General features: G+C 64.0%; 52 protein-coding genes, 4 tRNA genes and 1 riboswitch (2 of these 57 only partly in view). Of the genes, 23 read left to right on the forward strand and 33 right to left on the reverse strand.

Annotated elements, in window-relative coordinates:
- Positions 1-1,528, forward strand: the 3' portion of a protein-coding gene (locus CAG31_RS04060) for a response regulator (RefSeq protein ID WP_085578292.1). Its footprint begins 1,226 nt before the window's first position; the window shows 1,528 of its 2,754 coding nt (coding positions 1,227-2,754); the start codon falls outside the window, past its left edge; it ends in the stop codon at positions 1,526-1,528.
- 83 nt (positions 1,529-1,611) lie between these two features.
- Positions 1,612-2,601, forward strand: coding sequence for a 2-hydroxyacid dehydrogenase (locus CAG31_RS04065; protein WP_085578182.1), 990 nt, complete (start codon positions 1,612-1,614; stop codon positions 2,599-2,601).
- A gap of 6 nt (positions 2,602-2,607) precedes the next feature.
- Here the strand turns inward: CAG31_RS04065 and CAG31_RS04070 are convergent, their stop codons facing one another.
- Entirely contained in the window at positions 2,608-3,045 is a 438-nt protein-coding gene (locus CAG31_RS04070; RefSeq protein ID WP_085578183.1) for a hypothetical protein, read from the reverse strand.
- A gap of 134 nt (positions 3,046-3,179) precedes the next feature.
- On the opposite strand from CAG31_RS04070, the gene CAG31_RS04075 reads away from it, so the two are divergent.
- Together CAG31_RS04075 and CAG31_RS04080 are read left to right on the forward strand one after the other, a co-directional pair.
- Positions 3,180-3,614: a hypothetical protein gene (locus CAG31_RS04075; RefSeq protein ID WP_085578184.1), complete on the forward strand. Its 435-nt coding sequence runs from the start codon at positions 3,180-3,182 to the stop codon at positions 3,612-3,614.
- Complete coding sequence (locus CAG31_RS04080; protein WP_085578185.1) at positions 3,614-4,018, forward strand: META domain-containing protein; 405 nt, start codon at positions 3,614-3,616, stop codon at positions 4,016-4,018. The genes CAG31_RS04075 and CAG31_RS04080 overlap by 1 nt, the downstream gene beginning before the upstream one ends.
- Positions 4,019-4,064: 46 nt before the next feature.
- Here the strand turns inward: CAG31_RS04080 and CAG31_RS04085 are convergent, their stop codons facing one another.
- Positions 4,065-4,532 carry a TlpA disulfide reductase family protein gene (locus tag CAG31_RS04085; RefSeq protein ID WP_085578186.1) on the reverse strand — a complete coding sequence of 156 codons (468 nt, stop codon included), beginning with the start codon at positions 4,530-4,532 and terminating at the stop codon, positions 4,065-4,067.
- Positions 4,533-4,645: 113 nt separating this feature from the next.
- Between CAG31_RS04085 and arsC the strand changes: the two genes are divergently transcribed.
- From arsC to CAG31_RS04100, 3 genes are read left to right on the forward strand one after another with little or no spacing between them, the layout of a single operon-like run.
- On the forward strand, positions 4,646-4,999 hold the full coding sequence (gene arsC, locus CAG31_RS04090) for an arsenate reductase (glutaredoxin) (RefSeq protein WP_085578187.1): 354 nt from the start codon (positions 4,646-4,648) through the stop codon (positions 4,997-4,999).
- Complete coding sequence (gene wrbA / locus CAG31_RS04095; RefSeq protein ID WP_085578188.1) at positions 4,996-5,592, forward strand: NAD(P)H:quinone oxidoreductase; 597 nt, start codon at positions 4,996-4,998, stop codon at positions 5,590-5,592. The genes arsC and wrbA overlap by 4 nt, the downstream gene beginning before the upstream one ends.
- Positions 5,593-5,594: 2 nt before the next feature.
- A complete protein-coding gene (locus tag CAG31_RS04100; RefSeq protein ID WP_085578189.1) occupies positions 5,595-6,020 on the forward strand; it encodes a DUF2069 domain-containing protein in 426 nt (141 codons plus the stop codon).
- A 101-nt stretch (positions 6,021-6,121) separates the two neighbouring features.
- Here the strand turns inward: CAG31_RS04100 and CAG31_RS04105 are convergent, their stop codons facing one another.
- Together CAG31_RS04105 and ttcA are read right to left on the reverse strand one after the other, a co-directional pair.
- Entirely contained in the window at positions 6,122-6,796 is a 675-nt protein-coding gene (locus tag CAG31_RS04105; RefSeq protein ID WP_085578190.1) for a DNA-3-methyladenine glycosylase I, read from the reverse strand.
- Positions 6,797-6,995: 199 nt separating this feature from the next.
- Positions 6,996-7,820: a tRNA 2-thiocytidine(32) synthetase TtcA gene (gene ttcA / locus CAG31_RS04110; RefSeq protein ID WP_085578191.1), complete on the reverse strand. Its 825-nt coding sequence runs from the start codon at positions 7,818-7,820 to the stop codon at positions 6,996-6,998.
- 288 nt (positions 7,821-8,108) lie between these two features.
- Between ttcA and CAG31_RS04115 the strand changes: the two genes are divergently transcribed.
- Positions 8,109-8,711 carry a Yip1 family protein gene (locus CAG31_RS04115; RefSeq protein ID WP_085578192.1) on the forward strand — a complete coding sequence of 201 codons (603 nt, stop codon included), beginning with the start codon at positions 8,109-8,111 and terminating at the stop codon, positions 8,709-8,711.
- 151 nt (positions 8,712-8,862) lie between these two features.
- Positions 8,863-9,357, forward strand: coding sequence for a SprT family zinc-dependent metalloprotease (locus CAG31_RS04120; protein WP_085578193.1), 495 nt, complete (start codon positions 8,863-8,865; stop codon positions 9,355-9,357).
- A gap of 106 nt (positions 9,358-9,463) precedes the next feature.
- Here the strand turns inward: CAG31_RS04120 and CAG31_RS04125 are convergent, their stop codons facing one another.
- Together CAG31_RS04125 and CAG31_RS04130 are read right to left on the reverse strand one after the other, a co-directional pair.
- Positions 9,464-10,645 (reverse strand): CaiB/BaiF CoA-transferase family protein, encoded by a 1,182-nt coding sequence (locus CAG31_RS04125; RefSeq protein ID WP_085578194.1) that lies wholly within the window; start codon positions 10,643-10,645, stop codon positions 9,464-9,466.
- A gap of 144 nt (positions 10,646-10,789) precedes the next feature.
- A complete protein-coding gene (locus tag CAG31_RS04130) occupies positions 10,790-12,124 on the reverse strand; it encodes a dicarboxylate/amino acid:cation symporter (protein WP_085578195.1) in 1,335 nt (444 codons plus the stop codon).
- A 351-nt stretch (positions 12,125-12,475) separates the two neighbouring features.
- Between CAG31_RS04130 and CAG31_RS04135 the strand changes: the two genes are divergently transcribed.
- Positions 12,476-13,474, forward strand: coding sequence for an AraC family transcriptional regulator (locus tag CAG31_RS04135; protein ID WP_085578196.1), 999 nt, complete (start codon positions 12,476-12,478; stop codon positions 13,472-13,474).
- A 263-nt stretch (positions 13,475-13,737) separates the two neighbouring features.
- Here the strand turns inward: CAG31_RS04135 and CAG31_RS04140 are convergent, their stop codons facing one another.
- The 3 genes from CAG31_RS04140 to CAG31_RS04150 form a co-directional block, all read right to left on the reverse strand.
- Positions 13,738-15,084, reverse strand: a complete 1,347-nt coding sequence (locus CAG31_RS04140) for an ATP-binding protein (RefSeq protein WP_085578197.1) — start codon at positions 15,082-15,084, stop codon at positions 13,738-13,740.
- Positions 15,081-15,758, reverse strand: coding sequence for a response regulator transcription factor (locus CAG31_RS04145; RefSeq protein WP_085578198.1), 678 nt, complete (start codon positions 15,756-15,758; stop codon positions 15,081-15,083). Before CAG31_RS04145 ends, CAG31_RS04140 begins: the two co-directional genes overlap by 4 nt.
- A gap of 149 nt (positions 15,759-15,907) precedes the next feature.
- Complete coding sequence (locus CAG31_RS04150; RefSeq protein WP_085578199.1) at positions 15,908-16,513, reverse strand: hypothetical protein; 606 nt, start codon at positions 16,511-16,513, stop codon at positions 15,908-15,910.
- Positions 16,514-16,654: 141 nt separating this feature from the next.
- Between CAG31_RS04150 and CAG31_RS04155 the strand changes: the two genes are divergently transcribed.
- Together CAG31_RS04155 and CAG31_RS04160 are read left to right on the forward strand one after the other, a co-directional pair.
- Positions 16,655-17,446 (forward strand): dienelactone hydrolase family protein, encoded by a 792-nt coding sequence (locus CAG31_RS04155; protein WP_085578200.1) that lies wholly within the window; start codon positions 16,655-16,657, stop codon positions 17,444-17,446.
- Between the two features lie 107 nt (positions 17,447-17,553).
- Positions 17,554-18,279 carry a 4'-phosphopantetheinyl transferase gene (locus tag CAG31_RS04160; protein WP_085578201.1) on the forward strand — a complete coding sequence of 242 codons (726 nt, stop codon included), beginning with the start codon at positions 17,554-17,556 and terminating at the stop codon, positions 18,277-18,279.
- Positions 18,280-18,564: 285 nt separating this feature from the next.
- On the opposite strand, the gene CAG31_RS04165 is transcribed toward CAG31_RS04160, so the two are convergent.
- On the reverse strand, positions 18,565-20,175 hold the full coding sequence (locus tag CAG31_RS04165; RefSeq protein ID WP_085578202.1) for an ATP-binding protein: 1,611 nt from the start codon (positions 20,173-20,175) through the stop codon (positions 18,565-18,567).
- Entirely contained in the window at positions 20,172-20,894 is a 723-nt protein-coding gene (locus tag CAG31_RS04170) for a response regulator (RefSeq protein WP_085578203.1), read from the reverse strand. The genes CAG31_RS04165 and CAG31_RS04170 overlap by 4 nt, the downstream gene beginning before the upstream one ends.
- A gap of 764 nt (positions 20,895-21,658) precedes the next feature.
- Here CAG31_RS04170 and CAG31_RS04175 point away from each other — a divergent pair.
- Entirely contained in the window at positions 21,659-24,562 is a 2,904-nt protein-coding gene (locus CAG31_RS04175) for a ribonucleoside-diphosphate reductase subunit alpha (RefSeq protein ID WP_085578204.1), read from the forward strand.
- 154 nt (positions 24,563-24,716) lie between these two features.
- On the opposite strand, the gene CAG31_RS04180 is transcribed toward CAG31_RS04175, so the two are convergent.
- The 7 genes from CAG31_RS04180 to CAG31_RS04210 all read right to left on the reverse strand — a co-directional run bounded on the left by CAG31_RS04180 (position 24,717) and on the right by CAG31_RS04210 (position 34,478).
- Complete coding sequence (locus tag CAG31_RS04180) at positions 24,717-29,234, reverse strand: calcium-binding protein (RefSeq protein ID WP_256575492.1); 4,518 nt, start codon at positions 29,232-29,234, stop codon at positions 24,717-24,719.
- Between the two features lie 258 nt (positions 29,235-29,492).
- The gene (gene flgE, locus CAG31_RS04185) at positions 29,493-30,821 is read right to left on the reverse strand and encodes a flagellar hook protein FlgE (protein WP_085578205.1); all 1,329 of its coding nucleotides are present in this window, start codon (positions 30,819-30,821) and stop codon (positions 29,493-29,495) included.
- Between the two features lie 30 nt (positions 30,822-30,851).
- Positions 30,852-31,577 carry a flagellar hook assembly protein FlgD gene (flgD, locus tag CAG31_RS04190; RefSeq protein ID WP_085578206.1) on the reverse strand — a complete coding sequence of 242 codons (726 nt, stop codon included), beginning with the start codon at positions 31,575-31,577 and terminating at the stop codon, positions 30,852-30,854.
- A 15-nt stretch (positions 31,578-31,592) separates the two neighbouring features.
- Complete coding sequence (flgC, locus tag CAG31_RS04195) at positions 31,593-32,036, reverse strand: flagellar basal body rod protein FlgC (RefSeq protein ID WP_085578207.1); 444 nt, start codon at positions 32,034-32,036, stop codon at positions 31,593-31,595.
- A 3-nt stretch (positions 32,037-32,039) separates the two neighbouring features.
- Positions 32,040-32,447 (reverse strand): flagellar basal body rod protein FlgB, encoded by a 408-nt coding sequence (flgB, locus tag CAG31_RS04200; RefSeq protein WP_085578208.1) that lies wholly within the window; start codon positions 32,445-32,447, stop codon positions 32,040-32,042.
- A 223-nt stretch (positions 32,448-32,670) separates the two neighbouring features.
- Positions 32,671-33,498: a protein-glutamate O-methyltransferase CheR gene (cheR, locus tag CAG31_RS04205; protein ID WP_085578209.1), complete on the reverse strand. Its 828-nt coding sequence runs from the start codon at positions 33,496-33,498 to the stop codon at positions 32,671-32,673.
- A 47-nt stretch (positions 33,499-33,545) separates the two neighbouring features.
- The gene (locus CAG31_RS04210; RefSeq protein WP_085578210.1) at positions 33,546-34,478 is read right to left on the reverse strand and encodes a chemotaxis protein CheV; all 933 of its coding nucleotides are present in this window, start codon (positions 34,476-34,478) and stop codon (positions 33,546-33,548) included.
- A gap of 82 nt (positions 34,479-34,560) precedes the next feature.
- Here CAG31_RS04210 and flgA point away from each other — a divergent pair, with 82 nt between their 5' ends.
- From flgA to CAG31_RS04230, 4 genes are all read left to right on the forward strand, one after another.
- Positions 34,561-35,322, forward strand: a complete 762-nt coding sequence (gene flgA / locus CAG31_RS04215; RefSeq protein WP_085578211.1) for a flagellar basal body P-ring formation chaperone FlgA — start codon at positions 34,561-34,563, stop codon at positions 35,320-35,322.
- A gap of 150 nt (positions 35,323-35,472) precedes the next feature.
- Positions 35,473-35,799 carry a flagellar biosynthesis anti-sigma factor FlgM gene (gene flgM, locus CAG31_RS04220; RefSeq protein WP_085578212.1) on the forward strand — a complete coding sequence of 109 codons (327 nt, stop codon included), beginning with the start codon at positions 35,473-35,475 and terminating at the stop codon, positions 35,797-35,799.
- A gap of 48 nt (positions 35,800-35,847) precedes the next feature.
- Complete coding sequence (locus CAG31_RS04225) at positions 35,848-36,315, forward strand: flagella synthesis protein FlgN (RefSeq protein ID WP_085578213.1); 468 nt, start codon at positions 35,848-35,850, stop codon at positions 36,313-36,315.
- Positions 36,316-36,407: 92 nt separating this feature from the next.
- Entirely contained in the window at positions 36,408-37,154 is a 747-nt protein-coding gene (locus CAG31_RS04230; RefSeq protein WP_085578214.1) for a flagellar brake protein, read from the forward strand.
- 80 nt (positions 37,155-37,234) lie between these two features.
- Here CAG31_RS04230 and CAG31_RS04235 read toward each other — a convergent pair whose 3' ends face one another.
- The 4 genes from CAG31_RS04235 to CAG31_RS04250 all read right to left on the reverse strand — a co-directional run bounded on the left by CAG31_RS04235 (position 37,235) and on the right by CAG31_RS04250 (position 42,420).
- Positions 37,235-38,584, reverse strand: a complete 1,350-nt coding sequence (locus tag CAG31_RS04235) for an MFS transporter (protein WP_085578215.1) — start codon at positions 38,582-38,584, stop codon at positions 37,235-37,237.
- Between the two features lie 69 nt (positions 38,585-38,653).
- Positions 38,654-39,895 carry a glutamine synthetase family protein gene (locus CAG31_RS04240; protein ID WP_170930267.1) on the reverse strand — a complete coding sequence of 414 codons (1,242 nt, stop codon included), beginning with the start codon at positions 39,893-39,895 and terminating at the stop codon, positions 38,654-38,656.
- Positions 39,896-40,126: 231 nt separating this feature from the next.
- On the reverse strand, positions 40,127-40,819 hold the full coding sequence (locus tag CAG31_RS04245) for a sensor histidine kinase KdpD (protein ID WP_085578217.1): 693 nt from the start codon (positions 40,817-40,819) through the stop codon (positions 40,127-40,129).
- Positions 40,816-42,420, reverse strand: coding sequence for a tetratricopeptide repeat-containing response regulator (locus tag CAG31_RS04250; RefSeq protein ID WP_085578218.1), 1,605 nt, complete (start codon positions 42,418-42,420; stop codon positions 40,816-40,818). The genes CAG31_RS04245 and CAG31_RS04250 overlap by 4 nt, the downstream gene beginning before the upstream one ends.
- A gap of 164 nt (positions 42,421-42,584) precedes the next feature.
- Between CAG31_RS04250 and CAG31_RS04255 the strand changes: the two genes are divergently transcribed.
- Positions 42,585-44,027 carry a lysozyme inhibitor LprI family protein gene (locus CAG31_RS04255; RefSeq protein ID WP_256576386.1) on the forward strand — a complete coding sequence of 481 codons (1,443 nt, stop codon included), beginning with the start codon at positions 42,585-42,587 and terminating at the stop codon, positions 44,025-44,027.
- A 62-nt stretch (positions 44,028-44,089) separates the two neighbouring features.
- On the opposite strand, the gene CAG31_RS04260 is transcribed toward CAG31_RS04255, so the two are convergent.
- Positions 44,090-44,166 (reverse strand) — tRNA-Arg (locus CAG31_RS04260).
- A 280-nt stretch (positions 44,167-44,446) separates the two neighbouring features.
- Here CAG31_RS04260 and CAG31_RS04265 point away from each other — a divergent pair.
- A complete protein-coding gene (locus CAG31_RS04265) occupies positions 44,447-44,677 on the forward strand; it encodes a hypothetical protein (RefSeq protein WP_085578219.1) in 231 nt (76 codons plus the stop codon).
- A 19-nt stretch (positions 44,678-44,696) separates the two neighbouring features.
- A complete protein-coding gene (locus tag CAG31_RS04270) occupies positions 44,697-44,876 on the forward strand; it encodes a PA3371 family protein (RefSeq protein ID WP_085578220.1) in 180 nt (59 codons plus the stop codon).
- Here CAG31_RS04270 and phnN read toward each other — a convergent pair.
- Positions 44,851-45,423, reverse strand: a complete 573-nt coding sequence (gene phnN, locus CAG31_RS04275) for a phosphonate metabolism protein/1,5-bisphosphokinase (PRPP-forming) PhnN (protein WP_085578221.1) — start codon at positions 45,421-45,423, stop codon at positions 44,851-44,853. The genes CAG31_RS04270 and phnN overlap by 26 nt on opposite strands.
- Positions 45,424-45,811: 388 nt before the next feature.
- On the opposite strand from phnN, the gene CAG31_RS04285 reads away from it, so the two are divergent.
- Positions 45,812-46,138, forward strand: a complete 327-nt coding sequence (locus CAG31_RS04285; protein ID WP_003178899.1) for an Arc family DNA-binding protein — start codon at positions 45,812-45,814, stop codon at positions 46,136-46,138.
- 117 nt (positions 46,139-46,255) lie between these two features.
- Here CAG31_RS04285 and mgtE read toward each other — a convergent pair whose 3' ends face one another.
- Entirely contained in the window at positions 46,256-47,698 is a 1,443-nt protein-coding gene (gene mgtE / locus CAG31_RS04290) for a magnesium transporter (protein ID WP_085578223.1), read from the reverse strand.
- A gap of 321 nt (positions 47,699-48,019) precedes the next feature.
- On the opposite strand from mgtE, the gene CAG31_RS04295 reads away from it, so the two are divergent.
- Complete coding sequence (locus CAG31_RS04295) at positions 48,020-48,538, forward strand: DUF4124 domain-containing protein (RefSeq protein WP_085578224.1); 519 nt, start codon at positions 48,020-48,022, stop codon at positions 48,536-48,538.
- Positions 48,539-48,557: 19 nt separating this feature from the next.
- Here the strand turns inward: CAG31_RS04295 and CAG31_RS04300 are convergent.
- The 7 genes from CAG31_RS04300 to ltaE form a co-directional block, all read right to left on the reverse strand.
- Positions 48,558-48,634: transfer RNA gene (locus tag CAG31_RS04300), tRNA-Arg, on the reverse strand.
- Positions 48,635-48,706: 72 nt separating this feature from the next.
- Positions 48,707-48,783 (reverse strand) — tRNA-Arg (locus tag CAG31_RS04305).
- 107 nt (positions 48,784-48,890) lie between these two features.
- Positions 48,891-48,981, reverse strand: a tRNA-Ser gene (locus CAG31_RS04310).
- A 62-nt stretch (positions 48,982-49,043) separates the two neighbouring features.
- Entirely contained in the window at positions 49,044-49,232 is a 189-nt protein-coding gene (gene csrA / locus CAG31_RS04315) for a carbon storage regulator CsrA (RefSeq protein WP_010226667.1), read from the reverse strand.
- A 186-nt stretch (positions 49,233-49,418) separates the two neighbouring features.
- Positions 49,419-50,660: an aspartate kinase gene (locus CAG31_RS04320; RefSeq protein WP_085578225.1), complete on the reverse strand. Its 1,242-nt coding sequence runs from the start codon at positions 50,658-50,660 to the stop codon at positions 49,419-49,421.
- 90 nt (positions 50,661-50,750) lie between these two features.
- On the reverse strand, positions 50,751-53,375 hold the full coding sequence (alaS, locus tag CAG31_RS04325; protein WP_085578226.1) for an alanine--tRNA ligase: 2,625 nt from the start codon (positions 53,373-53,375) through the stop codon (positions 50,751-50,753).
- Positions 53,376-53,521: 146 nt separating this feature from the next.
- Positions 53,522-54,526: a low-specificity L-threonine aldolase gene (gene ltaE, locus CAG31_RS04330; protein ID WP_085578227.1), complete on the reverse strand. Its 1,005-nt coding sequence runs from the start codon at positions 54,524-54,526 to the stop codon at positions 53,522-53,524.
- A gap of 196 nt (positions 54,527-54,722) precedes the next feature.
- Positions 54,723-54,894, forward strand: a riboswitch (FMN riboswitch).
- A 96-nt stretch (positions 54,895-54,990) separates the two neighbouring features.
- On the opposite strand from ltaE, the gene CAG31_RS04335 reads away from it, so the two are divergent.
- On the forward strand, positions 54,991-55,500 hold the full coding sequence (locus tag CAG31_RS04335) for a 6,7-dimethyl-8-ribityllumazine synthase (protein ID WP_085578228.1): 510 nt from the start codon (positions 54,991-54,993) through the stop codon (positions 55,498-55,500).
- 158 nt (positions 55,501-55,658) lie between these two features.
- Here the strand turns inward: CAG31_RS04335 and astE are convergent, their stop codons facing one another.
- On the reverse strand, positions 55,659-55,698 hold the final stretch of the coding sequence (gene astE / locus CAG31_RS04340; protein WP_085578229.1) for a succinylglutamate desuccinylase. It continues 971 nt past the right edge of the window; 40 of the gene's 1,011 nt are visible here — the last part of the coding sequence; its start codon lies off the right edge, out of view; its stop codon occupies positions 55,659-55,661.

Consider the following 55,698-nt stretch of genomic DNA (forward strand, 5'->3'; position numbering starts at 1 on the left):
CAGCAACGCGATCAAGTTCACCCGCGAAGGCACCATCGTCGCCCGGGCGATGCTCGAAGAAGAGCACGAGGACAGCGTGCAACTGCGCATCAGCATCCAGGACACCGGCATCGGCCTCTCGGCCCAGGACGTGCGCGCCCTGTTCCAGGCCTTCAGCCAGGCGGACAACTCGCTGTCGCGCCAGCCGGGCGGCACCGGCCTGGGGCTGGTGATCTCCAAGCGCCTGATCGAGCAGATGGGCGGCGAGATCGGCGTGGACAGCACGCCGGGCGAAGGCTCGGAGTTCTGGATCAGCCTGAGCCTGCCCAAGACCCGCGACGACACCGACGACCTGCCGGCCGCGCCATTGCTCGGGCGCCGGGTGGCGGTGCTGGAGAACCACGAACTGGCCCGCCAGGCGCTGCAGCACCAACTGGAGGACTGCGGCCTGGACGTCACCCCGTTCAACACCCTGGAGAGCCTGACCAACGGCGTCACCGGCGCCCACCAGACCGAGCAGGCCATCGACCTGGCGGTGCTCGGCATCACCAGCAACGACATGCTTCCGGAACGGCTGAACCAGCACATCTGGGATCTCGAACACCTGGGCTGCAAAGTGCTGGTGCTGTGCCCGACCACCGAACAGACCCTGTTCCACCTCTCGGTGCCCAACCCCCACAGCCAGCTTCAGGCCAAACCGGCCTGCACGCGCAAACTGCGGCGGGCGCTGTCGGACCTGGTGCTGCCGCGCCAGACCCGCAGCGAGCCGGGCGAGCCGCTGTCCAGCCGTGCACCGAAAGTGCTGTGCGTCGACGACAACCCGGCCAACCTGCTGCTGGTGCAGACGCTGCTCGAAGACATGGGCGCCAAGGTGCTGGCCGTGGAAAGCGGCTACGCGGCGGTCAACGCCGTGCAGAGCGAAGCGTTCGACCTGGTGCTGATGGACGTGCAGATGCCGGGCATGGACGGCCGCCAGAGCACCGAAACCATCCGTCAGTGGGAAAGCGAACGGCACTGCACGCCGCTGCCGATCGTCGCCCTCACCGCCCACGCCATGGCCAACGAAAAACGCGCCTTGCTGCAAAGCGGCATGGACGACTACCTGACCAAGCCGATCAGCGAACGGCAACTGGCCCAGGTGGTGCTGAAGTGGACCGGGCTGGCGCTGCGCAATCCGGTGCAGGAGCGCGCCGCCGACGGCGTGGCCGGCCCTCAGGATCTGCCGGTGCTCGATCACGAGGAAGGCCTGCGCCTGGCCGCCGGCAAGGCGGATCTGGCGGCGGACATGCTGGCGATGCTGCTGGCCTCGCTTGAGGCCGACCGGGAAGCGATTCGCACGGCCCGCGACGGCAACGACCAGAACGCCTTGCTCGAACGGGTGCACCGCCTGCACGGTGCCACCCGGTACTGCGGCGTGCCGCAACTGCGCGCCGCCTGCCAGCGCAGCGAAACCCTGCTCAAGCAGCAGGATCCCAACGCCGCCCAGGCGCTGGACGAGCTGGACCGGGCGATCAACCGCCTGGCCGCGCAAGCCAGGATCAGTGCCTGATCCAGGACAACGCCGGCGGCGCCACGGACGGCTACAGTGAGCGTGGGCCATCAGGCCCCGCGACCCGGTTTCAGGAGGCCAGCATGCGCACGATCGTTTTCAGCAGCCAGACGTATGACCGCGACAGTTTCCTCGCCGCCCCCTGCCCGGACGGCATCGAGCTGCACTTCCAGCCGGCGCGGCTGTGCCTGGACACCGCCGCGCTGGCCGAGCATCACGAGGTGGTCTGCGCCTTCATCAACGACGACCTCGGCGCACCGGTGCTGGAACGTCTGGCCGCCGGCGGCACGCGGCTGATCGCGCTGCGTTCGGCCGGCTACAACCACGTCGACCTGGCCGCCGCCCGGCGCCTGGGACTGGCGGTCGTGCGGGTGCCCGCCTACTCGCCCCATGCCGTGGCCGAACACGCGGTGGCGTTGATCCTGGCGCTCAACCGGCGCCTGCACCGCGCCTACAACCGCACCCGCGAAGGCGATTTCAGCCTGCACGGCCTGACCGGCTTCGATCTGGTGGGCAAGACCGTCGGCATCGTCGGCACCGGGCAGATCGGCGCCACGTTCGCCAAGATCATGCACGGTTTCGGCTGCGAACTGCTGGCCTACGACCCGTACCCCAACCCCGCCGTCGAGGCGCTGGGGGCCCGCTACCTGAGCCTGCCCGAGCTGCTGGCCCGGTCACGGATCATCAGCCTGCACTGCCCGCTGAACGCGCAGAGCAAGCACCTGATCAACCGCCAATCGCTGGCGTGCCTGCAACCGGGGACGATGCTGATCAACACAGGGCGCGGCGGGCTGGTCGACACACCCGCGCTGATCGACGCCCTGAAGGACGGCCAGTTGGGGTATCTGGGGCTGGACGTCTATGAGGAGGAGGCGCAGCTGTTCTTCGAAGACCGCTCCGACCTGCCGCTGCAGGACGATGTCCTCGCCCGCCTGCTGACCTTCCCCAATGTGATCGTCACCGCGCACCAGGCCTTTCTGACCCACGAGGCCCTGGGGGCGATCGCCGAGACGACCCTGCGCAACATCGCCGCCTGGGCGCAGGGCGCGCCGCAGAACCGGGTCGAAGCCTGAGCCGGGTCAGGACGGCTTGAGCGACGACGCCAGGATCAGCAGCGCCAGCCAACCGAAGCCCAGCAACCGCTGCTTGGCGGAATGGCCGCTGCGCAGCAGGAACCAGACAAAAAAGCCCGGCAGCAGGAACACCATGATCTTCAGCCAGCCTTCCACCGGCCGCGAACCGTCGGCGTTCAACTGAGGCTCGACCGGTTGCGCCGCCTGCGCACGCCGGCGGCGACCGGCCGCCGCCGGCGTGGCCCGTGGCTGCGGCGCAGGCGCTGCGGGCGCGATCGGAGCTTCGGGAACGGATTCGTTGCGCGGCAGGCGGCCAAAGGAAATCGGCGACTTCGTTGCTTCAGCGCCGGCCGCGCCCTGCTCCAGCGGGGCTCCGCAATGGATGCACGCCGATGTCTGCGAGCTGATGCTGCGCTTGCATTCATAACATTCGATCAGCGCCATGTTCCGTTCCTTAGAAAAAAGAAGCGGCAGTTTGCCATGACTGCGGTGCCGGTTTGAACCGGATCGAAGGTCGCAAGCGCGCGTCATTCTGCAATCCGGCCCGTGCTAGCATGTCGCGCATATTTGGAGGCTCCATGGTCGAACACGATTTCCGCTACACCCTGATGAACCCGCAACACACCCTCACCGAATGCCGCGCCATCGTGCCGGGCCGCTATCAGGTCACCGGCAACGGCGGCTCGATCCGCGTCGGCGACGTCCTGGTGGTCACCCTCAAGGGCAGCAAGGACCTGTCCATGCGCCTGACCGTCGAAACCGTCCGCCACCTGATCAACCCGCCGGGCCAATGGACCGCGATGACCCAGGGGCCGGTGTTCGGCGAACTGGCGATCCACACCTGGCAGGTCAACTGCGATGCGTGCGCCAAAGCCCTGAGCTTCGAGTTCGCGGTGGACGCCAAGCTCGGCAAGCCGGCCGAGACGGCCGCCGCCACCGCACGCATCGCCGAACTGGGCTGGCAGGCCGTGGGCGGCAAGCATGTGTGCCCGAGCTGCCGGGAGTCCGCGTGATGAAACACCTGGCCCTGACCGCCGCCGTCGGTGCCGGCCTCGCCGGGTGCGCCGCCGAGCCGGTGCAGCTGCAGCAGAACCGCAGCTACATCCTGGAATGGATCGGCGAACGCCCGCTGATGGACTACAGCCACTTGACCGTCACCCTGGGCGACGATGGCCGGGCCTACGGCAACGGCGGCTGCAACCATTGGTTCGCGCCGTACACCCTGGACGGCGACAAACTGAGCTTCGGCAAGATCGGCAAGACCCGCAAGCAATGCGCGCCGGCGCTGATGGAGCAGGAACAGCGCTTCTTGCAGGCGCTGGAGAAGGTCGAGCGCTGGGACGTCTCGCCGATCGAGCAGATGCGCTTCTGGCCCGTCGAAGGCAAGCCGTTGCGCTGGTGGCTGGAAGAAGGCTGAAGCCTTTTTATGGCGAGGGAGCACGTTCCCTCGCCACAGCACCCCTTCAGTTGGTCGCCTTCAGCGCCTCCAGCTTCGCCATCACCCCCGCCGCCGTCTGCTCGCCCAGCAACTGCTCACGCACCTTGCCCTTGTTGTCGATGATGTAGGTCACCGGCAAGGCCTCGCTGCGCGGCAGTTCGAACAGGTCCGCCGGATCCTGCGCCAGCACGGTGAAGCGGATGCCCAGCTTCTCGCTGGCGCCTTTGAGCTCCTCACCTTGCACGTTGTCGAAGTTGACCCCGAACACGCCGATCTTCCTGTCCTTGAGCTGCTCGGCCAAGTGGTTGAGCTCCGGGATCTCGGTGCGGCACGGGCCGCACCATTCGGCCCAGTAGTTGAGCACCACCCACTGCTTGTCGAGGCGCTCGGAGGCCACTTTCTGCCCGTTCTGATCGATGCCATAGTCGTTACCGCAGCCCCCCAGCATCAACGCTCCGATGATCGTCAATGCCGCTGCCAGTCGCCGTGTCATGTCATGTTCCTTGTGAAAAATTGAATGCGCCTGCGACCCGTCGCCTCCCGAGGTTCTGGATTGCGCGCTGCACAGTTAGAATAGCCGCCACTTTACGCCATAAGCGACCCGCCATGACCGATCTGACGCTCTATCACAACCCGCGCTGCTCGAAATCCCGTGGCGCACTCGAACTGCTCGAAGCCCGTGGCCTGACCCCGAACGTGGTGCGTTACCTCGAAACCCCGCTGGACGCCGCGCAGATCAAGGCCTTGCTCGGCAAGCTGGGGATCGGCGCCCGGCAACTGCTGCGCACCGGCGAAGATGAATACAAAACGCTTCAGCTGGCCGACAGCAGCCTCAGCGAAGAACAACTGATCGCCGCCATCGCGGACCATCCGAAACTGATGGAGCGCCCGATCCTCGAAGCCGGCGACAAGGCCGTCATCGGCCGTCCGCCGGAGCGGGTCCTGGAGCTGCTGCCGTGAGCGATCCGTACATTCTGGTCCTGTATTACAGCCGCAGCGGCTCGACCAACGAGATGGCCCGGCAGATCGCCCGCGGCGTCGAACAGGCCGGGCTCGAAGCGCGCCTGCGCACCGTGCCGGCGATCTCCGCCGAGTGCGAAGCGGTGGCGCCGGACATTCCCGACGAAGGCGCGCTGTACGCCACGCTGGACGACCTGAAGAACTGCGCCGGCCTGGCCCTGGGCAGCCCGACCCGCTTCGGCAACATGGCCGCGCCGCTCAAGTACTTCCTCGACGGCACCAGCAACCTCTGGCTGACCGGCGCCCTGGTGGGCAAGCCGGCCGGCGTGTTCACCTCCACCGCCAGCCTGCACGGCGGCCAGGAGACCACGCTGCTGTCGATGATGCTGCCGCTGCTGCATCACGGCATGCTGATCACCGGCCTGCCCTACAGCGAATCGGCGCTGCTGGAGACCCAGGGCGGCGGCACGCCGTACGGCGCCAGCCACCATGCCGGGGCCGACGGCAAGAGCGGCCTGGACAGCCACGAAATCGCGCTGTGCCGCGCCTTGGGCGCACGCCTGGCGAAAACCGCGCAGAAGCTGGGGAGCTGAGGATGGCGAAAAAGCCCAAAGTCTTGCCCGCCGTCGAATGGCTCGCGCCGCGGGTGCGGGTGATGCGGATCGTCAGCCTGCTGTGTTTCTTCGCCCTGGCCGGACTGCTCGCCGCCTACTACCTGGTGTTCGCCGACCTGCACGGCGCGCGCCCCTGGGTGATCCTGCTGATCGAGCTGATCCCGTGGATCGTGCTCGCGCCGGGCATGGTCACGGGCAGCCCGCGGGGGCATTCGTGGATGTGCTTTGCGGTGAACCTGTACTTCATCAAGGGCGCGCTGGCCGCGTATGACCCGGGCCGTCAGCTGTTCGGCGTGCTGGAGATGATCGCCAGCCTGGCGGTGTTCTGCTCGGCGCTGCTGTATGTGCGGTGGCGGTATCAGCTGGACCGCAAGCGGGCGGGCGAAGGCGAGGTCAGCGTCGCCTGACCGCTCGCCATCGCCAGCAGGCTGGCTCCCACACGGGATCTGCGGTGCTCACAAATCCCCTGTAGGAGCCAGCCTGCTGGCGATCGCAGACAACCCCGATCTTAATGATTGACGGTATAGGCCAGCATCATCGAGATCTGGCTCATCGGCCGTCCGCCGCTCTCTTCGTGCCAGCGGCTGAAGGCGTCCTGCACCGTGGCCAGGTCGCGCAGGCTGCTCGGCACCTTGTCGATGATGCCTTGGGCGTTCAGCGCCGCCACCACGTCGTAGCTCGGCACGAAGGTGTCCTTGCCGGCCATCCGCAGGAACCGCGGCGCCGACAGCCCGCCCAGTTGGTGGCCGCGCTTTTTCAGGTACGTCCACAGGCCGACGATGTCGGTCACCGGCCAGTCGGCGAGCAAGGCGCCGAAGCTGCCCTTCTCTTTCTCCACGTCCAGGATGAACTGCGCATTGCGCGGCACGCTCTTGAGCTTGCCCAGGTGGCGGATGATCCGCGCGTCCTGCATCAGGCGCTCAAGGTGCTCGGCGCTCATCAGCACGACCTTTTCCGGGTCGAAGCCGAAGAACACCTCCTCGAAGGCCGGCCACTTGGCGTCCACCAGGCTGTGCTTGAGCCCGGCGCGGAACACTCGCAGGGCCATGGTCGACAGGTAGCGGTCGTCGCCCACCGCACGCAGTTGCGCCGCGGTCTTGGGGACAGGCAGGTGGGCTTCCAGTTCGGCCGCCGAACCGAAACGGTTCAGACAGTATTCGTGCAGCCACTTGTAGTCGCGCATGCCCTCTCCTGAGGTCTGAAATGAATGTCGCCCGAGAACACAAACGACAGTGGGAGCCAGCCTGCCGGCCCACAGGGTTCCCGGCTATCGCAGAATCCCTGTGGGAGCTGGCTTGCCAGCGATGAGGCCGGCACATCCAACATCACCGGAGCCTGACCCACCGCCATCGCCAGCAGGCTGGCTCCCACCTTGACGGGGCCTAGAGATTGACGACGTTGACGAAGCGCGAAGCCGCCGTCTCGTCGATCTTCAGGCTGGTGAAGTCGAACAGGTTGCGGTCGGCCAGTTGCGACGGCACCACGTTCTGCAGGCTGCGGAAGATGCTTTCGGTGCGGCCCGGGGTCTTGCGTTCCCAGTCCTGGAGCATTTCCTTGACCACCTGGCGCTGCAGGTTTTCCTGGGATCCGCACAGGTTGCACGGGATGATCGGGAACTGCTTGAAGTCCGAGTAGGCCTGGATGTCCTTCTCGTTGCAGTAGGCCAGGGGGCGGATCACCACGTTGCGGCCGTCGTCGGCGCGCAGCTTGGGCGGCATGGCCTTGAGGGTGCCGTTGAAGAACATGTTCAGGAAGAACGTCTCGACGATGTCGTCGCGGTGGTGCCCCAAGGCCATCTTGGTCGCGCCGATCTCGTCGGCGAAGGTGTACAGCGTGCCGCGGCGCAGGCGCGAGCACAGCGAGCAGGTGGTCTTGCCTTCCGGCACCAGCTCCTTGACCACCGAGTAGGTGTCCTTTTCGACGATGTGGTACTCGATGCCCAGCTCTTTGAGGTAGGCCGGCAGGACGTGCTCGGGGAAGCCCGGCTGCTTCTGGTCCATGTTCACCGCGACGATCTCGAACTTGACCGGCGCGACCTTCTGCAGGTGCATCAGCACATCGAGCATGGTGTAGCTGTCTTTGCCCCCGGACAGGCAGACCATCACCTTGTCGCCGTCCTCGATCATGTTGAAGTCGGCGACCGCTTCGCCGGCCAGGCGGCGCAGGCGCTTTTGCAGTTTGTTCTGGTTGACGGTGAGAGTGCCCATGACGCGAAATCCGTGAGGTGTGACGAAGGGCGGGCATTTTACGCAAAAACGCCGCCCGGGCGAAGGGCCGCGGGTCTGTCGCTGCGCCGGCGGCTCAAGTCCCTGCGGCGATTAAGCCCTGGGTTTACAGCGCGATTTGCTCTAAGCCCCTACACCCTGTGCGGTCAAGACCTTCCTATACTGCGACATAAGGTCGCATCGATGTCTGGAGACCTGAATTTGCTCGGCCACCTTGGCCCGAAGGCGCTCCGTTGGGGGGCGATGGCAATACAAAGAGGAGTGACTGGCATGATCCATCACGTAGTGGGGCTCTTCACCCACCCCGATCAGGAATGGAAGGAAATCCGTGGCGACCAGGAAGAAAGCATCAGCCACATGTACCTGACGCACACGCTGATCCTGGCGGCGATCCCCGCGGTCTCGGCGTTCATCGGCACGACCCAGGTCGGCTGGGTGATCGGCAGCCGTGCGCCGGTGATGCTGACCCTCGAGAGCGCGCTGTGGATGACGATCATGTCGTACCTGGCGATGCTCGGCGGCGTGGCGGTCATGGGCGCGTTCATCCACTGGATGGCCCGCACCTACGACGCCAACCCGAGCCTGGCCCGTTGCGTGGCCTTCGCCACCTACACCGCGACGCCGCTGTTCGTCGGCGGGCTGGCGGCGCTGTATCCGCACATGTGGCTGGGGATGATCGTCGGCACGGCGGCCATCTGCTACACGGTGTACCTGCTCTACGTGGGCCTGCCCACCTTCATGAACATACCGACCGATGAGGGATTCCTGTTTTCCAGCTCGGTGCTGGCGGTAGGCCTGGTGGTGCTGGTGGCCATCATGGCGTTCACCGTGATTGTCTGGGGGCTGGGCGTGGGCCCGGTCTACACCAACTAGCGATCCCCCCGAAAAGAACAAGATCCGCCAACACCAGGCCGCCGCAAGGCGGCCTTCTCATGCCCGGGAAAGCCGCGACCATTCGGCGGTCCGGCGATGCGCAAGGCCGGAAGGTTGCGGCATACTCCAAGCCTCTGGAGATCCATCAAGCATGCCCGAGCAACTCAATACCCGCGTCGAAGACTGTTTCCAACTCGCCGAATCCTTTTTCAAACGTCCTTTCAAGCGCCCCGTGGTGAGCCTCAAGCTGCGCGGGCAAAAAGCCGGGGTCGCGCACCTGCACGAGAACCTGCTGCGCTTCAACCCGCAGCTGTACCGGGAAAACACCGAGCATTTCCTCAAGCAGACCGTGGCCCATGAGGTCGCGCACCTGATCGCCCATCAACTGTTCGGCGACCGCATCCAGCCCCACGGCGAGGAATGGCAGCTGATCATGCGCGGCGTCTACGAATTGCCGCCCGACCGCTGCCACACCTATGAGGTCAAGCGCCGCAGCGTGACCCGCTACATCTACAAGTGCCCGTGCGCCGACAGCGACTTCCCGTTCACGGCCCAGCGCCATAGCCTGGTCAGGCAGGGGCGACGGTACCTGTGCCGCAGATGCCGGAACACCTTGGTGTTCAGCGGGGAGATGCGGGTCGAATAGCGCGGATCCTGTGGCGCCTGTTCCGGCCCGATCGCCAGCAGGCTGGCTCCCACACTGGATCTTTGGCGTTCACACATCCCCTGCTGGCAAAGGGCCGGGACAGCCGCTAGAGCACCACCTTGGCCTGCCGCAGCGCCTCGATCTCCGCAGCAGCGAAGCCCAACCCCTCCAGCACCTGATCCGTATGCGCCCCCAGCGCCGCCCCGACATGCCGCGGCGGCGGCAACGCTTCGGAGAACTTCAGCGGGCAAGCAATCTGCGCCTGGGCCGTGCCGTCCCCACGCGGTACCTGCGCCACCAGCGCCCGCGCCTGCAACTGCGGATGCCCTACCGCCTCGCCCAGATTCAACACCGGTTCGACGCAGGCATCGATGCCGGCGAACAGCTCGCACAGGTCGGCAAAGTCATGTTTCTCGAACTCGACCTTCAAGGCCTCCTTGAGCGCCCGTTGCTGCTGCGGCTTGGGTGACAAACCCTGGGCCGCCAGTTCCGGCCGCCCCAGCGCCGCACACAGTTGCTGCATGAAGGCCGGCTCCAGGCTGCCCACCGACATCCAGCGCCCATCCCGGGAGCGGTAGTAATCGTAGAAGCTGCCGCCATTGAGCGTCTGATCTTCCCAGCCCGGTAGTTCACCACACGCCAGATACCCGGCGCCGGCCATGGCGTTCAGGCTGAAGGCGCAGTCGGTCATGCTCACGTCCAGGTGTGTGCCCTGCCCGCTCTGCTGGCGAGAAATCACCGCCGCCAGCAAACCGATCACCCCGTGCAGCGAGCCGCCGGCGATATCCGCCACCTGCATGCCCAGCGGCAACGGCCCGCTGTCGGCGCGCCCGGTGTGGCTGGAGAGCCCGGCCAGGGCCAGGTAATTGATGTCGTGGCCGGCGCGATCCTTGTAAGGGCCGGTCTGGCCGTAGCCGGTGATCGACACGTAGATCAGCCGGGGGTTGATCGCCTTCAGTGCCTCATAGCCCAGCCCCAGGCGCTCCATCACGCCGGGACGGAACTGCTCCAGCACGATGTCGTAGTCCGCCAGCAAACGCTTGATCACCTCCAGCGCTTCGGGCTGCTTCAGGTCCAGGGCCAGGCTGCGCTTGTTGCGGTTGAGGTAGGCGTGGCTGGCCGATATCCCGTGATCGTGGGGCGGCAGCACCCGCACCAGATCCAGGCGGGTCGGAGATTCGATGCGCAGCACCTCGGCGCCCATGTCCGCCAGCAGCAGCGACGCGAACGGCCCCGGCAGCAGGGTCGAGAAATCCAGGATTTTCAGTGAGGCCAGCGGTGCGGACATGGGCGATCTCCGTGAACGATCCCAGCAGCCTAGGCAGCCCCGGCCGGGGCGGCAATCACCGGATGCGTCAGCGGCAGTGACCGTTGCGCTCAAACCGCAGCCAAGAAAAAACCCGCCGCAGCGGGTTTCTTCATGACGCCAGCGTTACTTGACGCTGCTTGGGGTCGCGCCTTCGGCCACGCCCAGGTCGTCTTCCGGACGGGTATCGGCGATGCCGCGACCGCCCGAGGCCAGCTCGGCCTGCAGTACGTCGGTGTCCAGCTCCTTGACCCACTTGGCGACCACGATGGTGGCGACGGCGTTGCCGACCAGGTTGGTCAACGCACGGGCTTCGGACATGAAGCGGTCGATGCCCAGGATCAGCGCCAGGCCGGCCACCGGCAGGTGACCGACGGCCGACAGCGTGGCCGCCAGCACGATGAAGCCCGAACCGGTCACGCCGGCCGCGCCTTTGGAGGACAGCAGCAACACCACCAGCAGGGTGATCTGATGGGTGATGTCCATGTGCGTGTCGGTGGCCTGGGCGATGAACACGGCGGCCATGGTCAGGTAGATCGCGGTGCCGTCGAGGTTGAACGAGTAGCCGGTCGGGATCACCAGACCCACGACGGATTTCTTCGCGCCCAGACGCTCCATCTTGATCAGCATGCGCGGCAGCACCGATTCCGACGACGAGGTGCCGAGCACGATCAGCAGCTCTTCACGGATGTAGCGGATCATCTTCAGCACGCTGAAGCCGTGCATGCGGGCGATGGCGCCGAGCACGATCAGGATGAACGCCAGGCACGTGATGTAGAAGCAGGCCATCAGTTGACCCAACTGCACCAGCGAGCCGACGCCGTAGGCGCCGATGGTGAACGCCATCGCACCGAAGGCACCGATCGGCGCAAGCTTCATGATCATGTTGATGATGTTGAACATCACGTGGGCGAAGCGATCGATGAAGTCGAGGATCGGCTTGCCGTAGGCGCCCAGGCGGTGCAGGGCGAAACCGAAGATCACCGAGAACATCAGCACTTGCAGGATGTCGCCGGTGGCGAAGGCGCCGACGATGGTGCTCGGGATCACGTTGAGCAGGAAGCCCACGACGCTCTGCTCGGCGCCTTGCTGCACGTAGGTGGCGACTTTCGAGGCGTCCAGGGTGCTCACGTCGACGTGCATGCCGTTGCCGGGCTGCACGATGTTGACCACGACCAGGCCCACCAGCAGGGCGATGGTCGAAACGATTTCGAAGTACAGGAGCGCGTAGCCGCCGGTCTTGCCGACCGATTTCATGTTCTGCATGCCGGCGATGCCGCTGACGACGGTGCAGAAGATGATCGGGGCGATGATCATTTTGATCAGTTTGATGAACCCGTCACCCAGCGGCTTTACGGCCACACCGAGCTGCGGATAGTAGTGGCCGAGCGCGATACCGATGCAGATTGCGACGATCACCTGGAAATACAGGGATTTGTACAGTGGCTGACGAGTCGTCATTGCAAGTTTCCTCAAGAGTCCCGCGGGCAACATCCATCTGTTGAACACGACACTTGAATTGCGAACCCTCCTGCACTGGAGGGATTTGTTGTGTCGAGCGACGCTTTCCGGACCGGCTCGGCGCACGCTTCTGGCGCTTGTATCGCAAACCGCGTGCCACTTTGGCGCATTTCGCTGAAAGCCTTTTGATATCAGGGATTGCGGCCCGATCACGGTCACCGTTGCGCCGACTCGACGTGGCGGATTTCCGCCAACACGCCCGCTCTCGTCCTACAATTTGGCGGAAATCCGCCTTGTTGCACGTTCGGGCCGCCAGCTACCATCCGTCGCCTGAGGGAGGACTTGCCGCTTATGCGCGAACGCACCATTGCCAGCCATTTCGCCCGCGCCGCCCTGGTCGGCGCGCAGCGTGCGGGCCACGACTGCTCGCCGTTGCTGCAGCAGCTGGGCATCAGCCCCGAACTGCTGGAGGAGCCGCGCGCGCGAATCGCCCCTGAGCAGTTCACCCGGCTGATCCAGGGCCTGTGGCTGGCGCTGGACGACGAGTACCTGGGCTTCGGCCGGGCGCCGAGCAAACCCGGCAGCTTCGCCATGATGTGCCATGCCGTGATCCATTGCCGCACGCTGGAGAAGGCGCTCAACCGCGGTTTATTGTTTTATAGCCTATTCCCCGAGGCCCCGCGCCTGACCCTGCACCGCGAGGACGAGTGGGTGCGCCTGAGCCTGGACGATTCGCGGTTATGGGATCCGGATCACTTTCTGACCGAAAGCCTGCTGGTGATCTGGCATCGCCTGGGCAGCTGGATGATCGGCCAGCGGATCCGCCTGGAGCAGGCGACATTCAGCTACCCCAAGCCTGCCCACAGCGCCGAGTACGATCTGCTGTTCTCCTGCCCGTTGTCGTTCTCGGCCGGGCAAAGCAGCCTGCGCTTCCACAGCCGCTACCTGAACATGCCGCTGCTGCAGGACGAGCGCACCCTCAAGCATTTCCTCGAACGCTCCCCCGCCGACCTGCTGTCGCGCCCGGACGACGGCAACAGCCTCAGCAGCCGGCTGCGTCGCCTGCTCAGCCAGGACAGCGCGCGCTGGCCGGACCTGGAAGCGGTGGCGGCGCACCTGCACATCAGCCCGCAGACCCTGCGCCGGCACCTGCGCGAGGAAGGCACCAGCTTTCAGGAGCTCAAGGATCAGCTGCGGCGGGATATCGCCATCTACCACCTGGGACGGGCCGATCTGTCGTTGCAGGCGATCGCCGAGCAGTTGGGGTTTTCCGAGCCGTCGGCGTTTCACCGGGCCTTCAAGAAGTGGACGGGGCTGACGCCGGGGGCTTACCGGGCGCAGGAGCATTGAGCCGGATATTCGACCGGATCGAATGGCCCCTTCGCGGGCAAGCCCGCTCCCACAGTGATCGTGGGTGTTCACCACTGTTGTGCAGACCGCGGAACCTGTGGGAGCAACTGTCTTGACTATGCCCTGCGGCGCCTGATCCACCGCTATCGCTGGCAAGCCAGCTCCCACAAGGGATCCTGGTCGCCCATAGGGGACAAGTACCCCAAAAAAACTGTGGGAGCGGGCTTGCCCGCGATGAGGCCTGCAAGGCCAACGCCCAACGGTCAGACCGCCGGGAAGTGAATCCTGAACGCCGCCCCGCCCATCGGCGAATCCCCCAAGGTCAGCTTGGCGCTGTAGCTTTCGATGATGTCCTTGACCACCGCCAGGCCGATGCCCTGCCCCGGATGCTGCCGGTCCAGCCGCTCGCCGCGCTCCAGGATCCGTGCACGCTGATCCTGCGGCACGCCGGGGCCGTCGTCCTCCACGCACAGCTCGACCCCGGCCAGGCTCTCGCGCACGCTGATGCGCACTTCGCCCAGGCACAGGCGGTAGGCGTTCTCCAGCAGGTTGCCCATCATTTCCAGCAAGGCGCCCTGCTCGATCGGCACGTAGCAGTGCTCGGGCAGGTCGAAGGCGACCCGCACACGCTTGTCGCGGTAGACCTTGTCCAGGGTGTCGCACAGGCTCTGCAGCACCGGGCGCAGGCGCACCTGATGGCGCACCAGCCCGCTCTTGCGCAGGCTGGCCCGCTGCAGCTGGTAGCTGATCTGCTGGCTCATGCGCTCGATCTGGTTCTGCAGCACCCAGGCCTGGTCCCGGTCCTGGGGGCGCAGGGCCATGTCTTCGCTGACGCCTTGCAGCACCGCCAGCGGGGTTTTCAGGCTGTGGGCCAGGTCGTCGAGGGAGTCGCGGTAACGGCTGCGCTGCTGGCGTTCGCTGTGCAGCAGGCGGTTGAGCGAGCCGGTCAGGCGCAGCAGTTCGCGCGGGTGCTGTTCGCTGAGGCTCTCGCGGGTGCCGCTTTCGATTTCGTCCAGCTCCTGGCTGAGCCGGCGCAGGGCCTTGAGGCCCCAGGTCAGGCCGATCCACAGCAGCGCCAGCAGCACCAGCAACGCGGCGCCGAAGCCCAGATAGAGATTTTCGCGCAGGCCCTCCAGGGTGGTTTCGTACTCGCGCACCGGTTGCAGGGCAACGATGCTGAACGCCGCGCTCTTGCCGCCCAGCAGCTTGACTTCGACGTCGTAGACGAAGAACTCCTGGCCGTTGCTCTCGCGGATCCGCGCGAACTCGTTGCCGAGGCCGTCGTAGCGCGGCTTGTAGTTGATCTGCTCTTCCTGGGTCGCCTTGGAGCGCCAGACCAGATGCCCTTCGCGGTCGTAGATGTAGCCCAGCAGGCGGAAATCGGCGAGGTTGAAGCGCTCGTCCGGCAACTGCGTGGGCATCACCAGGCGGCCGTTCTCCACGCGGGCGGCGGAGATCAGCGTGGTGACGTCCGACGCCAGGCGCTGCTCGATCGAATCCTGCAACGCCAGGCTGAACGCGCCCTGCATCGCCGGCAGCAGGGCGAGCATGAACAGCACCGCCAACGTCGTGGCGGCGAGCATCAAGCGAACGCGAAGGGAGCGGATCAAGTGCAGCGCTCGTTGAACAGGTAGCCCAGGCCGCGCACGGTGTCGATCGGCTTGAACCCGGCCGGGCCTTCCAGCTTGCGGCGCAGACGGCCGACCAGCACTTCGATCACGTTCGGATCGCGCTCGTCGTCATCCGGGTACAGCTGCTCCATGAGGCGGTCCTTGGGCACCACCTGCTGATGGTGGCGCATCAGGTATTCGAGGATCCGGTACTCGTAGGCGGTCAGCGCCAGTGGCTGTTCATCGAGGGTTGCCTGCTTGCGGTTGAGGTCCAGCAGCAGCGGGCCGGCGACGATGGTCGACTGGGTGAACCCGCTGGAGCGGCGCAGCAGCGCATTGAGGCGCGCTTCGAGCTCCTCGAACTGGAACGGCTTGACCACGTAGTCGTCGGCGCCGGCGGCCAGGCCTTCGACCTTGTCCTGCCAGTTGCCGCGGGCGGTGAGGATCAGGATCGGGAACGCCTTGCCCCCCGAACGCAGCTGACGGATCAGGTCCAGCCCGCCCATGCCCGGCAGGCCGAGGTCGATCACCGCCAGATCGAAGTTGAACTGGCCGGTCTGGTACAGCGCCTCCTCGGCGTTGGCCACGGACTCGACCACATGGCCGCTTTCCGTGAGGCGGGTTTGCAGGTGATGGCGCAGCAGCGCTTCATCTTCGACGACCAACAGCTTCATGACCTTCTCCCAGTCAATCGATATTTCCGGACACAACAGGTGGAAGCCAGCCCGCCGGCGATGGCGGTCCGGCAGCCGACAAAGGGTCGACCGTCAGGACGCCATCGCCAGCAGGCTGGCTCCCACAGGGCTTTGCAGTCAACCGCGCCTCAGAAAGCGTAGTTGGCCGACAGGTACGTCTGGGCGCTGCTGGTCAAGTCCAGCGAGCCCTGCTTGCTGCCGCCGCGCTCGCTCATCTCGGTGCTGGCGTTGCTGCGCAGGTAACGGTAACCGAGTTCCACCGAGGTGTTCTGCGACACTTGCTGCAACACACCGAATTGGCCGCCGACGGCGTAACCGATGTCGCTGTCGTGGCTGAAGCCCGGGGAATTCTGGCTCAGCTTGGTCAGGCCGGCGGTGGCGCCGCCGAACAGTTTGGTGCTGTCGCCCACCGGATAGAACAGATCGTAGCTGCCGAGCAGGTTTTCCTGGCGCAGTTTAATGCCATTGTGCGAACCGGACACGGTGTCGTAGGTGGCGTAGTAGCGGCCCTGGCTGTTTTGCTGACCGAGGCGCACGCCCCAAGTGTTGTCCTTGCCGATCACGCCGTCGGCGTCCGGGTGACCCAGGTTCTCGTTCAGGGCGTTGGACTTCTTCACTTTGTCGCTGGTCTGGCCGAACGTCAGGCCGGCGAAGTTGGAGGTGGTATCGGCATGGGCGGCGATGCTTGCGCTCATGACGGTGAAGGCCAGCAGCAGTTTGTTCAAACGAGTCATCGGATGTTCCTCTTGAGTGCTCTTCAGGTATGGCGCAAGGTTAACGGCCCTCCCCTGTACAGCCCCTGAACGCTCTCTGAACCTGCGCTGAACCAAATGGACTAGGCTGTCTTGACCCCTTTTCTGTCAGGAGACCCGACCATGCGCCTGTTCCTCGCCCTCACCCTGCTCCTCGCCAGCGGTTTCAGCCAGGCGGCGATCAAGACCCAGGAGATCCCTTACCAGAGCGCCGACGGCACGAAGCTCATCGGCTACTACGCCTACGACGACGCCCTCAAGGGCCCTCGCCCGGGCGTGGTGGTGGTGCATGAATGGTGGGGGCTGAACGACTACGCCAAGCGCCGCGCTCGCGACCTCGCCGGGCTGGGCTACAGCGCCCTGGCCATCGACATGTACGGCGACGGCAAGAACACTGAGCACCCCAAGGACGCCATGGCCTTCATGCAGGCGGCGCTCAAGGACAGCGCAGCAGCGGGCGCGCGGTTCCAGGCCGGCCTGGACCTGTTGAAGAAACAGCCGCAGACCGACCCGCAAAGACTCGCGGCCATCGGCTACTGCTTCGGCGGCGGCGTGGTGCTGAACGCCGCGCGCCAAGGCGTGCCGCTGGCCGGCGTGGTGAGTTTCCACGGCGCGCTCGCCACCAGCACCCCGGCCGCGCCCGGCAGCGTCAAGGCGAAGATCCTCGTCGAGCACGGCGCGCTGGACAGCATGGTCACCCCAGACAACGTCGCGGCCTTCAAGGCGGAAATGGACAAGGCCGGGGCCGACTACCGTTTCGTCAGCCTCGACGGCGCCAAGCACGGCTTCAGCAACCCCGACGCCGACCGCCTGAGCCACGGCGAACATGGCGGCCCGGACATCGGCTACAACAAGGCCGCCGATGAAAAGTCCTGGGCGGACATGCAGGCCTTCTTCAAGAACATCTTCGGTTGACCCGAAGGCATCGCCGGCAGGCTCGTTCCGATGCGGGAGCGAGCCTGCCGGCGATGAATCCGCCGCCGGCCTTGAGCTGAGCACCGGCCACCCGGCAAAATGCCCCCATGAATGCCGACCCCCTGCTCCCCGCCTGCTGCTCCGCGCTCGACGCCCATTGGCCGTTGCCCACGACGCTGCCCGACACCGTGCTGCTGAGCACCCGTTTCGACCCGTCACGCCTGCTCGGCGATGACTTTGCCCGCGCCGCCATCGAGCCCCCTCCGAGCATCCAGCGCTCGGTGGCCAAGCGTCAGGCCGAGTTTTTGGCCGGACGCCTCTGCGCCCGCGCTGCGCTCCAGCAGTTGGAAGGCATAAGCGTGGTGCCGGCCATCGGCGAGGACCGCGCCCCGGTGTGGCCGGCGCACATCTGCGGTTCGATCACCCACGGCACCGGCCGCGCGGCGGCGATCGTCGCCCGCAAGCGGCACTGGCGCGGGCTGGGCATGGACCTGGAAAACCTGCTCGACGCCGAACGGGCCGAGCGCCTGGCCGGGGAAATTCTCACCCCGCCGGAACTGCAGCGCATGGCCGCCGGGCCCAGGGACCAGATCGCGCTGTGCGTGACGATGACGTTCTCGGTGAAGGAAAGCCTGTTCAAGGCCCTGTATCCGATCGTGCAGCAGCGCTTCTACTTCGAGCATGCCGAAGTGCTGGAGTGGACGCCGGAAGGCGCCGTGCGGTTGCGCCTGTTGACGAACCTGTCCGGCGAATGGCGTAACGGCACGGAACTGGAGGCGCAGTTCGGGGTGCAGGACGGGCAACTGCTGAGCCTGGTCAGCATTCCCTCCTGAAGGATTGAGCCTTCACTGACGCCATCGCCAGCAGGCTGGCTCCCACAGGTTCTGCGGTGAAAGGTAGGAACAGGCTGGCACAGCCGACGTTTCAGCGCCTGTCCCGCCGCCATCGCCGGCAAGCCGGCTCCCACATTGTCCGGTGCCATCCATCAAACGGTGGGAGCCAGCCTGCTGGCGATGACGCCGTTGAGGACAATCGGTGCAATGCCATGCCTGCAGACACTGTCACACAGTGTGGGAGCGGGCTTGCCCGCGATGACGATGGCACCGTCACCGCAGGACTCAGCGCCGTTCCTGATTGCGCGGCCAGCTCAGGCTGAAGCACGCCCCGCCCAGGCTCTTGCTCTTGCCGATCAGCGCCCGGCCATCGTGCCAGTGGATGATCCGCCGCACGATCGACAAGCCCAGCCCATGCCCGCCGGACGCCCGTGTGCGGCTGTCGTCCAGGCGCAGGAACGGGGTGAAGATCTTCTCCCACGCCGCCTCCGGCACACCGGGCCCATCGTCCTCGACGTCCACCCGGCAGCGCAGCTGGCCCACCTGATAGCTCACCGTGACCTTCGAGCGCGCATGCCGCATCGCGTTGCGCACCAGGTTCTGCAGCGCCCGGTGCAGGTAGCGCGGCTCGGCCTCGACCCAGGCATCGTCGCAATCGGCCGCCGACAGGCACAGCCCGCGCTGCACCGTGACCTCGGCGCGCAGCGGCGCCAGCTCGGCGATCACCTGATTGACCAACGCATCAAGGTCGATGCGCTGGAAGGTCAGCGCCGGCGAGCCTTGCTCCAGCCGCGCATAGGTCAGCATCTCGTCCACCAGCTTGTCGAGATCCTCGATGTCGTGGTCCATGCCTTCGCGGTATTTCTCCAGCGCCTGCGGGGTGGTGGCCGAGCCGATCATCTCCAGCCCGAAGCGCAGGCGCGCCACCGGCGTGCGCAACTCATGGGACACCGCACGCACCAGCTCGCGCTGGATGGCCAACAGCTGCTGCAGGTGCTCGGCCATGCCGTTGAACGCCGCCGCCAACTTGCCCACCGAGTCGGCGCCCCGCGCCGGCACGCGGGTCTCCAGGCTGCCCTTGGCGATGCGCGTGGCCGCCGCCTCCAGGCCGCGCAGGCGCCGTTCGAGCTGACGCACCAGCAGATAGACGATCAGGCCGATCAGGGTCAGCCCGAGGGCGGCGATCAGCACCAGCCATTCCGGTGGATAAGGGTTCATCTGGTACAGCGGGCCGATCTCCAGCACCCACGGCGTGCCGACCATGCCGGCGAACACCCGGATCGAGTCGCCGCCCTTGCCCAGCGCCATTACCGTGTCGCCCTCGGCCACGCGGCGGCTCTGGTCTTCGTCCATGTCGGCGTCCTGCACCGTGACCAGCCGCAGGTCGAAGCCGAAGCCCTTGTCGTCCTTCAGTTGCGCCAGCCGCTTGGGCTGGTCGCCCACCGGCACCCGCACCAGTTCGTCGGCCAGCAGATAGATAGTCGCCCGCGCCAGTTGCTCGCTGATCTGCTGCACGTCGCCGGTGAGCACCAGTTGCTCCTTGTCGCTGACCAGCCGGTAGACCCGCGCGGCGTGCGGCCCGGTCTGCTCCACCAGGGCCTGGCCGCGCAGCACGCGGGTGCGCTGGGTCAGGTCAAGGTCGGTCTGGGCGAAGGTCTTCAGCGCCAGGGGAATGCCCAAAAGCCGCTCCCACACCAGCAACGCGCGGTGGCGCTCGGTTTGGTTCATCGGCTGCAGGTTGTCGGCCATCAGCGAAAAGGTGCCATGGGCCAGGCGCTCGCGGTACTGCTCGCTGCGCACCTGATTGAGCAGGTGCAGGGCCAGCACGCCGAGCACCGCCACCAAAATCAGCGCGGCGCACATGCCGCCGTAGATGCGCAGGAAGATCGAATTCACAGCGGCAGTTCTGCGCAGGCTTCCGGCACGAACAGGTAGCCTTTGCTGCGCACGGTCTTGATCAGCCGCGGATGGTCCGGGTCATCGCCGATCTTGGGGCGGATCCGCGAAATGCGCACATCGATCGAACGGTCCTGGCCGTCGTAGCCGATGCCCCGCAGCGCGGTGAAGATTTCCTCCCGGGACAGGATCCGCCCGGCGTTGGACACCAACAGCCAAAGCAGGTCGAACTCGGCGCTGGTCAGCTCGATGCCGCTGTCGCCCAGCCAGGCCTCGCGCAGCGCGCTGTCCACCACCAGGGGGCCGAACTGCAGGCGGCGCGCCTTCTCCGCCGCCGGCTCCGGCGCTTCGCTGCGCCGCAGCAACGCCTGGATGCGGGCCAGCAGCAGGCGCGGGCGCACCGGTTTGCAGACGTAGTCATCGGCGCCCAGGTCCAGGCCCAGAATCTGGTCGGCGTCATCGGTGCGGGCGGTGAGCATCAGGATCGGCCCGTCGTAGCGGTCGCGCACCTTGCGGCAGATGCTCAGGCCGTCTTCGCCCGGGAGCATCAGGTCGAGGATCACCAGATCCGGCTGCTCCTTGACGATCCGCGCCGCCGCCAGGGCGCCGTTGCCTTCGATCTCCACCCGCAAACCGTTGGCCTGCAGGTATTCGCGGGTCAGTTCGGCCAGACGCTGGTCGTCCTCGACTATCAATACCTGCCAGGCTTCTTGCTCCACGGGTGACCTCTGCTTGCCGATGCTGCCGATAAAGGAAGGGGTTTCCCGGCGGGGAAACCATCAGGATCCTCCCGTCTTTTTGTCATGTTTGGGGAGGATAAGAATGCTAGCGCACGGGCCGATTGTATAAACGTCGACCGGCGAGAACACAAGTCGGCAAATGCGTCTGGACACGCTGCCTTTTTGTGATAGGGTTCGCGCCCTCAAAAATTTGCCGGCGTCATTTTTTGCGGCGGAAAACAGTGACAAACGGTCTGGCCCGGCAGGTTCGCGGCCTACACGCGATTTCTCGTTTTCCCACACAATTTACGCACAGGGTTATCCACAGGTAGTACGTTGCAATCCCTCCCCCAAACGCATTATCTTGTAGCCCGCGCGCAAAAAAACCCTAGATGTTGGGGTTGGCGCCCAAAACCCAAACACAAACCCGGCAGTGAATTCAAGGCTTTTTATTGCCATTGTCAGGTTGAACCAAACGTATTTTCAGAAGCCCAAACCGCGCCTGCGGATGGCAACCGTTTTTCAGCCGTTCACGGCGATGACGGTACGGGAGTTGCAGTCCGGAACTGCCCCCGGAACGGAATGCGGTTTCACGCGCACCGCGCGTGACCGAAGACTTCGGCATGGAAGCGGCGCCCACAAGGCCCCCTTCCTGAACTGTCCCGAAGTCGTTATGCCCGGCGCTTGCCGGCTGTAGTGCTTCAGGACGGAACGGTGGGCACCGAGACGGTGCCCAAACAAACATAGAGAACGTGGAGACACCCATGCAAACCGACACAACTCGCGAGAACCCGCAGGGCACCTTGCCGCAGGCCGCCGATTCGAATTCGGATCTGGCCGCCACCGCGCCTGGCCAACTGCGCGTGATCAAGCGTAATGGCACTGTCGTTCCTTACACCGATGACAAGATCACCGTCGCTATCACCAAAGCGTTCCTCGCAGTTGAGGGCGGCACCGCTGCCGCCTCGTCGCGAATCCACGACACCGTCGCCCGCCTGACCGAACAGGTCACCGCGACCTTCAAGCGCCGCATGCCGTCGGGCGGCACCATCCACATCGAAGAGATCCAGGACCAGGTCGAACTGGCCCTGATGCGCGCCGGCGAGCAGAAAGTCGCCCGCGACTACGTGATCTACCGCGACGCCCGCTCCAAGGAGCGCGCCACCCGCACCACCGCCGAAGCCCCGGTGCAGGCTCACCCGTCGATCCGCATCACCCGCGCCGACGGCAGCCTGGCGCCGCTGGACATGGGCCGCCTGAGCACCATCGTCAGCGAAGCCTGCGAAGGCCTGGAAGAAGTCGACGGCGAACTGATCCAGCGCGAAACCCTGAAGAACCTGTACGACGGCGTGGCCCTGAACGACGTCAACACCGCCCTGGTGATGACCGCCCGCACCCTGGTCGAGCGTGAGCCGAACTACTCGTTCGTCACCGCTCGCCTTTTGATGGACACCCTGCGCGCCGAAGGCCTGGGCTTCCTGGGCGTCGCCGAGAGCGCGACCCACCACGAGATGGCCGACCTGTACGCCAAGGCCCTGCCGGCCTACGTCGCCAAGGGCATCGAGTTCGAACTGCTGAACCCTGTGCTGGCCGACTTCGACCTGGAGAAACTGGGCAAGGCGATCAACCACGAGCGCGACCAGCAGTTCACCTACCTGGGCCTGCAGACCCTCTACGACCGTTACTTCATCCACAAGGACGGCGTGCGCTTCGAACTGCCGCAGATCTTCTTCATGCGCGTGGCCATGGGCCTGGCCATCGAAGAGAAGCAGAAAGAAGACCGCGCGATCGAGTTCTACAACCTGCTGTCGTCCTTCGACTACATGGCGTCGACCCCGACCCTGTTCAACGCCGGCACCCTGCGTCCGCAGCTGTCCAGCTGCTACCTGACCACCGTTCCGGACGACCTGTCGGGCATCTACGGCGCGATCCACGACAACGCCATGCTGTCCAAGTTCGCAGGCGGCCTGGGCAACGACTGGACTCCGGTGCGTGCGCTGGGCTCGTACATCAAGGGCACCAACGGCAAGTCGCAAGGCGTCGTGCCGTTCCTCAAGGTGGTGAACGACACCGCCGTGGCCGTGAACCAGGGCGGCAAGCGCAAGGGCGCTGTCTGTGCGTACCTGGAAACCTGGCACATGGACATCGAAGAGTTCATCGAGCTGCGCAAGAACACCGGTGACGACCGTCGCCGCACCCACGACATGAACACCGCCAACTGGATCCCGGACCTGTTCATGAAGCGCGTCTTCGACGACGGCAAGTGGACCCTGTTCTCGCCGTCCGAAGTGCCGGACCTGCACGACCTGACCGGCACCGCCTTCGAAGAGCGCTACGAGTACTACGAAGCCCTGACCGAGTACCCGGGCAAGATCAAGCTGTTCAAGACCATCCAGGCCAAGGACCTGTGGCGCAAGATGCTCTCGATGCTGTTCGAGACCGGCCACCCGTGGCTGACCTTCAAGGATCCGTGCAACCTGCGCAGCCCGCAGCAGCACGTGGGCGTGGTGCACAGCTCGAACCTGTGCACCGAGATCACCCTGAACACCAACAAGGACGAGATCGCGGTCTGCAACCTGGGCTCGATCAACCTGCCGAACCACATCGTCGACGGCAAGCTGGACACCGCCAAGCTGCAACGCACCGTGAACACCGCCGTGCGCATGCTCGACAACGTGATCGACATCAACTACTACTCGGTGCCGCAGGCGAAGAACTCCAACTTCAAGCACCGTCCGGTGGGCCTGGGCATCATGGGCTTCCAGGACGCGCTGTACCTGCAGCACATCGCCTACGGCTCGCAGGAAGCGGTCGAGTTCGCCGACAAGTCGATGGAAGCCGTCAGCTTCTACGCGATCCAGGCGTCCTGCGACCTGGCCGACGAGCGCGGCGCCTACGAGACCTTCGAAGGCTCGCTGTGGTCCCAGGGCATCCTGCCGCTGGACTCCCAGCAGATCCTGATCAAGGCCCGCGGCCAGAAGTACATCGATGTGGACCTGAACGAATCCCTGGACTGGGCACCGGTTCGCGCCCGTGTGCAGAAAGGCATCCGTAACTCCAACATCATGGCCATCGCACCGACCGCCACCATCGCCAACATCACCGGCGTGTCGCAGTCGATCGAACCGACCTACCAGAACCTGTACGTGAAATCGAACCTGTCGGGCGAATTCACCGTGATCAACCCGTACCTGGTGCGCGACCTCAAGGCCCGCGGCCTATGGGACTCGGTCATGATCAACGACCTGAAGTACTACGACGGTTCGGTGCAGCAGATCGAGCGCATCCCGGCGGAGCTCAAGGCGCTCTACGCCACCGCGTTCGAAGTGGACACCAAGTGGATCGTCGACGCCGCCAGCCGCCGCCAGAAGTGGATCGACCAGGCTCAGTCGCTGAACCTGTACATCGCCGGCGCCTCGGGCAAGAAGCTGGACGTGACCTACCGCATGGCCTGGTACCGTGGCCTGAAGACCACCTACTACCTCCGTGCCCTGGCCGCGACCAGCACCGAGAAGTCGACCATCAACACCGGCAAGCTGAACGCGGTGTCCGCGGGCGGCAACCACGGCGACGACGCTGTCCTGGCGGCACCGACCGCACCGGCAGGTCCTGCTCCGGTGCCGAAGGCCTGCGCCATCGACGAGCCGGATTGCGAAGCTTGCCAATAAGCTGAGCGCCTTCAGGCGTTGCGAGACGCCTGAACGAACAACCCCCGACAGACCTTCGGTTTGCCGGGGGTTTTCTTTGGGCGCAGGAAAAACGGGCCACAAAAAACGGCGAAGCCCCTTCAGGCTTCGCCGTTTCCTTTGCCGCTACGGGGCATCAGACCATGAACGACTCGGTCATCGCCTGCCCTACGACCGGAATGGTGAAGCTGTCACCGTTGGCGGTCGTGAAGGTCTCGATGGTGGCGGAACCGGCGTACCAGTCGGCCAGCACCACCGCGTTGCCCTTGTAGCCGGCGTTCCAGTCGGACGCCTTGTAGATGTAGGCATTGACGCCGTCGCTCGCGATGAACACATCCGCTTTGGACTGGATGTTCGACAGCACGACCTGATCGCCGCTGGAGCTGCCGTCATCCTTGATCACGAAACGTCCCCCCGTCCCGGTCACCTTGTAGGTGTCGGCGCCTTCTCCGCCGAAGGCAAAACCGTTGCCGACCATGATCAAGGTGTCTACGCCCGCGCCACCGAACAGCTGGTAGCCCGGCCCTTCGCCCACCATCGCGTCGTTGCCTTCGTCACCGTAGGCGATGCCGGCGTAGACCGTGATGCTGTCATTGCCGGCGTCGCCGTGCAGAATGCTGCCGCGGTCGTTGCTGGCGCTCCACATGTCGTCATCGCCGTTGCCGCCGAACAGCATGTCCGCTTCCGCCGGACCGCTGCGGTCAGGGCCGTTGAACGCAAACGGCTCGTACTTGCCGCCGTGGATCGTGTCGTGGCCGTCGCCGCCGCGGATCACGTCATTGCCCGCACCGCCATAGAGCTCGTTGTTCAGGGCATTGCCGGTCAACGTATCGTCGAAGGCCGAACCGTGCAGGCCTTCGATGTTGACCAGCACGTCGCCGGTGGCGTCGCCGCCGGTCACGGTGTTGGCCAGCAGGTCGATCTGCACCGCCGCCGAGCTGCCCAGGTACCAGGCCGCGTCGGCGCCCGCGCCGCCGTCGATGTAGTCGGCGCCCTTGCCGCCGATGAACGTCTCGACGCCGGCCGTGCCGATCAGCGTGTCGTTGAACGCGGTGCCTTCCCAGTTCTCGATGTTCAGGTAAGTGTCGCCGGCCGCAGCCCCGGTCAGCGGCTGGCTGAGATCCAGCGTGATGGCCGAGCTTTCGAACGCAAAGCTGACAGTGTCACGTCCGTAGCCGCCGTCGAAGATGTTGGCCTGGTCGTTGCCCATGAAGGTGTCGTCGCGACCCGAGCCGACGATCTTCTCGATGCTCTGGAAAGTGTCGCCCTTGGCGATCGCCGTGTGCTCGCCGGTCTTGAGGTTGACGACCACGCCCACCGGGCCGATGTCTTCATAGCTGACGGTGTCGAAGCCGTCGCCGCCGATGAAGGTGTCGCCGCCGTCGCCGCCCATCAGCACATCGTTGCCGGCACCGCCGGTGATGACGTTGTCCAGCGCGTTGCCCCGGGCCAGGAAGGTGCCGGTGCCGGTGTAGGTCAGACGCTCGATGCCAGCGTTCATGACGTAGAAGGCCTGGTTGGTGCGCACCTCATCGTTGCCGCCGTCGGCCAGCTCGATGATCGAGCCGAACGTGGCATTGTTGAGGATGTAGACGTCGTCGCCGGCGCCGCCCTGCACGGTGAAGGAGCCCGAGTTGGCGTTGCTGACGAATACGTCGTTGTTGGCCGAACCGATGATCTTCTCGATCCCGGTGAAACTGTCGCCTTCGGCGTCGCCGCCGGCACCGGTGCCGGCTCCGGCGCCGGTGGCGCCCAGGGTCAGGGTCACGCCCTGTGCCGACTGCGAGTAGTCCGCCACGTCGACGGCCGTGCCGGCGCCGCCGTCGAAGCGGTCCGCGCCGCTGCCGGACATGAACGTGTCGCCGTACTGCGAGCCGCGGATCAGCTCGATGTCGGTATAGGTATCCCCTGCGGCGATGCCGCTGTGCACACCGGTCTTGAAGTTGAGCGTGACGGCCGCGCCGCTGTCTTCGTAGCTGACGGTGTCGGTGCCGGCGCCGCCGATGAAGCGGTCGGCGCCTGCGCCGCCCATCAAGGTATCGTTGCCGGCGCCGCCGGTGATGATGTTGTCGGAGGCGTTGCCGCGACCGGTGAAGTTGCCGGTGCCGGTGTAGGTCAGGCGCTCGACCTCGGCGCTCAGCGTCATGTTCGCCAGCGTCGTGCGCACTTCGTCGTTGCCGCCGCCGGCGGTCTCGACGATGGTCTGGAAGGCCGGGCCGTTGATGATGTACAGGTCGTCGCCCGCACCGCCCTCCAGGGTGAAGGCCCCGGCGCCGGTGGTGAACACATCGTTCTGGGCCGAACCGACGATCCGCTCGATGTTGGTGAAGGTGTCGCCCTGGGCGTCACCGCCCTGCCCGCTGCCCGTGCCGACCGTGGTGAGGGTGATGTTGACGGCCTGTTCGGAGGTCGAGTAGTCGACGGTGTCCACGCCACCGACGACGCCGCCGTCGAAGATGTGCGCCTCCAGCCCGCTGACGAAGGTGTCGCCGAACTTGCTGCCGCGGATGATCTCGATGTCGGTGAAGGTGTCGCCGGCGGCGATGCCCCCATGGACGCCGGTCTTGAGGTTGACCGTCACGCCTGCTGCGGTGCTGTCTTCGTAGCTGACGACATCGGTGCCGGCGCCGCCGATGAAGCGGTCGCCGCCGGCGCCGCCCATGAGCAGGTCGTTGCCGGCGCCGCCGGTGATGATGTTGTCCGAGGCGTTGCCGCGGCCGGTGAAGTTGCCGGTGCCGGTGTAGGTCAGGCGCTCGACTTCGGCCGACAGCGTCAGGCTGGCCTGATTGGTGCGCACTTCGTCGTCGCCGCCGCCCGCCGATTCGATCACCGCCGCCGAGCCGTTGCCGTTGATGACGTAGACGTCGTTGCCGGCGCCGCCGCTGAACGTCGTGGAGCCGGCCGTCACGGTGAACACGTCGTCGAAGGCCGAGCCGTAGAAGCCTTCGATGTTGCTGAACAGGTCGCCTTGGGCGTCCCCGCCCGAACCGCTGCCGGCGTTGCTCGCCACGGTCAGGCTGACGCCCTGGGCAGAACCGGCGTAGCTCACGGTGTCGGTGCCGGTGCCGCCGTCGAAAGTGGTGGCGCTTTCATCGGCGACGAAGTTATCGGCGTAACTGGAGCCGCGGAACACTTCGATGCCGCTGAACGTATCGCCCGTGGCGATGCCCGTGTGGACGCCGGTCTTGAGGTTGACCGTCACGCCGACGCCCGAAACGATGTCTTCGTAGCTGACGGTGTCGATGCCCGCGCCGCCGATCAAACGGTCCGCGCCGGCACCGCCGATCAGCAGGTCGTTGCCCGCGCCGCCGGTGATGATGTTGTCGCCGGCGTTGCCGCGGCCGGTGAAGTTGCCGCTGCCGGTGTAGGTCAGGCGCTCCACTTCGGCGCTCATGTTCATGCTGGAAAGGTTGGTGCGAATCTCGTCGTCGCCTCCGCCGGCCATTTCGAGGGCCCCCGCACCGCCGGCGCTGTTGATGATGTAGATGTCGTTGCCGGCGCCGCCGGTGAACGACGCGTTGCCGGACGTGATGGTGAAGACGTCATCGTAGGCCGTGCCGATGTACGACTCGATGTTGCTGAACATGTCGCCTTGGGCATCGCCGCCGGAGCCGGTGCCGGTGGTGCCCGTCACGGTCAGGTTCACCGCCTGGTCGGACAGGGCGTAGCTCACGCTGTCGTAGCCGACGGCACCGTCGAAGGTGTTGGCCGACGCATCGGCGAAGAATTTGTCGTGGTAGGTGGTGCCGCGGATGACCTCGATGCTGTCGAACGTGTCGCCCTTGGCCAGCCCGGTGTGCTCGCCGGTCTTGAGGTTGACCGTCACGCCTAGGCCGGAGTTGTCGTCTTCGTAGCTGGCGGTATCGATGCCCGCGCCGCCGATCAGACGGTCCGCGCCGGCGCCGCCGATCAGCACGTCGTTGCCCGCGCCGCCGGTGATAATGTTGTCGCCGGCGTTGCCGCGGCCGGTGAAGTTGCCGCTGCCGGTGTAGGTCAGGCGCTCGACTTCGGCGCTCATGCCCATGCTGGACAAGCTTGTGCGGATCTCGTCGTCGCCGCCGCCCGCCAGTTCGCTGACACCGGAGAAGGTGGCGCTGTTGATGATGTAGACATCGTTGCCGGCGCCGCCGCTGAAGGATCCGCCGCCGGACGTCACGGTGAAGACATCGTCGTAGTCCGAGCCGATGACCACCTCGATGTTGCTGAACGTGTCGCCCTGGGCGTCGCCGCCGGTCCCGCTGCCAGCACCGCCTGCCATCGTGATGTTCACGGCCTGCTCGGAGAGGGCGTAACTCAGGGAGTCATAGCCGTTGCCGCCATCGAACGCGTAGACGTTGCCGTCGGCGACGAATTTGTCGTGGTAGGTCGTGCCGCGGATGACCTCGATGCCTTCGAAGGTGTCGCCCAAGGCCAGCCCGGTGTGCACGCCGGTCTTGAGGTTGACCGTCACGCCCGCACCCGATACGTCATCTTCGTAGCTGGCCGTGTCGGTGCCGGCGCCGCCGATCAACCGGTCAGCCCCCGCCCCACCCATCAGCACGTCGTTGCCGGCGCCGCCATCGAGGATGTCGTCGCCCGCCATTCCGCGGATCTGGTCATCTCCTGCGGTGCCCACCAGATTGTCAGGGCCGTTGGAGCCATTAATTACCGCCATTGCATCTTCCTTGTGTGTGTTGTGGAAACTACGGTGAAACAGGGAATGAAGCTTCCTGATTTCCATATCGCCAAGCCGTGTCCTGGCTCAATGAAGCAGGTGAAAGGGTTTTTGACACGTACGTGCCGGATGCGGCGGGAGTGCAAAAATCAAACCAAAAATCCGACGAACGGCAGTCAATTGTTCTATAGACGATTTCGGCAGGCATAAAAAAACCGGCGCCACTGGCGCCGGTTCTCTTGTTGCGATCAACCCGGATCAGGTCATCTGAATGATGGTCTGCATGATGGTGCTTTGGGTCGAGATGGTCTTGGCGTTCGCCTGATAGTTGCTCTGGCCCTTGATCAGGTCCACCAGCTCGTTGGTCAGGTTGACGTTCGACTCTTCCAGCGAGTTGGATGCCACTTCGCCCAGGGTACCGGTCTTCGGTGCGTCGTAGCCCGGGATGCCCGAAGCGTAGGTCTCTCTCCAGGCGGTGCCGCCGACAGGCTGCAGGCCCTGTTCGTTGGTGAAGCTGGCCAGCGCGACCTGGCCGATGGCCTTGCTCTGGTTGTTGCTGAAGTTGGCGAACAGGGTGCCGGTGCCGTCGATGGTCAGGTTGGTGATCTGGCCGGTGGCGTAGCCGTCCTGGGTCGGGATCGAACGGGCGGTGTCGGCGTTGAACTGGGTGGTCTTGGCCATCGAGATCGTGATGCCCGCCGGGTTGGCCGACGCGCCGTTGGCTTTCCAGACGCCGTTGGTCACGGTGCCCGGCACCCAGCCAGTGAGTTTCAGGTCGCTGCTGATGATGGCAGGGCCACCCGCAGGATCCGGAGTGCTGACCTGAGTCAGTTTGCCGGCGGTGTCGAAGGACATGGTCGAAGCCACCGGTGGGGTGGTCTTCGGATCGCTGCCGGTGGCGTCCGGGTTGCGGCCGTCCACCAGGGTGTAGACCTTCCAGGTGTTGGCGCCGGTCTTGACCATGTACTGGTCCATGACGTGGGAGTTGCCCTGGCTGTCGTACACCGGCGTGCTGAACGACTTGGTGTAGGTCGCGGTGTTGCTCGGGTCGAACTTGCCTGCCGCCACGGTATCGTCGATCACCGGCGCGGTGGAGTTCAGGTTGATGGTCGAGGTCACGAGCGAGGTGGACTTCGGCGCCAGGTTCGAGGTGTCGATCTTCAGGTCGGTCAGCACGCCGTTGATGATCTTGCCGTTGGCGTCCACACCGTAGCCTTGCAGGCGCGAGGTGTAGTCGGTGTTGGTGATGAAGCCGTCCTTGTCGACCTTGAACGTGCCGGCACGGGTGTAGGTGATCGAACCGTTGTTGCTCAGGGTGAAGAAGCCGGAACCGTTGATGCCCATGTCCAGCACGTTGCCGGTGTTGCTGATGTCACCTTGGGTGAACTGCTGGGACACGTTGGCCAGGCGCACGCCGTTGCCGATGACCTTGCTGCCGCTGCCCAGGCGGGTCGACGAGTAGACGTCGGCGAATTCGGCGCGGGAGGACTTGAAACCGGCGGTCGCGACGTTGGCGATGTTGTTGCCGGTCACGTCCAGTTGTTTGTTGGCTGCATAGAGACCGCTGAGGCCGATGTTAAAAGACATATTTCACTCCTTTGTGCCGGTGGGTCGGCTCTATATACCAATGGTTTGTACTTTGGACAGGGCGACGGTGCCCTTGCCGGACAGGTTGAGCATCAGCTCGCCGCCGGTCTGGCTGATCGTCACGCTGGTGACGGTGGCCGGCAGGTAGGTCGCCAGGTCCGTCGCCGTGCCGTTGATCGGGGCATTGGCCTTGACGGTGTAGGTGCCGGCGGCGACCAGGTTGCCGTCCTTGTCCTTGCCGTCCCAGGTGAAGCTCGCATTGCCTGCGGCGCGGCTGCCCAGGTCGATGGTGCGCACGGTCTTGCCGGCGCTGTCGGTGATGGTGACGGTGCCGCCGGCGATCGACGAGGTGACGTTGACCGAACCGGTCATGCCTTTGCTCGGGTCGTCGAGCTGCACGGTGTTGGTCTGCACAATCACGTTGCGGCCCACCAGCGACGAGGCCTGCAGGGCCTGCGACGAGTTGTAGTTGCCGGCCAGCGAACTGACGGTGCTGTTGAGGGTGGTGATGCCTTCAAGGCTGCTGAACTGCGCCAGCTGGGCCACGAACGCGCTGTTGTCCTGCGGGTCCAGCGGGTTCTGGTTCTTCAGCTGGGTCACCAGCAGTTGCAGAAACGCGTCCTTGCCCAGGGCTTTGCCGCCGGTCGAACTGTTGGTGGCCGAAGCGATGCCATCGGCGGTCGAACTGGTCTTCTTCGACGAGTTCGCCAGGATGTCGTTCAGGCTCAGGCTGCTGGTGGTATCGGTAACGCTCATGGCAGTCGCCCCTTATCACTGACCGAGGGTCAGAACCTTCTGCATCATGGTCTTGGCGGTGTTCATCATTTCCGCGTTGGTCTGGAACGAACGGCTCGCGGAAATCATGTCGGCCATCTCTTCCACCACGTTGACGTTCGGGTAGTAGACGTAGCCCTTGGCGTCGGCCGCCGGGTGGTTAGGCTCGTAGCGCGCCTCCAGGTTGCTCTGGTCTTCGACCACGCCCAGCACCTGCACGCCCTGGCCTGCGGCGTCCTGGTTCTGGAACAGGGAGTTGCCGCCGGAGCTCTGCTCGCCCTGGAACATGGTGGCGAACACCGGGTGACGGGCGCGGTAGGTCTGGTCGATGCTCGACGAGACGGTCTCGGCGTTGGCGATGTTTGACGCCACGGTGTTCAGGCGGGTGTTCTGTGCGCTCATGCCGCTGCCGGCAATGTTGAAAACGCTGGACAGGGACATGGATTACTCTCCGCGCAGGGCCGATACCAGCCCTTTGAATTTGCTGTTGAGCAGGGTGAAGCTGGCCTGGAAGCCGACCGCGTTCTGCGCGTAGTTCGACTGCTCCAGTTGGGCGTCCACGGTGTTCTGGTCGATCGACGGCTGCATCGGCGTGCGGTACATCAGCGACTCGTCGCCGTTGCCCAGGCCTTCGGCCTCGATGTGACGGCTGTTGGTCATGTTCAGGGCGAAGGTGCCGTTGGCGTTCTTCTGGCTCTGGGCCTCCAGCACCTTGGAGAAGTCCAGGTCCCGGGCCTTGTAGTTCGGGGTGTCGGCGTTGGCGATGTTGTTGGCCAGCACCTCGGCGCGCTGGGCGCGGAAGCCCAGAGCCTTTTCGTGGATGCCGAGCGCTTTGTCGAAGCTGATGCTCATGTCGGGAACCTTCAGGTGACCGGAGTTTTTCGTAATCGGGTTATAGCAAGCGGCATGCCAATTTATAAAAGCCCCGGATTACGGGGCCTTGCCGACCAACGGCAAGGCGGCAATGCCAGAAAAGCGGCAACGGGTTTCCGCCGCCTGCCGCTTTTCTGCCGCTTGAGGCACAAAAAAACGGGAGCCCTCGCGGACTCCCGTTTCTTGTGTCGCCATGTGCCGGTCACTTCGCCTGGTAGATGATCCCCGGGCTGCACTGCACCATCTGGTAATGGTCGGGCAGCCCGTTCAGCGCTTCGGAAGCGCCGAGGAACAGGTAACCGCCCGGCTTCAGCGTGCTGTGGATGCGCATCAGGATGTCTTTCTTCACCTCGGCGGAGAAGTAGATCAGCACGTTGCGGCAGAACACGATGTCGAACTTGCCGAGGCTGGCGTAGCTGTCGAGCAGGTTGAACGAGCGGAACTCCACCCGGCTCCTGATCGGCGCCTTGACCGCCCAGCGGCCCGGCCCCTTCGGATCGAAGTAGCGCTGCAGGCGATCGGCGGACAGACCGCGGCCGATGGCCAGGCTGTCGTACTCGCCGGTCTTGCAGTTGGTCAGCATGCTGCCGGACAGATCGGTGGCGACGATCTGCACGCCCATCTTCAGCTGGCCGATGTTGGTCCGCTCGAACTCGTCGATCGACATCGACAGCGAATACGGCTCCTGGCCCGACGAGCAGGCCGCCGACCAGATCCGCAGACGCTGGTTGGGGCTGGCCTTGATCGCCTCGGGCAGCACCTTGTTCTTGAGGACCTCAAACGGATAGGTGTCGCGAAACCATAGGGTCTCGTTGGTCGTCATGGCATCGACCACCTGCTCGCGCAAACCGCTGCGCGGCTGGGTCTGGATGCGCTGCACCAGCTCACCCAGGGACTTGATGCCTTGCTGCTCCATCAGTTTGTTGAGACGGCTCGACACCAGATACTGTTTGTTTTCACCGAGCAAGATGCCACAGGCTTTCTCCAGGAACACCCGGAACTGTTCGAAATCCAAATTACCCGTAGACAAATTGATGCCGCCTCTTAAATCGTGTTGACCGCCAGGGGCGAACGCCCCTAGCTGATATCTGCTGCTTTGATCCGGTCGACTACCCGGGATGCCAGGTCATCAGGACGGAACTTGGCTAGGAAGTCATCGGCACCGACCTTCTTGACCATCGCCTGATTGAACACACCCGACAACGAAGTATGCAGGATGATGTGAAGCTTTTGCATGCGCGGGTCGCTGCGGATCTCGGCCGTGAGGGTGTACCCGTCCATCTCCGGCATCTCGATGTCGGAGATCATCATCAGGAACTCTTCTTCCGGCTTCTTCCCTTCGTCGACCAGCTTGCGCAGGTAATCCAGCGCCTGCCGGCCGTCGTTCAGCGCCACCACCTCGACGCCCACCGTCTGCAGGCAACGCGTGACCTGCTTGCGCGCCACCGACGAGTCGTCGACCGTCAGCACCCTGAGCGACAACGCCTTGCTCTGGGTCTCGACGTCCACCACGCCGTGCGAAATCGCCTCCGGCGTCGGCGCGACTTCCGCCAGCACCTTCTCGACGTCGATGATTTCGACTAACTGATTGTCCACCCGAGTCACAGCGGTCAGGTAGTGATCGCGACCGGTGCCCTTGGGCGGCGGATGGATCTCTTCCCAGTTCATGTTGACGATGCGCTCCACCGAGCGCACCAGGAAACCCTGGGTCTTGGTGTTGTACTCCGTGATGATCACGAACGGACTGTTCTTGTCTTTCAAAGCCCCGGAACCGGTCGCCATCGCCAGATCAAGGATCGGAATGGTCGCCCCCCGGATATTCGCCACCCCGCACACGACAGGACTGGACTTGGGCATCAGCGTCAGTTGGGGACATTGCAGCACTTCCCGAACCTTGAACACGTTGATCCCGTAGAGCTGCTGACCGTCGAGACGGAACAACAGCAGCTCCAGGCGATTCTGCCCCACCAGTTGCGTGCGCTGGTTCACCGAATCCATTACACCAGCCATGCACAGACTCCTACGCCAACGCCAAGTGTTGTTGCGACGCACATTCGTTGCCAAACGGCACGGCGCTTGCTTTTTAACCCGTATGAACACTCAAACGACATTTTTTCGACGCCCGGCATCCCCGATCCGCAGATGGCTTTGCGCGGCGTCGGCCGTTTGCTTCTTTTTCGCTGGCAGCCCTGCCGTTGCTGATGCGGTTACCTTGCCTGACATGCTTATCGGCGTCACTCAAGGCTTTCTTGAATTCACCGTAGAAGACTATCTGGCCACCAGTCAAACGGAAGGCCGCTACGAAATCGAAGTCAACCAGCTCGACCCGCGCATGCGCATGCCTATGTGCGACAAGGAATTGACAGCCTCCCTGGAGAGTCCCGCACGTCCGCTGGGACGGGTGACGGTCAAGGTGCGCTGCGAAGGCGCATCCCCCTGGACGGTGTTCGTGCCCGCTCAAGTCCGCCTGTTTCGCGAGATCGTGACCACCACCCGTCCCCTCAAGCGCGCCGGGATCATCGAACCCCAGGACGTGACCTTGCGCGAGCGCGACGTGAGTCAGATCAACCAAGGTTTCCTGACGTCGGTGGATCAGGCGATCGGGCAGAAATTGACCCGACCAACGGTCGCCGATCAGGTGATCACGCTGGTGCACCTGGAGCAGGCGGAAGTCGTGCGCAAAGGCGATCAGGTGGTCATCACCGCCCGCAGCGGCACGCTGGCCGTGCGCATGCCGGGCGAAGCCCTGTCCAACGGCGGGCTCAAGGAACAGATCCGGGTGAAGAACCTCAATTCCCAACGGGTCATCAAGGCGCAGGTCATCGCGCCCGGCCAAGTGGAAGTGGCGATGTAGAAAACTGGCGCAGACCGCAGCCGTTCCCTAAACTGTGCCGCATCGGCAGACGTGCCGGCGCTTGCAGGCTCATTGACGAAAGGGCCTAAAGTTTTCCAGGGGATGGCCGAGAACATGGCAAGCGTCCAAATTCCCAGAGGTTTTTTTGACATGGTCATCGATTTCAGCCGTTTGAACAGCTCCTCGTCACTTACGGGCGGCACACGCACCAGCGCTCCCAAGGAAACCGCCGAAACCGGCGCTTCCGCACCGCTGAACGCCCCGGCCGAACAGGCCACTGCCGCAAAAAGCGGGGAATCGGTACACCTCAGCAATGAGGCTCAACAGTTGCAGAAGATCACTGACAAGCTGCGCGACCAGCCCGTCGTCGACAAAGGCCGGGTGGCCGAGTTGAAGGCGGCGATCGCCGATGGCAGCTACAAGGTCGACAGCAACCGTGTAGCCAGCAAACTGCTCAACTTCGAAGCCCAGCGCTAGGCCCCGGTCTGCGCCAGGCTTTTGGACGCTTAAAACCCAAGGCCAGCCATGCACGACACAACTTTATTGCAACTGATCATCGACGACTTTGCTCCAGCTCAACAATTGCTGGAGTTGCTGCAAAGCGAGTACCTCGCCCTGCACGGTCGCGACATGCCGCTGCTGGAAGAAATTCTGGCGAGCAAGCAGGCGTTGATCATTCTGCTCGAACAGCATGGCCGCAAGCGCAGCGAGATCCTCGCCAGCCTCAACCTGCCCGCTGACCGCCAAGGCCTGGAGCAACTGGCCAGCCAATCGAGCGTCGGCGACCGGCTGCTGTCCCAGAGCGACGTGCTGACCGACCTGATCGCCCAGTGCCACGCCGCCAACCTCAAGAACGGCCAGTCGATCCGGATCCAGCAGGCCGCCACGGCCAACCAGCTGAAGATCCTCACCGGCGGCGAGCCTCCCGCGCTCTACGATGCCAGCGGCGCCTTCGCGAACCTGCAGAAACCACGCGCACTCAGCCAGGCGTGAGCCCTTCCATGCCGGCGCCCTATCAACACGTGAAACATGCTGGCAAAATGCTGGCTAGCCGTAGTCAAATTTTGTCTGGAGATTGATTCAACGTGTCCAATGCCCTCAGCGCGGATGATGCTCCGCAGCCACCCAAGGTGCTCACCACGCCCCTGGAGATCTCCAGCAACCTGCGCCAGCTGCAAGAAAGCCACGACCCTTTGATCATCACGTTCCTGGAGCGCAGCCAGCGCTTTCAGAGCTACCTGATCAAGGTCGACCGTGACAGCGGCACCATCGCCCTGGACGAAATGATCCCGCGCGACGGCGAGCGTTTCCTCCAGGCCGGCGAGCCGTTCAAGGTCGAAGGCTTCCACGAGGGCGTACGCATCGCCTGGGAATGCAGCACCCCGCTGACCATCGAAGAATCCGCAGGCGACCGCTTCTACAGCGGCGCCATGCCGACCGAAGTGGTCTACCACCAGCGCCGCAACGCCTTTCGCGCGGCCCTGAAGCTGACCGACCTGGTCAATGTCGAACTGGGCGGCGAAAAGCTCAAGTCGCCCCTCTCCGGCAAACTGCTCGACATTTCCGCCACCGGCTGCAAGCTGCGCTTCGAAGGCGACATCACCGGGCGCCTGCAACTGGGCCAGGTCTACGACCGCCTGATCGCTCCCCCGCTGTTCGGCAACCAGTCGGCCTCGGTCGAACTGCGCTACCTGCATTTCGAAGAAAAGCTCAACATGACCTTCGCCGGCCTGCGCTTTCACAACATCAGCGGCCCGGCGGCGCGCAACGTCGAGCGTTTCGTCTACCAACTGCAGCGCGAGGCCCGTCGTTTCGACAAGGACGACTTCTGACCGTCAGGCCAGCGCCATGAAAAACGGGCAGTCACTCAGGGTGACTGCCCGTTTTTCGTTGCGGCAAAGGAAAGGGCCCGTCAGGGCTTGGCAGGCTCGGCGTCCGCCTCGGCAGGCACATCCCCCGCCGCTGCCGGATCGGCATCCGCCGCAGGCTCCGGGCTGACCGAACTGTGCATCTGCTCCTGCACCACCTGCTCGTCCACGCGCGGGTCAAGGGCCGCCACCAGCGGCGAGCTGGACATGCTGTCAGGCATCGCCACGTGATGCAGCGGCGCGTCGTCGACCTGATGCAGGTTGGTCACGGCCTTCGGCCGGATCCGCCACACCAGCACCAGCGCAAAGAACGTGAAGAACGCATACAGGCTCTGGCTGCCGAACAGCTTCATCAGCACCCCTGCCGCCAGCGGACCGATGCTCGCGCCCACGCCGTAGGTCACCAGCAGCATCGCCGTCAGCGACACCCGCCGCTCGCTCTCGACATGGTCGTTGGAAAACGCCACCGCCAACGGGTACAGGCAGAACTGCACCAGCGAACACAGGAAGCCGACGATGAACAACACCTCCAAAGGCACCTGCGGCAGGATCGCCAGGGGCAACGCGGCCACCGCCAGCACCAAGGCAAAACTGCGGATCAGCAACGCCCGGTCGTAACGATCCGACAGCCAGCCCAACGGCCACTGCACCAGCAGCCCGGCGAAGATGCAGCTACCCATGAACAGACCGACCTGCTCGGTGGACAGCCCCTGCTGCGAGGCGTACAGCGGCGCCAGGCCGTAGAACGAACCGATGATCAGCCCCGCCCCCAGCACCGTGCTCAGCGACTGTGGCACGCGCTTGATGAAGAAGCGCGGTTCCATCGGCGCCGGGTGCAGCGGCGCGGGGTGAATCCGCCGGGTCAGGGCCACCGGCACCAGGCACAGGGCAAAGCACAGCGCCACCAGCATCAACAGCTCCGGGCCCAAGCCCGGATGCATCACCAGGATCAGTTGGCCCAGCACCAGCCCCAGGTACGAGGCGATCATGTAGCCGCTGAAGACCAGGCCGCGCTGGTTGGCGTCGGCCTGCTCGTTGAGCCAGCTCTCGATGACCATGTACTGGCACATCATGCCGAGGCCGACGATGGTCCTGAGCACCAGCCACGCCGGCAGCCAGTCCACCAGGCCATGGCCCAGCACCGCCGCACCGACGATCCCGGCGCACGCGGAATAGGCGCGGATATGCCCGACCCGGGCGATCAGCCGGTGGCCGATCTTGCCGCCCAGCACCAGGCCGAAATAGTTGGCCGCCATCAACGCACCGACCCACAGTCCGTCGACATGGTCGGCCGCCAGGCGCAAAGCCAGATAAGTGGAAAGGAGGCCCGAACCGATCAGCATCATCAGCGAGGCGAAATACAGCGCTCGAAAGGATTTCCAGATTTGGCGCATCGGCGTTCCGAGCGGCTCCTTGCGGTAAGTGTCGGGCTATCCGAACGATAGCCCGACGGCGGCGGTTCGTCAGGCCTGGGCAGCTAGAACGCGCCGTTCCCAGGGAGTGATTTCATCGAGGAAACTGGTCAACTCCATGCTCTTCGAAGCGATGTAGCCTTCGATGAACTCCTTGCCGAACAGTTCCCGGGCCAACTGGCTACGCTTCAGACGCTCCAGCGCCGCGTGCAAGGTACATGGCAGCGAAAGATTGTCCGGCACCTCGAACTCGCCCTGGATCGGCGCGGTCGGCTCAAGCTCATGCTCGATGCCGTGCAGGCCGGCGGCCAGGCTGGCGGCGATCGCCAGGTACGGGTTGGCGTCGGCGCCCGGCAAGCGGTTCTCGACCCGGCGGGCCACCGGCGAGCTGGCGGGAATGCGCAGGCCCGCCGCACGGTTGTCATGGGACCAGCAGGCGTTGTTCGGCGACGCATAGGGATGGCACAGGCGCTGGTACGAATTGACGTTCGGCGCGAACAGCGCGGTGAAGTCGGCCAGGCCCGCCTGCTGCCCGCCGATGAAGTGGCGGAACATCGCGGTCGGCTGCCCGGCCTCGTCGCTGAACACGTTCTTGCCGCTGCCGGTTTCGACGATGCTCTGGTGAATGTGCATCGAACTGCCCGGCGTGTGCGCCAGCGGCTTGGCCATGCACACCACGGTCAGGCCGTGCTTGAGCGCGACTTCCTTGAGCAGGTGCTTGAACAGGAACGTCTGGTCGGCCAGGAGCAGCGGATCGCCGTGCAGCAGGTTGATCTCGAACTGGCTGACGCCCATCTCGTGCATGAAGGTATCGCGCGGCAGGCCCAGGGCCGCCATGCATTTATAGACGTCGCTGAAGAACGGCCGCAGGCCGTTGTTGGAACTGACGCTGAACGCCGAATGGCCGTCCTCGCGGCGCCCGTCCAGGCCCAGCGGCGGCTGGAACGGCTGGGTCGGATCAGTGTTCGGCGCAAAGACAAAGAACTCAAGCTCGGTCGCCACCACCGGCGCCAGGCCGCGGGCCGCGTAACGGGCGATGACCGCCTTCAGCTGGCCGCGGGTGGAGAGGCTGGAGCTTTCGCCGGTCAGCTCGTCGGCGTCGCAGATCGCCAGCGCCCGGGGCTGTTCGCTCCACGGCAGGCGATGGATCTGCGCAGGGTCGGCCACCAGCGCCAGGTCGCCGTCGTCGCTGCCGTAGAACCGCGCCGGCGGATAGCCGCCCATGATGCACTGCAGCAGCACCCCCCGGGCCAACTGCAGACGCCGCCCTTCGAGGAAGCCCTCGGCGGTCATCACCTTGCCCCGTGGCACGCCGTTCAAATCCGGCGTGACACATTCAATCTCATCAATGCCCGTCAATCGCTGCGCGAGTGAACGCTGGCCATCGGTTGTCATGACGCAATCCTTGTTATTGTGCGAGCCGCGAACGGCGACCCGTACAAAATAGGCTTCGGCTGTTCGGAATATCAAGCAGTCGCCAACAAAAAGCCGAACAACCGGCAGAACACCTGAAAAGCCGGGGCTTCACGGCAAATAGAGACTGAACACCCCACCGCCCAACGGGCCGCCGTTGCGGATCTCGGTACGCCCCTCGACACCGTTGCGCTGATGCAGCGCGGCGATGCGCCCGGCGAAGTACAGCCCCAGCCCGGTGCTGCCGCTGCTGTGGTTGATGCCCTGCACATAGTCGGCCTGGCGCTCAAGCATCTCGGCCGGGTAGCCTTCGCCGTCGTCGTTGACGCTCAGCACCAATTGCCCGGCTTCGTCGCTGACGGTGATCAGCAGCGACTCCCGAGCATAACGGATTGCGTTGTTGATGATGTTGCCCAGCACCGAGGCGACCAGTTCGCGGTCGAAGAAGCCCAGCGGGCTGAGGGGATCGACCTCGTACGTGACCACGATCCCGCGACTGGCGAACACCTCCTGGTGCGCGGCCAGTTGCGCTTCGATGAAGTCGTCCAGCTCGTGGTAGGCCGGCTGCAGGGGCATCTGGTTGACGCCCAGCTTGTACAGCGCCAGCAGCTGCACCAGCATGCCGTTGAGGTGCGCGAACTCGAAGTCGATCACCCCCTGCTCCGGCCCCTGGCGCTGCGCCTCGGGCAGCCGCGCCAGCCATTGGCTGTGGGCCTGGGTCAGCATCGCCAGAGAATTCTTCATGTCGTGCACGGTGGATGCGATCACCGTGGAGAAATCCAGTGCCTGCTCGTCTCGGTTCATTCGCCAAACGCCTTGCTTTTCAGCTTCTGGTAGCGCGGGTAACGCGCGTCGGTGTCGGGCATCAGGCCAACCGTTTTCAGGCAGGCCCGACATTCTTCCAGCTCCGCCGACGGCACTTTGGTGTCGGTGCCGTGCAGCAGCGACTGCGCCATGTTCAGCGCGATGCTGATGTTCTTCGGTTGCATCTTCAGCGCCCGGCGGAACACCTCGCGGGCTTCGGCCAGGTTGCCGGTCTTGTACACCCGCACGCCCTGACGGTTGAGTTCGGCGGCGGCGTTGCTGGAACTGAGGATAGCCGGGTCGTCGGTCAGCTTGGCGATGTCTTTCATCACCGTCGGATCGTCGCCGTAGATTTCCGCGCAGCTCTTGAGCACCGAGGTGCCCGCCTCGGTCTGGCCGAGCATCTGCAACTGCTTGGCCACCAGCAGCGCCGCTTCCGGGCTCATGAACTGCTCCATGCCGTCCAGGCGCAGCAACGCCTGCTCGGTGAGCTTCTCGGCGGTTTCGGCATCGTTGAGCAACAGGCTGGTGGCCTTCATCAGGCGCGCACGGATCTGCAGGCCCGGATCGGACGGGTTTTCCTTGGCCACCAGGCTGAGGGTGGTGTTGATCTCCAGCCGGGTCCGGGTGTCCAGCCCCTTCTCGCTGCCCTTGCTGATCAGCGCATGGGCCAGGCCGAGATTGCTTTCCGGATCCTTGAAGCGCGACTGCGCGCCCTGGTGCACGGCCTGGCGGTAGGCGCGGGAGGCGGTGTCGAAATCTTCGTTGGCCATCGCCAGCTTGCCCAGCAGCGCCTGCCGGCGCACCGCCAGCGGCGACAGGCGGATCGCTTCTTCGAGCACTTTCTGCGCGCCCTTGCTGTCGCCCTCGGCCACCAGCACCTCGGCCATGCCGTCGTACAGCGCCGGCATCATCGGGAACATTTTCAGGGCCTTTTCATAGACGCCCTTGGCCTGGGCGATCTGGCCGCGCTTGAACAGCAACTGGCCCAGCCCGGCGAACGCCCACGGCAACGGACGGTCGGCCAGGATGCTGTCGTACAGGCGTTCCAGCGCTTCGTTCTGGTTCATGTCGCGCAGGGCATCAGCGCGGTAGCGCAGGCACAGCGGCGAATAGCGGATGTCCTGCTTGCACAGGGCGATGCAGGCGTTGAGCACCTCGACCGGCTTGCCGCGGTCCAGGGCCTGCAGAATCGGCTTGAGCAGGGTCTTGCGCTGCTCCAGGCGCTCCAGGCGCTGGGCCAGGCCAATGCGGTTGAACGGCTTGGTCAGGTAGGCATCGGGCTCGTGCTCCAGGGCACTGAGCACCATCGCCTGACTGGTCTCGGCGGTGACCATCACGAACACCGCCTCGTGGCTGATCAGCTTTTCCATCATCAGGTCTTCCAGCACCTGCTGACCGTTCTTCTTGCCGTCCCCCAGGTGGAAGTCCTGGAGGATGAAATCGTAGGACTTCTGCGAACACATCTTCAGCGCCTGCTCGCCGCTGTCGGCGGTGTCCACGTCTTTGACCCCGAGCTCGCGCAGCATAGAACGCACGGAACTGCGGTAATCCGAAAAATCATCGACGATCAGAAAACTCTTTTGGTGATACGACGACATCGAGGATTTCCAGGCAATTGAAGAGGACGGATCGAGGCTTTGCGCAGGCGCGCAGATGATAACGGCAGGCCAAATGCTATCAAGCGATTTCGCGCGATTCCGCCGTCACCCCAAGGGTTATCGGCCGGATCAACGGTTCTCTTGAAGCCGGGCTTCAAGATTCCTTGCGGCGGGATTACCCTTCGCGGCTGTTCTTTTCATCCAACCGCAAGGGATTGATCGTGTTCATCAAAGGAAGCTGTGTTGTATCGGCGTGTGCGTTGTTGTTCGCCCAGGCCGCTTGGGCGAGCGGCATGGATTGCGAGAAGGCGCAAAGTGTCGTGGAACACGCCATTTGCGCGGACAAACCGCTGTATGGGCTGGATGCGGAGATGGGCTCGACCTACCGCAAACTGATCAAAGCCGCCCCGCAGGCGCAGGCCGAACTGAAGTCGAGCCAGCGCCAATGGCTGAAGACCCGTGACGGGTGCGCCGACAACATCGCTTGCCTGCACCAGCAGTACCAGGATCGCTTGCAGACCTTGCACGCGCAGTGGATCGAGGCCGTCGCCTACAAGCCCGACGACGTCGACCGGGAGGTCATGGAGGATCTGCACCAACGCATTCTCAAGAAGATCGAGGACAACCCGGAGTTTGCGCTGGAAGGGGCACTGGGCACGCTCTCGGCCAAAAGAGACGAAACCTCGTTCTCCGGCGATCCGAGCGAAGACGACGCCTACGATCAAACGACCTTCCCCAAGGCCCGGCCCGAAGGGGTCTCGCCGGATGAATGGAAAGCCCTGAACGCCTCCGGCCTTGATGCGGATGCGGAGCAAGGCCGGGCCACTTACACCTTGATTGACCTGGACGGCGATGGCCAACGGGATCTGTTCGTCTCCACCTATTCCGGCGGAACCGGCCTGGTCAACACCTATGAAACGTTCCATCGCGACGGAGCGCGGTTCACACGACGAAAGGCCCCTTACGATCCTGAAGCGATCAATGACCGCTACTCGTTATCGACCAGTGATCGCGGCGCCAACCAATCGGTTGGCTGGATCGAATCTCACGGAAGGATGTACCTCACCTACTTCAACGGCTCCTACGGCACCGACCGGCTCTATCTGCTCAACCCGCTGAAAATCAACAGCCAGATCCCCACCGTGACGGTCCGTTACGAGTACCGACTGACCGTACCCGCCACCCAGTACGCCGAAGACAACAACGCCAGCTACACGCTGGAACCGGGCCTGCAAACGGCGCTCACCGAAGCCTTGACCGAATCGAACGCCGGCAACCCCCAACAGCTCAAGCAGGGCACGGCCCCCCTCTGCCCCATTCCGGCCTCCGGGCAAGGCGACGATGACTACTACAGCTACGGTGCGGGCTACTACGCCATCGAATCGGTCACGGACATGGCGGTGACCATCGGCAACGAGTGCTTCATCGCCAAGCTGAACAACTGGTTCGGCAGCTACAGCGAAAAGGATGGATTGCCCGCATTGCTCACACTGCGCAAACCCGGGGTTGAGGGTCAGGAGCGGAGTTATTCGGTCAACGGCCGGCGCCGAGCTACCGAGGTCAGCGCCACGATCGGCAAGGCTGAAGAAGGGATCGGGCTCTTTTGAGGGCCGGCGGAACACCATGAAAAAGCCCCGCCAGATCGCTCTGCACGGGGCTTTCGAAAGGATGGTGTCCCAGGGCAGGTTCGAACTGCCAACCTTCCCCTTAGGAGGGGGATGCTCTATCCAATTGAGCTACTGGGACACGCGGTTGCCGTTGTGACGGACGGCGTGCATGTTAACGGCCATGCCCCTGTTTGTCATGTCATCCGTAGGGCTTTTTGAGCGTAGGCAGGCACCCTGCAATGTCGCGGGAGCTTTCGTCGTGCATTTTGCATCCCATTAAAAGGCCACCCTTGCGAAATGCACGTCACCCCCTGCGAAAGACCCTTTCAAATGCTTGTTTTTAAAGGACTTCACAGCGGTTAGACTATTGGCACGCCGGCTGCTTCGCTTGTTCCCAAAGAACAAACGGAGATCAGCCCATGAACAGCGCTCTCTTGCTCGCCAATGCGATCGCCCTCGCGGTTCTGGTGGGGTTTCATTTTGCGCCACAGGAAGACGCCTCGGTGGCCCAACGCCTGCCGCACTACCTGATGGTGCAGAAAGCGCCGCAATGGGCGGTGCTGAGCGACCGCCAAGTCTTCGCGCCGCAGGAGGTCAACGAGCCTGGGCACGCATTGCCGGCGCAATCGACCGAGCGCCTGGCGTTCTAACTTTTTTCAGGAGGACTGCATGTCCAGATCGGCCTTGGGATTGTTGATCCTCGCCTTGCTCAGCGGCATCGCTCACCTTTCGCTCTTCGAAGAGACGGAGATTTCCCTGCCGTTGATCGGCTGCGGCGCATTCGCCGTCCTGTTCGTGCTGGCGCTGGTGGCCGGCCGCAAGATCAAGTTCGACCCGGTGCTGCGCTGAGCTTCACCCACGCCAGCAAGCGGGCGACGGTGTCCGCCAAAGCCCCCGAATTGTCGAGCCGATGGATCGGCGCCTCGCCGACCGCATCGCCCGCCACGAACAACGCATTGCGCGCCAGCCGCGCATCGATCTGCGCCAGGGTTTCCCGCCCCCGCCTGAGCAAGCGCTCGCGCAGCACGTCATCCCGCACCGTCAACAGCACCGGCAACAGCGTCGGATAGCGCTCGAACGCCTCGGCCAAGTGTCCGCGCGAGCCGTTGACCAGCACATGCCGCCCGGACTGCAGCCATTGATCGATCTGCACCGGAATGCCGTAGCTAAGGCCGTTGGCCTGCCATGACAGCGCGAAATCGCCGGCGCTGCGGCGTCGCTCGAACTCCTGCGGCGTCACGCCGACCGCCTCTTCGCCCACCGACTCCGCCGACCGGGTGATCACCCGCCGCACCACTTCGCAGCCGAGCGCCCTGAGCGGTTCGCGCGCAGCGTCGATCAGGCTGTCCTTGCCCGAACCGGACGGCCCCATCAGGTAAATCAGCCTGCCGTCCATCCTGAAAATGCCCTCCGGCAACGGTTGCGCCCTAGAAAATCGGCCATTTGCCACTATCCTTTAAAAGGTAGGGAAGAAGGATCGAAGCCACATAGCATGCACGTTCTGGCGCCGTCGGGCACCCGTTCTCGTGCATCGGGATGCGGTCGGCGATGCGCACTGGGCGATCTTTTCAAACCAGTCCGCATTTCTGATAATTGGTGCTGGCATTACGCCTTTACCCAGATCAATATTTGTCACAGAATTGACGCCAAGGATCTGGCAATTTTGAGGCATGATGCGGGCCTCTTAACAATTCAGGTTGAACCATTTGGCGAGGGTGCTTGTCCTACCACTCATCCTGCGGCCAATTCCGAGAACCGCTCCCCTGAACTAACCGGTTAACTATATGCGCCCATTGAAACAGGCAATTTATTCCAGCCGCACGGCTGACAAGTTCGTCGTACGCCTGCCAGACGGAATGCGTGAACGCATCGCCGAGGTGGCTCGCAATCATCACCGCAGCATGAACTCAGAGATCATTGCCCGTCTTGAGCAGAGCCTCATTCAGGAAGGCGCACTGGGCGAAGAGTTGAGCATGCGCCTGGACAGCCCCGAGCTGTCGCTGCACGAACGCGAACTGCTGCAACGCTTCCGTCAGCTCTCCCACCGCCAGCAGAACGCCCTGGTGTCGCTGATCGCCCACGACGCCGAAATGGCCGCCGACGCGTCCTGAGCCGCACAGAACATCTCAAGCCAGCCTGCATGCTGGCTTTTTTTTGCCCGGCATTCGGCCAAGCGCTTTTTGGCAGGCAACAAAAAGCCCGCCGATGGGCGGGCTTTTCAGGTGCGGTCAGAGCAGGAAGATCGTCGCCAACCCCAGGAAGATGAAGAAACCGCCGCTGTCGGTCATCGCGGTGATCATCACGCTGGAGCCCATGGCCGGGTCACGCCCCATCTTCGCCAGCGTCATCGGGATCAGCACCCCCATCAACGCCGCCAGCAGCAGGTTCAGGGTCATGGCCGCCGTCATCACCACTCCGAGCGACCAGCTGTGGTACAGCAGGTAAGCGACCACACCGATCACGCCGCCCCAGATCAAACCGTTGATCAGGGCGACCGCCAGCTCCTTGCGCATCAGGCGCGAGGTGTTGCCGGTGCTGACCTGATCGAGCGCCATGGCCCGGACGATCATGGTGATGGTCTGGTTGCCTGAGTTGCCGCCGATGCCCGCCACGATCGGCATCAGCGCCGCGAGCGCCACCAACTTCTCGATCGAGCCTTCGAACAGGCCGATCACCCGCGAGGCGACGAACGCCGTGATCAGGTTGATCGCCAGCCAAGCCCAGCGGTTGCGCAAGGACTTCCAGACCGAAGCGAAGATGTCTTCCTCTTCGCGCAGACCCGCCATGTTGAGGACTTCGCTTTCGCTTTCCTCACGGATCAGGTCCACCATTTCGTCGATGGTCAGACGGCCGATCAGCTTGTCGTTCTTGTCCACCACCGGGGCAGAGACCAGGTCGTACCGTTCGAACGCCTGTGCTGCGTCGTAGGCGTCCTCGTCCGGGTGGAAACTCACCGGATCGCTGGCCATGACTTCGGCAACCTGCTTCTCAGGATCGTTGACCAGCAGACGCTTGATCGGCAGCACGCCCTTGAGCACGCCGTCGTAGTCGACCACGAACAGCTTGTCGGTATGGCCCGGCAGCTCCTTGAGACGACGCAGGTAACGCAGCACCACTTCCAGGCTGACATCCTCACGGATGGTCACCATCTCGAAGTCCATCAGCGCACCGACCTGCTCCTCGTCATAGGACAGGGCCGAACGCACACGCTCGCGCTGCTGGTTGTCGAGGGACTCCATCAGCTCGTGGACGACGTCCCGCGGCAACTCAGAGGCCAGGTCGGCGAGCTCGTCGGCGTCCAGCTCCTTGGCGGCGGCCAGGAGCTCGTGATCGTCCATGTCGGCGATCAGCGACTCACGGACGGAATCGGACACTTCAAGAAGGATGTCGCCGTCGCGGTCAGCCTTGACCAGTTGCCAGAGCGTCAGACGGTCGTCCAGCGGCAAGGCTTCGAGGATGTAGGCGACGTCGGCGGAGTGCAGGTCATCGAGCTTGCGCTGCAGCTCGACCAGGTTTTGCCGGTGAACCAGGTTCTCGACCCGGTCGTGATGAGCGCCTTCCTGGCGATGGGTCAGGTCTTCGACGACCTTCTGGCGCTGCAGCAGCTCAACGACCTGAGCCAGGCGATCCTGCAAGCTTTCCTGTGTTTTCTTTACTTCAACTTCAGACATAGGCGAACTCCACTCCCAGCAGCGGGGCACGCCGGAAGGATCAATCAGTCAATTCTTGATTGGTGAAACGGGCTACTGAACAACTACTGGGTAAGTCCATGGAGGTTTTCCATAAGCCCCGGCGGGGCTGACGGGCGCAATGATACACCGCCTGACGGTTTAAAACGTTAAAAAATCATGGCTGAAACAAGCGCTTGCGAGACAAAGCTCAGCGCCGCCCTGATCCATGGAACTGCGACGACTCATCCTGAAAAGAAAACACACCGGCAACGGAAAAAGCAGCGGCTACCCTTGAACATTGCCCGTCACGGAGGACGCCCGATGCCCTTGAAACCAACCCCGATCGTTTTGACCACCCTGCTCTGCCTGCCGCCCGCCGCCGGGGCGACCACCGTCCATCGCTGCGAGGCCGAAGACGGGCGCATCACCTTCACCACCTTGAGCTGCACAAATGGCGAACGCCTTTCACGACACGAAGTAAGCCCCTACGCACCGGGGTCGGTCGTACCCTTGCTGCCGGAAGCCCGTCATGAAGAAACCGCCGGCCACCCAGGCAAAAGGCGCGAGCCGGCCATCATCGGCCGCGCACAAGACCCCTGCGGCAACCTGATCGACGCCAGGCAGAGGCGTGAAGCGATCATCAACCGTAGAGTCATCACCGGCATGAACCCGCTGGATGTCGAGAGCGCCCTGGGCAAACCGGACAAGATCACCCAGCGCAATTCATCCATGACCTATCGCTACGACCTCAAACGGGGCCGCAGTGCGCAGGTGGATTTTGACGAGAAAGGATGCGTGACGGGAAAAGCCAAATCCCGGACAGCAAAAAGCCCGCGTTAAACGCGGGCTTTTTGGTGTATGGTGCACTCGACAGGATTCGAACCTGTGACCGCTCGGTTCGTAGCCGAGTACTCTATCCAGCTGAGCTACGAGTGCATTTTGTGTTTTTAGACCAGACCACAACTGGTTGAAGCCGAGTTGCCTATATCGCTATAAACAACTCTTAAATGGTGCACTCGACAGGATTCGAACCTGTGACCGCCCGGTTCGTAGCCGGGTACTCTATCCAGCTGAGCTACGAGTGCATTTGTTGCCGCGCATTATAGACCGTTGAATCTTTTTGTAAAGCACTTTTTCTAGTAATTTCAACAACTTACCGAAAAAGCCAGATTACAACGAACTACGAAAATAATGGCGGAGAACGGGGGATTCGAACCCCCGACACCCTTGTGAGGTGTACTCCCTTAGCAGGGGAGCGCCTTCGGCCACTCGGCCAGCTCTCCGCAACACGGGGCGTATATTAACCAGCTTCTTCCCCGTTTGCAAACATAAAAATCGATAAAAATTAATGGGTTGGTTCTTCGTCCTTCTCTTTCTTGATACGCAGGTAAATTTCCTCACGGTGCACGGCCACCTCTTTGGGGGCGTTGACGCCGATGCGCACTTGATTTCCTTTGACGCCGAGCACGGTCACGGTGATTTCGCCATCACCGATAATCAGGCTTTCTGCGCACCGACGAGTCAGAATCAGCATACCTTTCTCCTCACGCATTTCAGTTCAGGGACAACAGTCTGCAAAAAAAAGGCACCCGACCTACAACCGGAGCGATCGTAGCCCTACATGCCTGAGTATTGACCAGCACAAGCAAAAGAACAGTTTCCCGTCTGCGCCATTCAAAAAATAAAGGGCGCGGTCAGACCGCGCCCTTCAGGTGACGCGTCACTCGCCCTGGCGGGCTGGAGCGTCCAGTTCGAAAGCCGTGTGCAGGGCGCGCACGGCCAGTTCCAGGTACTTCTCTTCGATCACCACGGACACCTTGATTTCCGAGGTCGAGATCATCTGGATGTTGATGCTTTCCTTGGCCAGGGATTCGAACATGCGGCTAGCAACGCCTGCGTGGGAACGCATGCCGACGCCGACGATCGAGACCTTGGCGATCTTGGTGTCGCCGACGACCTCACGGGCACCGATCTCGCGGGCGGTGTTTTCCAGCACAGTCTGCGCGGACTGGTAGTCGTTGCGGTGCACGGTGAAGGTGAAGTCGGTGGTGTTATCGTGCGCGACGTTCTGCACGATCATGTCGACTTCGATGTTCGCGGCACTGATCGGGCCGAGAATCTTGAACGCCACGCCCGGGGTGTCTGGCACGCCACGGATGGTCAGCTTGGCTTCATCGCGGTTGAAGGCGATGCCGGAAATGATCGGCTGTTCCATGGTTTCCTCTTCATCAATGGTAATGAGGGTGCCCGGACCCTCCTTGAAGCTGTGCAGTACGCGCAGCGGGACGTTGTACTTGCCGGCGAACTCCACCGCACGGATCTGCAGCACCTTGGAGCCGAGGCTGGCCATTTCCAGCATCTCCTCGAAGGTGATCTTGTCCAGGCGCTGAGCCACGGACACCACACGCGGGTCAGTGGTGTAGACACCGTCGACGTCAGTGTAGATCTGGCATTCGTCAGCCTTGAGCGCGGCGGCCAGCGCCACGCCGGTGGTGTCGGAACCGCCACGGCCCAGGGTGGTGATGTTGCCGTGTTCGTCGACGCCCTGGAAACCGGCGACGACGACGACGCGGCCGGCCTTCAGGTCGCCGCGGATCTTCTGGTCGTCGATCTGCAGGATGCGCGCCTTGTTGTGCGCGCTGTCCGTCAGGATCCGCACCTGGTTGCCGGTGTACGACACCGCCGGCACACCGCGCTTGATCAGCGCCATGGCCAACAGGGCGATCGTGACCTGCTCACCGGTGGAGACGATCACGTCCAGTTCACGGGGAACCGGCTGGTCGTCGCCACTGATTTGCTTGGCCAGATCGATCAGACGGTTGGTTTCGCCGCTCATTGCAGACAGCACAACCACCAGGTCATCGCCGGCATCGCGGAATTTCTTAACCTTGTCGGCGACCTGCTCGATTCTCTCGACGCTGCCGACCGAGGTGCCTCCAAATTTCTGTACGATCAAAGCCATTTCAAAGCCGCCTCTGCCCATGAAGGGCGCCCAATAATCACTCGAACGGCCATCGGGCCCGCCACTAGACTGCGGGCCCGGCGGCGCGTCTTATAAACCCTGCTCGACGAACGGAACGGTCAGCGCCAATGCGCTGTCCAGTGCGCTGGCGTCTGTACCGCCGCCCTGCGCCATGTCCGGGCGACCGCCGCCCTTCCCGCCCACTGCCGCAGCAGCCTGTTTCATCAAATCACCGGCTTTGAGTTGGCCAGTCAGGTCCTTGGTCACGCCAGCGACCAGTACGACCTTTTCCTCATGGACACTGCCGAGCAGGATCACTGCGCGGCCGAGTTTGTTCTTCAGCTGATCGACCAGCGCCAGCAGCGCCTTGCCGTCCTGACCGTCCAGACGCGCAGCCAGCACCTTCACGCCCTTGACGTCCGCAGCCTGGGCCGACAGATCGTCGCCGGCGGCGCTGGCGGCCTTGGCCTGCAGCTGCTCGAGCTGCTTCTCCAGCAGGCGGTTGCGCTCCAGCACAGCCGACAGCTTGTCGATCAGGTTGTCGCGGCTGCCCTTGACCAGGCTGGCCGCTTCCTTGAGTTGCTCTTCGGCCGCGTTCAGGTAGGCCAGCGCCGCAGCGCCGGTCACCGCTTCGATGCGGCGCACGCCGGAGGCCACACCGCCTTCGCTGATGATCTTCAGCAGGCCGATGTCGCCGGTGCGGTTGGCATGGATGCCGCCGCACAGCTCAACGGAGAAGTCGCCGCCCATGCTCAGCACGCGCACGCTGTCGCCGTACTTCTCGCCGAACAGCGCCATTGCGCCTTTCTTCTTGGCGGTGTCGATGTCGGTCTCTTCGGTCTCGACCGCCGAGTTCTTGCGGATCTCGGCGTTGACGATGTCTTCCAGCGCCTTGAGCTGTTCAGGCTTGATCGCCTCGAAGTGGCTGAAGTCGAAACGCAGGCGCTGACTGTCCACCAGCGAGCCCTTCTGCTGGACGTGGTCGCCCAGCACCTTGCGCAATGCCGCGTGCAGCAGGTGGGTGGCCGAGTGGTTCAGCGAGGTGGCGTGGCGCACGTCGGCTTCGACGTGGGTCTCCACCGGTGCGCCGACGATCAGGCTGCCCGAGGCCAGCACGCCGTGGTGCAGGAACGCGCCGCCGGTCTTGGTGGTGTCGCGCACGTCGAAACGGCTGTTGCCGGCCTGAATGTAGCCGCAGTCGCCGACCTGGCCGCCGGACTCCGCATAGAACGGGGTCTGGTTCAGCACGATCACGCCTTCCTGCCCTTCACTCAAGACGTCCACGGACTGGCCGTCTTTATAGAGCGCGACGACTTTCGCCGAACCGCTGGTGGCGTGGTAGCCGGTGAATTCGGTGTCGACGTCGACCTTGACCAGGCTGTTGTAGTCCAGGCCGAACGAGCTGGCGGAACGGGCGCGCTCACGCTGGGCTTCCATTTCGCGCTCGAAGCCGGCTTCGTCGATGGTCAGGCTGCGCTCGCGGGCGATGTCCGCGGTCAGGTCCATCGGGAACCCGTAGGTGTCGTAGAGCTTGAACACCACGTCGCCCGGCACGACTTCGCCCTTGAGCTCGGACAGGTCCTGCTCGAGGATCTTCAGGCCCTGCTCCAGGGTCTTGGCGAACTGCTCTTCCTCGGCCTTGAGCACGCGCTCGATGTGCGCCTGCTGGGACTTGAGTTCAGGGAAGGCTTCGCCCATCTCGGCCACCAGCGCGGCGACGATCTGGTAGAAAAAGCTGCCCTTGGCGCCCAGCTTGTTGCCGTGGCGGCAGGCGCGACGGATGATCCGGCGCAGCACGTAGCCGCGGCCTTCGTTGGAAGGCAGCACGCCGTCGGCGACCAGGAAGCCGCAGGAACGGATGTGGTCGGCCACCACTTTCAGCGAAGCCTGGCCGTCGTTGGTGCAGCCGATGGCCTTGGCCGAAGCGGTCAGCAGGCTCTGGAACAGGTCGATCTCGTAGTTCGAGTGCACGTGCTGCAGCACGGCGCTGATCCGCTCAAGGCCCATGCCGGTGTCCACCGACGGTGCCGGCAGCGGATGCAGCACGCCGTCGGCGGTGCGGTTGAACTGCATGAACACGTTGTTCCAGATCTCGATGTAGCGGTCACCGTCCTCTTCCGGCGAGCCCGGCGGGCCGCCCCAGATGTCGGCGCCGTGGTCGTAGAAGATCTCGGTGCACGGACCGCACGGGCCGGTGTCGCCCATGGTCCAGAAGTTGTCGGAGGCGTACGGCGCGCCCTTGTTGTCGCCGATGCGCACCATGCGCTCGGCCGGCACGCCGACTTCCTTGGTCCAGATGTCGTAGGCTTCGTCGTCGGTGGCGTAGACGGTCACCCACAGCTTTTCCTTCGGCAGGTTCAGCCACTTGTCGGACGTCAGGAACGTCCAGGCGAAGGTGATGGCGTCGCGTTTGAAGTAGTCGCCGAAGCTGAAGTTGCCCAGCATTTCGAAGAAGGTGTGGTGACGGGCGGTGTAACCGACGTTTTCCAGGTCGTTGTGCTTGCCGCCGGCGCGCACGCATTTCTGGCTGCTGACGGCGCGGGTGTACGCGCGCTTTTCCTGGCCCAGGAAGCAGTCCTTGAACTGGTTCATGCCTGCGTTGGTGAACAGCAGGGTTGGGTCATTGCCCGGAATCAAAGAGCTGGAGGCTACACGGGTGTGGCCTTGCTCTTCGAAGAAGCGAAGGAAGGCTTCACGGATTTCTGCGCTTTTCATTAGGTTCTTCCACGGAGGCTGCGGCCAAAGGCCTGTGCAAAACGTCGACAGACGAAGCAACGGCAAAGGGCCGCATTATATCGGCCCTGCGCGCGGGGTACAGCGTGTTTATACGATAGAAGCAGTCAATTGGGCCGCCAACGCTGTCACTTGCGCGAAAACGCGACGAATGCCTCGACCACCTGCCCGATTTGCGAGCGATTGACGTCCATGTGCGTGACCATCCGCAGCCGGGCGGCGGCGCTCAGCCGGATCCCGCGCTCCGCCGCAAACGCCTTGAGGGCGTGGGCACGGTCGCCCATCTGCACGTAGACCATGTTGGTCTGCACCGGCTCGACGCTGAACCCTGCATTGCGCAGCCCTTCGGCCAGCAACTCGGCGTTGGCGTGGTCGTCCGCCAGGCGCTCGACGTTATGCTCCAGCGCGTACAGCCCCGCCGCCGCCAGCAGACCGGCCTGGCGCATGCCGCCGCCGACCATCTTGCGCAACCGGCGGGCCTTGCCGATCAGCTCGGCCGAGCCGCACAGCACCGAGCCGACCGGAGCGCCGAGGCCCTTGGACAGGCACACCGAGACCGAATCGAAATGCCGGGTGATCTGCCGGGCATCGACGCCCAGCTTGACCGCCGCGTTGTACAGGCGCGCGCCGTCCAGGTGCAGGGCCAGGCCGTGCTCCTGGGTGAAGCTTCGGGCCCGGGCCAGGTATTCCAGCGGCAGCACCTTGCCTTGCATGGTGTTTTCCAGGGCCAGCAGACGCGTGCGGGCGAAATGGAAGTCATCGGGCTTGATCGCGGCGGCCACCTGGTCCAGATCCAGCGAACCGTCGGCCTGCACCTCCAGCGGCTGCGGTTGGATCGAGCCGAGCACCGCCGCACCGCCGCCTTCGTACTTGTAGGTGTGCGCCTGCTGGCCGACGATGTATTCGTCGCCCCGCCCGCAATGGGCCATCAAGCCCAGCAGGTTGCTCATGGTGCCGGTCGGCACGAACAGCGCGGCGGCAAACCCCAGCCGTTCTGCCAATTCGGCTTCCAGACGGTTGACCGTCGGATCCTCGCCATACACATCGTCACCGGTGGCCGCGCGGGCCATCGCTTCAAGCATTGCGGGAGACGGTTGGGTGACGGTGTCGCTGCGAAGATCGATAACGCTCATGAACCTGGCCTCAAGTCAGCAGGGGAAATCCCTTTTCGTTTTGGAATTACTGCGGGCATGGCGCGGATTAATCAACCCTTGGGCAAGGAAAAGTCGCCGCGTGAAGCGAAAAATTCGATGGCAATCATCACAAAGGCGCAATGCATCGCCAAAGGAACTGTGTTAAAAACGCTGCGCCGCCGGACAAAGGGCGGCACAACGTTCTCAGGGCGGGGTGCAATTCCCCACCGGCGGTAATTGCGCGCAACGCGCATAGCCCGCGAGCGCTTGGCGGCAGGCACGGTTCAGGTCGTGTCCGACGGCAAGGTCAGCAGACCCGGTGTGATTCCGGGGCCGACGGTCACAGTCCGGATGAAGAGAGAACGGGATTGACGCCAAAGGGCCGTCTGCGTGCTTGCGCGCGCGTACCCTTGATCCCTTTCGATTCATATCGCCCTGTTTTTCACACAAACAGGAGTCAGAACATGCAACCCACCGCAATCGACAGCAAAGCCAAACACACCCAGGGCGAGCGCGTCGCGTTCATCCAGGCCTGCTGGCACAAGGAAATCGTCGACCAGAGCCGTAAAGGTTTCGTCGCCGAAATGATCGCCCAGGGCTACCAGGAATCGGACATCGATTTCTTCGAGGTCGGCGGCGCGTTCGAAATGCCGCTGCACGCCAAGCTGCTGGCCAAGACCGGTCGTTATGCCGGTATCGTCGCGGCCGCCCTGGTGGTGGACGGCGGGATCTACCGTCACGAGTTCGTCGCCCAGTCGGTCGTCAGCGGCCTGATGCAGGTGCAGCTGGAAACCGAAGTGCCGGTGTTCTCGGTGTCCCTGACCCCGCACCACTTCCATGCCGGCGAAGAGCACCAGAAGTTCTTCTTCGAGCATTTCGTGCACAAGGGTCAGGAAGCGGCGAGAACCTGCGCCGACACGCTGCTGAAGATCCGTGCGCTGCGCCGCAGCGAGCCGCGTGCCGTAGCGGTCTAAGCGCCGAAACCTGTGGGAGCCCGCCTGCTCGCGAGGGCGGCGGGTCAGTCACCATCGATGTCGGATGGGCCGGCCGATTCGCTGGCAAGCCCGCTCCCACAGGATCTGCGGTGCTTCCGGATTCAGTGAAGGAAGCCTGCAGGGTTCGTGCGGCGTGATCAGGCCAGTTGATCGTCCGTGGTCGGCACGATCAGGATG

The sequence above is a fragment of the Pseudomonas sp. R25(2017) genome, from assembly GCF_002112565.1.
GTDB classification, from domain to species: Bacteria; Pseudomonadota; Gammaproteobacteria; order Pseudomonadales; family Pseudomonadaceae; genus Aquipseudomonas; species Aquipseudomonas ekonensis.

What these genes read in the sequence shown, in the direction of transcription:
- CAG31_RS04070 (WP_085578183.1), bottom strand. Translation starts at nt 3,045, where the DNA reads ATGGCGCTGATCGAATGTTATGAATGCAAGCGCAGCATCAGCTCGCAG.
- CAG31_RS04155 (WP_085578200.1), top strand. Translation starts at nt 16,655, where the DNA reads ATGCGCCTGTTCCTCGCCCTCACCCTGCTCCTCGCCAGCGGTTTCAGC.
- CAG31_RS04225 (WP_085578213.1), top strand. Translation starts at nt 35,848, where the DNA reads ATGCACGACACAACTTTATTGCAACTGATCATCGACGACTTTGCTCCA.
- flgC (WP_085578207.1), bottom strand. Translation starts at nt 32,036, where the DNA reads ATGTCCCTGTCCAGCGTTTTCAACATTGCCGGCAGCGGCATGAGCGCA.
- CAG31_RS04120 (WP_085578193.1), top strand. Translation starts at nt 8,863, where the DNA reads ATGCCCGAGCAACTCAATACCCGCGTCGAAGACTGTTTCCAACTCGCC.
- CAG31_RS04150 (WP_085578199.1), bottom strand. Translation starts at nt 16,513, where the DNA reads ATGACTCGTTTGAACAAACTGCTGCTGGCCTTCACCGTCATGAGCGCA.
- CAG31_RS04285 (WP_003178899.1), top strand. Translation starts at nt 45,812, where the DNA reads ATGCGCCCATTGAAACAGGCAATTTATTCCAGCCGCACGGCTGACAAG.
- CAG31_RS04180 (WP_256575492.1), bottom strand. Translation starts at nt 29,234, where the DNA reads ATGGCGGTAATTAATGGCTCCAACGGCCCTGACAATCTGGTGGGCACC.
- CAG31_RS04210 (WP_085578210.1), bottom strand. Translation starts at nt 34,478, where the DNA reads ATGGCTGGTGTAATGGATTCGGTGAACCAGCGCACGCAACTGGTGGGG.
- CAG31_RS04270 (WP_085578220.1), top strand. Translation starts at nt 44,697, where the DNA reads ATGTCCAGATCGGCCTTGGGATTGTTGATCCTCGCCTTGCTCAGCGGC.
- phnN (WP_085578221.1), bottom strand. Translation starts at nt 45,423, where the DNA reads ATGGACGGCAGGCTGATTTACCTGATGGGGCCGTCCGGTTCGGGCAAG.
- CAG31_RS04135 (WP_085578196.1), top strand. Translation starts at nt 12,476, where the DNA reads ATGCGCGAACGCACCATTGCCAGCCATTTCGCCCGCGCCGCCCTGGTC.
- flgE (WP_085578205.1), bottom strand. Translation starts at nt 30,821, where the DNA reads ATGTCTTTTAACATCGGCCTCAGCGGTCTCTATGCAGCCAACAAACAA.
- CAG31_RS04145 (WP_085578198.1), bottom strand. Translation starts at nt 15,758, where the DNA reads ATGAAGCTGTTGGTCGTCGAAGATGAAGCGCTGCTGCGCCATCACCTG.
- CAG31_RS04130 (WP_085578195.1), bottom strand. Translation starts at nt 12,124, where the DNA reads ATGACGACTCGTCAGCCACTGTACAAATCCCTGTATTTCCAGGTGATC.
- CAG31_RS04065 (WP_085578182.1), top strand. Translation starts at nt 1,612, where the DNA reads ATGCGCACGATCGTTTTCAGCAGCCAGACGTATGACCGCGACAGTTTC.
- alaS (WP_085578226.1), bottom strand. Translation starts at nt 53,375, where the DNA reads ATGAAAAGCGCAGAAATCCGTGAAGCCTTCCTTCGCTTCTTCGAAGAG.
- CAG31_RS04160 (WP_085578201.1), top strand. Translation starts at nt 17,554, where the DNA reads ATGAATGCCGACCCCCTGCTCCCCGCCTGCTGCTCCGCGCTCGACGCC.
- CAG31_RS04320 (WP_085578225.1), bottom strand. Translation starts at nt 50,660, where the DNA reads ATGGCTTTGATCGTACAGAAATTTGGAGGCACCTCGGTCGGCAGCGTC.
- CAG31_RS04175 (WP_085578204.1), top strand. Translation starts at nt 21,659, where the DNA reads ATGCAAACCGACACAACTCGCGAGAACCCGCAGGGCACCTTGCCGCAG.
- flgA (WP_085578211.1), top strand. Translation starts at nt 34,561, where the DNA reads ATGAACACTCAAACGACATTTTTTCGACGCCCGGCATCCCCGATCCGC.
- mgtE (WP_085578223.1), bottom strand. Translation starts at nt 47,698, where the DNA reads ATGTCTGAAGTTGAAGTAAAGAAAACACAGGAAAGCTTGCAGGATCGC.
- flgB (WP_085578208.1), bottom strand. Translation starts at nt 32,447, where the DNA reads ATGAGCATCAGCTTCGACAAAGCGCTCGGCATCCACGAAAAGGCTCTG.
- CAG31_RS04335 (WP_085578228.1), top strand. Translation starts at nt 54,991, where the DNA reads ATGCAACCCACCGCAATCGACAGCAAAGCCAAACACACCCAGGGCGAG.
- CAG31_RS04245 (WP_085578217.1), bottom strand. Translation starts at nt 40,819, where the DNA reads ATGAACCGAGACGAGCAGGCACTGGATTTCTCCACGGTGATCGCATCC.
- CAG31_RS04075 (WP_085578184.1), top strand. Translation starts at nt 3,180, where the DNA reads ATGGTCGAACACGATTTCCGCTACACCCTGATGAACCCGCAACACACC.
- csrA (WP_010226667.1), bottom strand. Translation starts at nt 49,232, where the DNA reads ATGCTGATTCTGACTCGTCGGTGCGCAGAAAGCCTGATTATCGGTGAT.
- flgD (WP_085578206.1), bottom strand. Translation starts at nt 31,577, where the DNA reads ATGAGCGTTACCGATACCACCAGCAGCCTGAGCCTGAACGACATCCTG.
- CAG31_RS04085 (WP_085578186.1), bottom strand. Translation starts at nt 4,532, where the DNA reads ATGACACGGCGACTGGCAGCGGCATTGACGATCATCGGAGCGTTGATG.
- flgM (WP_085578212.1), top strand. Translation starts at nt 35,473, where the DNA reads ATGGTCATCGATTTCAGCCGTTTGAACAGCTCCTCGTCACTTACGGGC.
- CAG31_RS04100 (WP_085578189.1), top strand. Translation starts at nt 5,595, where the DNA reads ATGGCGAAAAAGCCCAAAGTCTTGCCCGCCGTCGAATGGCTCGCGCCG.
- CAG31_RS04115 (WP_085578192.1), top strand. Translation starts at nt 8,109, where the DNA reads ATGATCCATCACGTAGTGGGGCTCTTCACCCACCCCGATCAGGAATGG.
- CAG31_RS04295 (WP_085578224.1), top strand. Translation starts at nt 48,020, where the DNA reads ATGCCCTTGAAACCAACCCCGATCGTTTTGACCACCCTGCTCTGCCTG.
- CAG31_RS04265 (WP_085578219.1), top strand. Translation starts at nt 44,447, where the DNA reads ATGAACAGCGCTCTCTTGCTCGCCAATGCGATCGCCCTCGCGGTTCTG.
- CAG31_RS04250 (WP_085578218.1), bottom strand. Translation starts at nt 42,420, where the DNA reads ATGTCGTCGTATCACCAAAAGAGTTTTCTGATCGTCGATGATTTTTCG.
- ttcA (WP_085578191.1), bottom strand. Translation starts at nt 7,820, where the DNA reads ATGGGCACTCTCACCGTCAACCAGAACAAACTGCAAAAGCGCCTGCGC.
- CAG31_RS04240 (WP_170930267.1), bottom strand. Translation starts at nt 39,895, where the DNA reads ATGACCGCCGAGGGCTTCCTCGAAGGGCGGCGTCTGCAGTTGGCCCGG.
- CAG31_RS04105 (WP_085578190.1), bottom strand. Translation starts at nt 6,796, where the DNA reads ATGCGCGACTACAAGTGGCTGCACGAATACTGTCTGAACCGTTTCGGT.
- CAG31_RS04235 (WP_085578215.1), bottom strand. Translation starts at nt 38,584, where the DNA reads ATGCGCCAAATCTGGAAATCCTTTCGAGCGCTGTATTTCGCCTCGCTG.
- CAG31_RS04125 (WP_085578194.1), bottom strand. Translation starts at nt 10,645, where the DNA reads ATGTCCGCACCGCTGGCCTCACTGAAAATCCTGGATTTCTCGACCCTG.
- CAG31_RS04080 (WP_085578185.1), top strand. Translation starts at nt 3,614, where the DNA reads ATGAAACACCTGGCCCTGACCGCCGCCGTCGGTGCCGGCCTCGCCGGG.
- ltaE (WP_085578227.1), bottom strand. Translation starts at nt 54,526, where the DNA reads ATGAGCGTTATCGATCTTCGCAGCGACACCGTCACCCAACCGTCTCCC.
- arsC (WP_085578187.1), top strand. Translation starts at nt 4,646, where the DNA reads ATGACCGATCTGACGCTCTATCACAACCCGCGCTGCTCGAAATCCCGT.